Genomic DNA, 56,534 nt, shown 5'->3' with positions numbered 1-56,534 from the left:
GCCATGAGCTCGATGCGGACGCCGCCGCTCGTCGGGCCGGTGCGGCCGTCCTGGCCCTTGGCGAGGATGCCGAGGATGTTCTCCACGTGGTGGCCGTACTCGTGGGCCACCACGTACTCCTGGGCGAGGGCGCCGTCGTCGGCGCCGAACCGGCTGCTGAGCTCGTCGAAGAAGCTGGCGTCGATGTAGACGCGCTCGTCGGACGGGCAGTAGAACGGGCCGGTCTGGTTGGACGCGGTGCCGCAGGCCGACTGCGTCGCGCCGGAGAAGAGGACGGTCTTCGCGGCGTGGTACTGACGACCGACGTCGGCCGGCAGGGCGTCGTTCCAGTAGTCCTGGACGCTGTTGACCGTGCCGATCACACGGCAGACGTCGTCGCGGTTGGCGTCGGCGCCGGTCTTGCACTGCGAGAAGTCGGCGCCGGACTCCTGGCCGCCCGTGGTGACCTGGCCCGGGTCGAAGGGGTTGCTCGAACCGGTGACGCCGCTCAGGTCGACGCCGAAGAACGCCGCGACGAGCACGAGCACGAGGCTGCCGATGCCGCCGCCGATGATCGCGCCGCCGCGACCGCCGCCCCCGCCGGTGACCTGGCTGGTGTCGAGGTCGGCCCCCTCGTTGAAGCTCATGGCGGAAGTCTACGCACGGGCGAGAGGGTCAGCCCTCGCCTAGGCTGCTCGGCGTGACCCCTGACGCGACGGCCTCCGGCCTGGCCATCCCGGCCGACGGGACGGGGGACGCGGTCCGTCGCCGAGGCCTGCGCCGGATGCGGACCCTGGCGCTGTCGCTGCTGGTCCTCGCGGCGATCGTGTACGTCGTCACGCTCGACCAGGACGGCGCGCTCGGCTACGTCAACGCCGGCGCCGAGGCGGCGATGGTGGGTGCCATCGCGGACTGGTTCGCGGTCACCGCGCTCTTCCGCCACCCGTTGGGCCTGCCGATCCCGCACACCGCGATCATCCCGAAGCGCAAGGCGTCGCTCGGCGCGAGCCTGGAGGAGTTCGTCGCGGACAACTTCCTGCGCGAGGAGGTCGTCCGCGAGCGGATCCTCACCGCCGAGGTCGGAGCGCGGGCCGGCGCGTGGCTGCTCGAGGACGGGCACGCCGAGCGGATCGTCTCCATCGGCTCGCGCGCCATGGCGGACGGGCTCGGCCGGGTCAAGGAGTCCGACGTCGCCGCGCTCGTGCAGGAAGCGCTCATCCCGCGACTGCTGGACGAGCAGCTGAGCCCGATGATCGGCCAGCTCCTCGACGAGGTGGTGCAGGAGGAGGCGCACGTCGGGGCGGTCGACCTCGTGATCACCGAGCTGCAGTCCTGGCTGGTCTCCAACGAGCGGGAGGTGACCTCGCTGATCGAGCAGCGGGCGCCGTCCTGGACGCCGGCCTGGCTCGACGAGCGGGTCTCGCACCGTCTGCACCGCGAGGTCGTCGAGTGGGTCGACGAGATCCGGCGCACGCCGCAGCACCGGGCGCGCCAGGCGTTCGACCGGTGGCTCCGCCAGCTGGCGCACGACCTGCAGCACGACCCGGACACCCAGGCCCGCGCGGAGCGGCTCAAGCACCGCCTGCTGGCCCAGCCGCAGGTCGCGTCGACGTCGATCGCGCTCTGGGAGGCGCTGCGCCGAGCGCTCGTCGGCGCGCTGCACGACCCCGACGGCATGCTCCGGCGTCGAGCGGTCGAGGAGCTGCGGACGCTCGGACACCGGCTGCAGGACGACCGCGAGCTCGGCGCCCGGGTCGACGGTCTGCTGGCCGATGTCGCCGGCTACGTCGTCATCCACTACGGGCACGAGCTGGCGACGATCATCTCCGCCACGGTGAACCGCTGGGACGGCAAGGAGACGGCCGAGCGCATCGAGCTGCACGTAGGACGGGACCTCCAGTTCATCCGCATCAACGGAACGGTCGTCGGCGGACTCGCGGGCCTCACGATCCACGCGATCTCGACCCTCGTCTGAGCCCACATCTGGGGGCAAAGATGTGGAAAAGGTGTGCACAATACGGCGCGGTCTGTGGGTGACATGGGCCGGTCTGTGGACGGCAGAAAAATATTGGCTGATCTGCGAAAAAAGTTCGGAAAAGCTCTTGTGCACCTCTGGCCGAGGGGCATAGAACTGTCTCACGCACTCCTTCGGGAGAGCGGGAAGGAAACTCAGAATCGAGTTCCTCGCCAGGACTTCGGTCCAGGCAGCCGGCCGGTGATGCGGCAGGCGGAGCTGGAGGACGAGATTCCGGATGAGAGAGATCATCACACTCGCTCACAGCGAGGCCCCGGGAACTCATACTTCCCGGGGCCTCAACTATTGACGGCACAAAGCCGCAGATGAGTCTGCCAAATCTGCGCGCGGTTGTCACTGAGACGCTCGCCACCCCGTGCTGGGCGGCTCGCTCCGTTTGCTAGAGTTCCTGACTGCACCACGGCTCCGGCTGGAGCCTCGTCCGGGTGGCGGAATTGGTAGACGCGCTAGCTTGAGGTGCTAGTGCCCGGTTACGGGCATGGGGGTTCAAGTCCCCCCTCGGACACCATCGATGGGCCGCGAGAAGTCGCGGCCCATCGTCATGTTCAGGACCCCCTGTGCTCGCTCGCCAGCGGCGCGCGACCGTTCTCGGCGACGAAGGCGAAGCGCCGCAGCGTCTCGATGTTCCGCCAGGTGAGCGACAGACCCTTGAGCGGCGGCGGTACGAGCACGCCCGGGCCGGACGCGACGTCCTCCTCGATCGTGACCTCGGTGCCGTCGGCGTGCGGGGCGAGCCGGAACTCGACGTCGGCCTCGCCCAGCGGCCAGGCGCGGGCACGGAGGCCGAGCACCGTGCCGGGCTCGACGTGGGTGACGACGGTGCTGTCGTTGATCACGAGCGGCCAGAGGCCGACGGAGTGGTGGATGGCCGAGTCGACCTCCGGCCACTCCTCGTCGACGTCGCGCATGCGGGTCGCCCCGACGACGAACAGGGGATAGGTCCAGCCGTCGGCCAGGACCTCCCAGACGCGCTCCGGCGAGGCTCGGACGATGCGGGTGACGGTGCTCATGGCCTGCACGTACCCGTCGGACGGCCCTCGCACGCATGATCTGGGCCACGGACGGGGACGGTCGGCGTAGCATCCGGTCGTGCGATGGGTGACCTGGGACCAAGCGGCCGTGGGCGCCGTCGTCTTTCTCGTCGCGTTCCTCCTGCTGCGGCGGGTGCGGCGTCCGAGCCGGTTGGTGACGTTCGGCGTCGCGCTCACCGGTGAGCTGACGCTCATCTCGACGCTCTACTCCATCTGGCGCATCGCGCACCGTCTGCCGTTCACGCACGAGTCCGGTGCCATGGACCGGGCCCGCTGGCTCCTCGACGTCCAGGAGTGGATGCACCTGCCGTCGGAGATCGGGCTGCAGCACTTCGTGATCCACCATCATCTCGCCTGGATCACGAACGCCTACTACGCCACGATGCACGTCCCGTCGCTGATCGTGTTCATGATCTGGCTGTTCGTGCGCCACCGCGACCACTACCCGCACTGGCGCAACGGCTTGGCCCTCCTCACGCTCGGCTGCCTCATCATCCGGTTCATCCGCGTCGCGCCACCCCGCTTCATCCCCGAGCTGCACTTCGTCGACCTCTCCGTCGCCAACGGGTTCGACGTGTACGGGCCGGTGGGGACGGGGGTGTCCGACCAGTTCGCCGCGATGCCGTCCATCCACGTCGGCTGGGCCGCCGTGGTGGCCCTGGGTGCGGTGGCCGCCTCCCGCAGCCCGTGGCGATGGGTGGTCTTCATGCACCTCCCGATCACGCTGTTCGTCGTCGCCGCGACCGGCCACCACTGGTGGCTCGACGGCTTCGTGGCGATCGCCCTGCTGGTCGCCGGCCTGTGGCTCGACGGGGCGGTGCGACGCCGCGTCGCGCGTCGGCGTCAGGCCGCGGAGCTCACACCGGCAGCAGTCGGGTGATGAACCGGCTCAGCTGGTCGACGTTGCAGCACTCGTGCATCTCGACGACGTCGGCGTAGACGGGCGCGATGGAGTCGCCGAGGCCCCAGCGCAGGTGGTTCTCGGGGTTGAGCCAGAACAGCCGTCGTGAACGCTGCGCGATGTCGTGGAGCGCGCCGAGGTTGGGGTCCTGGTTGTTGTTCCGGGCGTCGCCGAGGATCAGCACCGACGTCCGGGGGCCGACGGCCTCGAGGTACTGCTCGGCGAAGTCGCCCAGCGCCTCGCCGTAGTCGCTGCTGGTGTGCCACTTCGTGATCCGCGCCTCCTGGGAGATGCGCGTGCCGAGGTCACCGGACGTGTCCTTGACGATGTCGGTGACCTCGTCCATCGCGTTGACGAACGCGAAGACGCGGACCTTGCTGAACTGGTCGCTCAGCGCCTGGACCAGCAGCATCGTGAAGCTGGAGAAGCCGGAGACCGACCCGGAGACGTCGCACAGCAGCACCAGCTCCGGACGCGCCGGGTGCGGCTTGGCGTACGCAGGACGCAGCGGGACGCCGCCGGTGCCCATCGAGCGCCGCAGGGTGCGCCGGATGTCGATGCGGCCGCGCTGCGCCCGGCGGCGACGGGCGGCCAGGCGCGTCGCAAGCTTGCGCGACAGCGGGCGGATCGTCGTGCGGAGCTCCTCGAGCTGCTGCCGGTTGGCGCTCAGGAAGTCGATGCGGTCGCTGCCCTGGCGGACGGCGTGGCGCGTGACGACCTCGCGGCCACGTTGCTCGGCCGTCCGGCGACGGGCCTCGGCGGCCACCATCTGCCGGAACCGCTCGACGTTGCGCCGCACCTCGTCGCGCTCCAGCCGGTCCGTGACCTGCGGCGTGCTGCCCTGGCCCTGCGACTGCCCACGACCCTGGCCACCGGCCCCCTGGCCGCGGAGGCCGAGGGCCTGCACCAGCATCGTCTGCGGACGCAGCCGTTCGAGCGTCTGGTAGGCCGACCATCCGCCCGTCGGCGAGTCCGGGTCGCCGACCTGGCCCAGGAGGTCGACGGCGATCTCGGCCACCTGCTCCAGCGCGCGAGCGTCGTCGTCGGCGAGGGCCATCGCGAGCAGGTCGCGCAGGTCGTCGAGGTTCATCTCCTCGTCGCGGTCGAGGACAGCTTGGGTGGCCCCGGTGCCGGCCGGGAAGAACAGGTCGAACGTCATGTCGAAGACCTCGCGCTGGCCACCGCGCCGGACGAGCGCGGAGGCGAGCCCCTCGCGGAGCAGCTCGCGGCGGTCGAGCCCGAGGACGTCGATCACGGACGCGGCGTCGACCGTCTCGCTCGGACCCGCCGGGATGCCCTTGCTGCGCAGCGCACCGACGAACTCGACGAGGCGGGACGCCAGGTCGCCGTCGGTGACGGGTGCGGTCATGAGGGCGAGAGCACCTGGTCGAGGTCGAGGCTGCTGCGCGCCTTGGCGACGTCGTCGGCGTGCTTGAGGATGACGCCGAGGCTGTCGCGGACGACCTCGTCGTCGAGGATGTCGGCGCCGAGGGCGAGCAGCGTGCGGGCCCAGTCGATGGTCTCCGCGATGGACGGCGCCTTGCGGAGCGGCAGGGCGCGCAGGGCGTTGACGACGCGCACCACGGAGGCGGCCAGCGTCTCGTCGAGGTCGGGGACCTTCAGCCGGACGATGCGCTCCTCGAGGTCCGCCTCCGGGAAGTCGACGTGCAGGAACAGGCAGCGGCGACGCAGGGCCTCGGAGAGCTCGCGCGTGGCGTTGGAGGTGAGGACCACGAACGGCTTGCGGGTGGCGACGATCGTGCCGAGCTCCGGCACCGTCACCTGGAAGTCGCCGAGCACCTCGAGCAGCAGGCCCTCGATCTCGACGTCGGCCTTGTCGGTCTCGTCGACGAGCAAGACGGTCGGACCGTCGTTGCGGATGGCGGTCAGCAATGGGCGAGGGAGCAGGAACTCCTCGCTGAAGATGTCGGTGCGCGCCTCGTCCCACGTCTCGTCGCGGCCGGCGGTGATCCGCAGCAGCTGCTTCGCGTGGTTCCACTCGTAGAGGGCGCGCGCCTCGTCGACACCCTCGTAGCACTGCAGGCGCACCAGCGACGCGTCGCACGCCTCGGCGACCGCGCGGGACAGCTCGGTCTTGCCGACGCCGGCCGGGCCCTCGACGAGCAGCGGCTTGCCCAGCTCGCTGGCGAGGTACACGGTCGTGGCCACGGCGTCGGACGCCAGGTAGCCCACCTCTTCGAGGCGCTTCTTGACGTCGTCGACCGACGTGAAGTCCATCGTGGACATCTGCATCCTTCCGCCGTGCTCCCTACCATCGTGCCGTGGACCCGTTCGAGATCGTGCGTGAGGTGCCTCTGAGCCAGGAAGAGGCGTTCGCACGCGTCACCGACTGGGTGCGGCACGGCGACTTCGTCCCGCTCACCACGATCCGGCTCACGGACACCGGATTCGTCGCCCGGACCGGTGTCGGGCCCGCCGCGTTCGACGACCCGATGGACGTCGTCGAGTGGGACCCGCCCCGGTTCTGCCGCCTCGAGAAGCGCGGCCGGGTGGTGCGCGGCTGGGCCGAGATCACGGTCGAGCCGCTCGACCTCGGCTCCCGCATCACCTGGCGCGAGCTGGCCCTCACCAGGGGCGTCGTCGGCCCGCTCCGACGGGTCGAGGCGGCGCTCGGCCGGCGCCTGTTCGGTCGGGTGTTGGAGGGCCTGACCCGCACGTAGGCTGACCGCATGGCCTACGAACCGGGAGCCGAGACGCTCGAGATCTGCCGTGACCTGATCCGGATCGACACCTCGAACTACGGCGACGACTCGGGCCCGGGCGAGCGCAAGGCCGCGGAGTTCGTCGCCGCCTCGCTCGCCGAGGTCGGCATCGACTCCGAGATCGTCGAGTCCGAGCCCGGCCGCGCCAGCGTCGTCGCCCGCTGGGGCAACCAGGACTCACCACGCGACGGCCTGCTGCTGCACGGCCACCTCGACGTCGTCCCGGCCATGGCCGAGGACTGGAGCGTCGACCCGTTCGCCGCCGAGATCGTCGACGACTACCTGTTCGGTCGCGGCACGGTCGACATGAAGGACTTCGACGCGATCCTGCTCTCGGTCGTCCGGGCCCGGCAGCGCGCCGGGGTCATCCCAGACCGTCCGATCACCCTCGTCTTCACCGCCGACGAGGAGGCCGGCGGCGTGCTGGGCGCGCACTGGATGGCCGAGCACCGGCCCGACCTGCTGGAGGGCTGCACCGAGGCGATCGGCGAGGTGGGCGGCTTCTCCACCGAGATCGGCGGCCAGCGGCTCTACCTGATCGAGTCGGGGGAGAAGGGCATCGCCTGGATGCGCCTCACGGCTCGCGGCACCGCCGGGCACGGCTCGATGGCCAACGCCGACAACGCCGTCACGCACCTGGCGCAGGCCCTGGTGGCGCTCGGCGAGCACGAGTGGCCGGCCGCGCCGGGACCGTCGATGGAGCAGCTGCTGGCGAAGGTCACCGAGCTCACCGGCAGCACCGGCTCGCCGGACGAGCTGCTGGAGCACTTCGGCCCGGCCGTCCGGATGATCGGCGCGGGCATCCGCAACACCACCAACGCGACGATGCTGCAGGCCGGCTACAAGCACAACGTCATCCCGGGGGAGGCCGTCGCCTACGTCGACGGTCGCTACCTGCCGGGCCACGCCGACACGTTCCTCCCTGCCGTCCAGGATGTCGTGGGCGAGCGCGTGCAGGTGGAGCCCTACATCACCGACACCGCGCTGGAGTTCGCGTTCGAGGGCGATCTCGTCGACGCGATGACCGTCGCGCTGCACAGCCAGGACCCGGACGCGCACATCGCGCCGTTCCTGATGTCCGGTGGCACGGACGCCAAGGGCTGGAGCAAGCTCGGCATCACGTCGTACGGGTTCACCCCGCTGCGCCTGCCGGCCGACCTCGACTTCACCGCGCTGTTCCACGGCGTCGACGAGCGGGTCCCGTTGGACGCGCTGGAGTTCGGCTCGCGGGTCTTCGACGAGTTCCTGAACCTGATTTAGGCGAGCCTGGGAGCCTCACCGGGTCTCGATACGCCGGGCGCCTCCGGCGCGCACACTCGACCTGGCCGGACGCTCCTCGCTGGCTCTCGTCGGCCCGTCACACCGTCACGCGCATGCGGATGATCTTGCGGCGCAGCCGGACGGTGCGTCGTCCGCTGGAGTCCTTGCGCAGCCGGTCGAGCTCCCACCCGTGGTACTCGGCGGCCTGCGTCAGCATGTGACAGACCGCGTTCCGCGACTGCGTCCGGTCGATGGCCAGGTTCCAGAACTCGTACTCGACCACTTACGCATCCCATCCTTCCGGGTTCGAGACGTCGTCGAGGGCCTCGACGATCTCGGGCGGCAGCTCCACCTCGTCGGCGGCGAGGTTCTCCTTCAGCTGTTCGGTGGTGCGCGCACCGATGATGGCGCAGGCCACCTGCGGGCGGGTCAGCAGCCACGCGAGCGCGGCGTGCGCCATGGTGACGTCGAGCCCGTCGGAGGCCTTGGCCAGCGCCTCGACGACGCCGGTGCGCTCCGCGGTGAGGTACGGGGCGACGAAGCCCTCCCAGCCGCCGGCGTCGGCGGCACGCGAGTCGGACGGGATGCCACCGCGGTACTTGCCGGTGAGGACGCCACGGCCCAGGGGTGACCAGGCGAACAGGCCCATGCCCACGTACTCGGCCACCGGCACGACCTCGCGCTCGACGTCACGCCGCAGCAGGGAGTACTCGACCTGGTTGCTGATCAGCGGGACGTCTTGAGCCGCTAGGCCGGCGTGGGCGAGACCCGTCTGCCAGCCGTAGAAGTTGGAGATGCCGACGTAGCGGGTGCGGCCGGTGCGCACGGCGTGCTCGAGCGCGCCGAGGGCCTCGTCGAGCGGCGCCTTCTCGTCCCAGCGGTGGATCTGCCAGACGTCGAGGTGGTCGGTGCCGAGGTCGCGGAGCGAGGTGTCGAGCTGGTCGAGCAGCGTCTTGCGCGACGCGTCGCGGACGACCTCGCCGTCGCGATGCCCCAGTCCGGCCTTGCCGGTGAGGACGATCCGGTCGCGGACGCCGAGGCGGCCGAGGATCCGGCCGAGCACGGGCTCGCACGCTCCGCTGCCGTAGATGGGCGCCGTGTCGACCATGGTGCCGCCGGCGTCGAGGAACGTGGTGACCTGCTCCTCGGCCTCGATCTCGTCGACCTGCTCGCCGAACGTCATGGTGCCGAGAGCAAGGCGCGACACCCGGAGCCCCGATCGTCCGACGCGCCGCTCCTGCATGGCGCCAGGGTAGTCCGGGAGGCATGGCCTAGGCCGTTAGGCTCGCACGGTGGATTTCCTCCCCTCTGATCTGCTCCGTGCCGTGGTCCTGGGGCTGCTCCAGGGCCTGACCGAGTTCCTGCCCATCTCCTCCAGCGCTCACCTCGCGATCTTCCCGGTGTTCTTCGGCTGGGACGACCCGGGCGCCGCGTTCACGGCGGTGATCCAGATCGGCACGGAGCTCGCGGTGGTCATCTACTTCTGGCGCGACATCGTCACGATCGCCTCCGGCTGGCTCCGTGGCGTGTTCTCATCCGCTGCTCGCGACACGCAGGAGTGGCGGATGGGCTGGTTCGTGATCATCGGCTCGGTGCCGATCGTCCTGCTCGGACTCGCGTTCCAGGACTCGATCAAGCACGAGTTCCGGCGGGTGGCCCTGATCGCCGTCGCGCTGATCGTGTTCGGCATCTTCCTCGGCATCGCCGAGCGAATCGGCCGCAAGACCAAGCCCATCGAGGAGCTCACCACCCGCGACGCCGTGCTGTTCGGCCTCGCCCAGGCCTGCGCGCTGTTCCCGGGCGTCTCCCGGTCCGGCGGCACGATCACGATGGGCCTGCTGCTCGGCTACGAGCGACGCGCCGCGACGCGCTACGCGTTCCTCCTCGCCATCCCGGCCGTGCTCGGCGCGGGCATCTACAACCTCAAGGACATCCCGGACCAGCCGAACGCCTACGGGACCGGCCCGACGATCGTCGCCACGGTGATCTCGTTCGTCGTCGGCCTGGCGGTGATCCACTGGCTGCTGGAGTACGTCAGCAAGCACGCGTACACGCCGTTCGTGCTCTACCGGATCGGCCTCGGCGGCCTCGTGCTCGCGCTGGTGGCCGGCGGCGCGATCACGTCGACCGTCGTGCTCGGCTGAGGCTCAGAGCCAGCCGGACTTCTTGAACCGCGTGTAGGTGTAGAAGCAGAGCGCGGCGATCAGCACGATGCAAAGCGGGTAGCCGAACGTCCAGGAGAGCTCCGGCATGTGCTCGAAGTTCATCCCGTAGATGCCGGCGATGGCGGTCGGGATGCCGAAGAGGGCGGCACCCGCCGCTAGCTTGCGCATGTCGTCGTTCTGCTGGATCGACAGCTGGGCGAGGTGGGCGCTCAGGGCGTTGTCGAGCAGCTTGTCGGTGGCGTCGATGCTCTCCGCCACCCGGGCGAGGTGGTCGGCGATGTCGCGGAAGTACGGCTGCGTCTCCTCCGGCATGGCGCCGACGGCGAAGCGGTGGATCGGCTCGCGCAGCGGCGTGACGGCCCGGCGGAACTCGAGCGTCTCTCGCTTGAGCAGGTAGATGCGCGAGGAGTCGCTCGTGCGCTCGTGCGAGAAGACCGACGCCTCGACCTCCTGCACGTCGTTCTCGAGCTCGAGGGTGACGTCCTCGTACTCGTCGACGATCGAGTCGACGACGCTGTAGAGGGCGGCGATGGCACCGTGCTCGAGCTCCTTGACGTTGGCCTCCGCGCGCCGGCGCACCTCGCGCAGGTCGTGGCCGGGCCCGTGGCGCACCGTCAGCAGGAAGTGCTGGCCGAGGAACAGGTTGATCTCGCCGGTCTCGATCTGGTCGTCGTCGTACGTGATCGTGCGGATCGACATGAACAGGTGGTCGCTGTACCGCTCCACCTTGGGGCGTTGGTGCGCCTCCAGCGCGTCCTCCACCGCCAGCGGGTGCAGCGACAGCGGCTCGGCGATCCTCGCGAGCTCGTCCTGGTCCGGCTCGAACAAGCCGATCCAGATGAAGTCGAGCGGGTCGTCCAGGGAGGCGAGCGCCTCGCCGATGGCGTCGGGCTCGTGCGGTGTGGTCTCGCGGATCCCGTGGCGGTAGATCGCGCAGTCGATGATCACGTCGCCATTGTGACGCCCCGGGCACCGCGACGGCCGACGCCGAGCCGCGTGTCCCACGTCGATACGCTCACCCCATGCGCAGCTGGTCGAGCCCCGAGGTCCCGACGCTCGACGGATCCACCCCCGTGCTGCGGGTCCACGACAGCGCCACCGACGCCCTGGTCGAGTCGGCCCCGAGCGACACGGCCCGTCTCTACGTCTGCGGCATCACGCCGTACGACGCCACGCACCTCGGCCACGCCGCCACGTACCTCGCGTTCGACCTCCTGCAGCGCCAGTGGCTCGACCGCGGCCTCGACGTCGTCTACACGCAGAACGTCACCGACGTCGACGACCCGCTCCTGGAGCGCGCCACGGCCACGGGGGAGGACTGGGTCGAGCTCGCCGAGCGGGAGACGCAGCTGTTCCGCGACGACATGACCGCGCTGCGGATGCTCGCGCCCGCGCACTACATCGGCGCCGTCGAGTCCATCGACCTGGTCGTCGACCTCGTCGAGCGCCTCGGCGACCACGTGTACCGCGTCGACGACGACCTCTACTTCGACGTCCATGCCGCCGACTCGTTCGGCTCGGTCTCCGGGTTCGACGAGGCGACGATGCGGTCGCTGTTCGGCGAGCGCGGCGGCGACCCGGATCGTCCGGGCAAGAAGCATCCGCTGGACTGCCTGGTGTGGCAGGCACCCCGCGAGGGCGAGCCGTCGTGGGACTCGAAGCTCGGTCCCGGCCGCCCGGGCTGGCACATCGAGTGCGCGGCCATCGCGCACCACCACCTCGGCGCGACGTTCGACGTGCAGGGCGGGGGATCGGACCTGGTCTTCCCGCACCACGAGATGTCCGCCGCCGAGGCGCAGGTCGCCACCGGCGAGCCGTTCGCCCGCGCGTACGTCCACGCCGGCATGGTCGGCTTCGACGGCGAGAAGATGTCGAAGTCCAAGGGCAACCTGGTGCTCGTCTCCCGGCTGCGGGAGGCCGGCCACGACCCGATGGCGATCCGTCTCGCCCTGCTGGCCCACCACTACCGCGAGGACTGGGAGTGGTTCGACGCCGACCTCACCGCCGCCGAGCAGCGCCTCGAGCGCTGGCGCGCGGCCGTGGCGCGGAAATCGACGCCGCCGGCCGACGCGCTCGTCGCCGAGGTCCGCGAGGCGCTGGCGAACGACCTCGACGCCCCGGCCGCACTGGCCGCCGTCGATCGCTGGGCCTCAGCAGAAGGCAACGACGAGGGAGCAGCCACCGTGGCCACGGCCCTCGATGCCCTCCTGGGCATCGCCCTGTAGCCCCGGTCCTCCAGATGTGGCCGGTTGCTCACGCTTTTCGGGCGCGACGACGCGATTTTCGGTGCGCAACCGGCCAAATCTCGGGGACCCGGGGGCCTAGCTGATGTCGCGGCGGCGCAGGTAGCGCTCGAACTCGCGGGCGATGGCGTCGCCGGAGGCCTCGGGGAGCTCGCTGGTGTCGCGCTCGTTCTCCAGCTCCTGGACGTACTCGGCGATGTCCGGGTCGGCGTCGGCGACCTCCCTGGCACCGCGCTGCCAGGCCTCGCTGAGCTCCTCCAGGCTGCCCTGCGGGAGCCCGACGCCGATGGCGTCCTCGAGGCTGCCCAGCAGGGCGAGCGTGGCCTTGGGGCACGGCGGCTCGGCCAGGTAGTGCGGCACGGCCGCCCAGAGCGACAGCGACGGGATGCCCTCGATCGCCGCGGTCTCGCTCAGCACCGAGTTGATGCCGATCGGGCCGGAGTACGTGGACGGCTGGAGCGAGAGGCGCTCGGTCAGCAGGGGATCGGACGACGAGCCGCTGACCGGCACCGGGCGGGTGTGCGGGGTGTCGGCGAGCAGCGCCCCCATCGTCACCAGCTCCGTGACGCCGGCGAGACGGGCCAGGCCGATGACCGTGGAGCAGAACGACCGCCAGCGGATGTTCGGTTCAGGAGCCCGGAACAGCAGCACGTCGCGCTGCGCACCCGGCGGACGGGCGAGGTACAGCGTGGGCGTCGGCCAGACGATCGCACGCGTGCCGCCCTCGTCGGGATGCACGTGCGGGCGGTTCACCTGGAAGTCGTAGTACTCCTCAGGGTCGAGCTCGACCAGGACCTCCGCGTCCCACTCGGCGACGAGGTGATCGATGACGGACGACGCCGCGTCGGCGGCGTCGTTCCAGCCCTCGAAGGCCGCGACCATCCAGGGGTCGCGCAGCGGGGGGATCGAGACGTCTTCCACACGACCAGCCTAGGCGCTGGGCGGTGGATTCACTCGGAGTCGGGACGGTAGCCGAGGTTGTTCGACAGCCGCTGCTCGGCCTCCTCGACGCTCCAGCCCTTCCGCTGTGCGTAGTCGGCCACCTGGTCGCGGCCGAGCCGGCCCACCACCATGTACTGCGACTGCGGGTGCGAGAAGTACCAGCCGCTCACCGACGCGCCCGGCCACATGGCCATGGAGTCGGTCAGCTCGATGCCGGTGTTGGCCTGGACGTCGAGCAGGTCCCACAGCAGCGCCTTCTCGGTGTGCTCCGGGCAGGCGGGGTAGCCGGGGGCCGGACGAATGCCGACGTACTTCTCGGCGATCAGGGCGTCGTTGTCGAGCGACTCCTCGGGCTGGTAGCCCCAGAACTCCTTGCGGACCCGCTCGTGCAGGCGCTCGGCGAACGCCTCGGCGAGACGGTCCGCCAGCGACTCGAGCAGGATCGCGCTGTAGTCGTCGAGCGCGGCCTTGAACTCCTTGATCTTGTCCAACGACCCGAGGCCGGCGGTGACGGCGAACGCGCCCACGTGGTCGGGCAGGCCGGTCTCCTTGGGCGCGACGAAGTCGGCGAGGCTGCGGTGCGGGACGCCCTCGCGGTGCTCGGTCTGCTGACGCAGGTGGTGCAGCGTCGTGCGCACCTCGGACCGGGCGTCGTCGGCGTAGACCTCGATGTCGTCGTGGCCGACGGTGTTGGCCGGGAAGATGCCGATGACGCCGTTCGCGGTCAGCCAGCCCCCCTCGACGAGCTGGTCGAGCATCACCTGGGCGTCCTCGTACAGCTTGGTGGCGGCCTCGCCCGTGGAAGGGTTGTTGAGGATGTCGGGGAACTTGCCCTTCATCTCCCACGCGTTGAAGAACGGCTGCCAGTCGATGTACTCGCGCAGCTCGGCGAGCGGGTAGTCCTTGAGCACGAGCGGCTGGCCCACGGTGAGCCCGGCCGGCGCGGGCGGCTGGTAGCCGTCCCAGTCGATGGGTGTGCTGTCGGCGCGGGCGTCCTCGAGGGAGAGCAGCTTGCGCGTGTCCTGGCGCGCGGCGTGCCGCTCGCGCAGCGAGTCGTAGTCGACCTTGAGGTCGGCCAGCAGCGTCTCGCGGCCCTCCTCGGACAGCAGCTGCGAGACCACGGGCACGGAGCGCGACGCGTCCTTCACCCACACGACGGGGCCGTGGTACTTCTCGTCGACCTTCACGGCCGTGTGGGCGCGCGACGTCGTGGCGCCGCCGATGAGCAGCGGCACCTCGAAGCCCTGGCGCTCCATCTCCGACGCGACGTTCACCATCTCGTCGAGCGACGGCGTGATGAGGCCGGACAGGCCGATCGCGTCGGCGTCCTCGGCGATGGCGGTGTCGAGGATCTTCTGCGCGGGCACCATGACGCCGAGGTCGACGACGTCGTAGTTGTTGCACTGCAGCACGACGCCGACGATGTTCTTGCCGATGTCGTGGACGTCGCCCTTGACGGTCGCCATGACGACCTTGCCCTTCTTCGTGGCGGCGTCCTCAGGACGCTTCTCCGCCTCGATGAACGGGATCAGGTACGCGACGGCCTTCTTCATGACGCGCGCGGACTTCACGACCTGCGGGAGGAACATCTTGCCGGCGCCGAAGAGGTCGCCGACGACGTTCATGCCGTCCATCAGCGGGCCCTCGATGACCTCGATGGTGCGGCCGCCGCGCTCGGCGATCTCGGCGCGCAGCTCCTCGGTGTCGGACTCGGCGTAGCTGTCGATGCCCTTGACGAGCGCGTGCGTGATCCGCTCGGCCACGGGCAGCGAGCGCCACTCCTCGTCGACCGTCTCAGCCTTCTGGCCGTCGCCGGCGTAGTCGCCCGCGATCGACAGCAGCTTCTCGGTGGCCTCCATCGGGTCGGCGAGCCGGTTGAGGACGACGTCCTCGATGGCGTCGCGCAGCGGCGGGTCGATCTCGTCGTAGACGACGAGCGCGCCCGCGTTGACGATGCCCATGTCCATGCCGGCGGCCACTGCGTGGTACAGGAACACGGCGTGGATCGCCTCGCGCACCGGGTTGTTGCCGCGGAACGAGAACGAGACGTTGGAGACGCCGCCGGAGATCAGCGCGCCCGGCAGGTTCTGCTTGATCCAGCGCGTGGCCTCGATGAAGTCGACGCCGTAGTTGGCGTGCTCCTCGATGCCCGTGGCGACGGCGAACACGTTCGGGTCGAAGATGATGTCCTCGGGCGGGAAGCCCACCTCGTCGACGAGGATCCGGTAGGCGCGCTCGCAGATCTGCTTGCGGCGCTCGAGGTTGTCGGCCTGGCCCTCCTCGTCGAACGCCATGACGACGGCGGCTGCTCCGTACTTGCGGACCAGCCGGGCCTGCTCGCGGAACTTCTCCTCGCCCTCCTTCATGGAGATCGAGTTGACGATCGGCTTGCCCTGGATGTTCCGCAGGCCGGCCTCGATGACCTCCCACTTGGAGGAGTCGACCATCACGGGCACCCGGCTGATGTCGGGCTCGCTGGCGATGAGCTTGGTGAACCGGTCCATCGCGGCGACGCCGTCGATCATGCCCTCGTCCATGTTGACGTCGATGACCTGTGCGCCGTTCTCGACCTGCTGGCGGGCAACGCTCAGCGCCGTGTCGTAGTCGCCGTCGCGAATCAGGTTCCGGAACCGGGCGGACCCGGTGATGTTGGTGCGCTCGCCGACGTTGACGAAGAGCGAGTCCTCGGTGATGGTGAGCGGCTCGAGGCCGGAGAGGCGCATCGCCGGGGCCGACTCCGACGGCACGCGCGGCGTGAGGCCCTCGACGGTCTTGGCGATGTGAGCGATGTGGTCTGGCGTCGTGCCGCAGCAGCCGCCGACGAGGTTCACGAACCCGCTGTCGGCGAAGTCGCGGAGGATCGCGGCGGTCTCGTCGGGCGCCTCGTCGTACTCGCCGAACGCGTTGGGCAGGCCCGCGTTGGGATAGCAGGAGACGAAGCAGTCGGCGAGCTTGGCGATCTCGGCGATGTAGGGACGCATCTCCTTGGCGCCGAGCGCGCAGTTGAGGCCCACCAGCAACGGCTGCGCGTGGCGGACCGAGTGCCAGAACGCCTCGGCGGTCTGGCCGGACAGCGTGCGTCCGGAGGCGTCGGTGATGGTGCCGGAGATGATGATCGGCCAGCGGCGGCCGTACTCCTCGAACACGGTCTCCACGGCGAAGATCGCGGCCTTCGCGTTGAGGGTGTCGAAGATGGTCTCGATGAAGACGAGATCGGCACCGCCGTCGAGCAGGCCGCGCGTCGCCGTCATGTAGGCGTCGACGAGCTGCTCGTAGGAGACGTTGCGCGCACCGGGGTCGTTCACGTCCGGAGAGATGGACGCCGTGCGCGTGGTGGGCCCGAGGGCACCGGCGACGAACCGCGGGCGGTCCGGCGTCTGCGCGGTGACCGCGTCGGCCTCGCGGCGCGCCAGGCGGGCGGACTCGAGGTTGAGCTCGTACGAGAGCTCCTGCATCTCGTAGTCCGCGAGGGAGATCGCGTTCGCGTTGAACGTGTTGGTCTCGATGATGTCGGCGCCGGCCTCGAGGTACTCGCGGTGGATGCCGGCGATGATGTCGGGCTGCGTGAGCGTCAGCAGGTCGTTGTTGCCCTGGACGTCGCACGCCCAGCTCGCAAACCGCTCGCCGCGGTACCCGGCCTCGTCAGGACGGTCCCGCTGGATCGCCGTGCCCATCGCGCCGTCGAGCACCATGATCCGCTCCCGCAGGATGACCGAGATCTCCTCGGTCGCGTCAGGGCGCAGATTCGTGTCGGGGGCGGTCGTGGTCACGGGCTTCCTCTTCAGGGGAGTGGGCGAATCTCGACGATACGGTGGTCAACCGGCGCTATCGCGCAGGTGTTCCACCGACCGGACCAGTGTCTCATCAGTCGGAACGTTGCGGCGCGCACATGCCGGAACGGGCGCGCCCGTACGCTCGACCCGTGGCAGACATCGCGGCGGTCCTGTGGGACCTCGACGGCACGCTGGTCGACACCGAGCCCATCTGGATGGCGGGGGAGCACGCCCTGGCCGACGAGCACGGCGCCGTCTGGACCGACGAGGACGGCCTGAAGCTGGTGGGCAACTCGCTGATCGACGCCGGCCACTACATCCGGGCCCGACTCGGCGTCGACCTGACCCCGGAGCAGATCGTCGACCAGCTGGTCGACCGAGTGGCGTCGGCGCTCGCCGAGCACGTGCCGTGGCGCCCGGGTGCCGTCGAGCTGATCACCGCCCTCGCCGACGAGGGAGTGCCGCAGGCCCTGGTCACCATGTCCTACGAGTCCATCGCGGCGCCGGTGGCGGCCGCCCTGCCGTTCCAGGCCGTCGTCACGGGTGACCGCGTCACGCACGGCAAGCCCCACCCCGAGCCCTACCTGCGCGCGGCGGAGATGCTCGGCGTCGACGCCGCCGACTGCGTGGCGGTCGAGGACTCGGTCACCGGGGCGACGTCGGCGAACGCCGCCGGCTGCTTCGTGATCGTGGTGCCGCACGTCGTCAACGTCCCGGAGGCGCCGCGGCGAGTCCTGGTCCGGACGCTCGACGGGCTCTCGCCGAGCGACGTGCACGCGCTCGCCGGCGGCGCGTGACCGCTACGTTGGACGCGTGACGACCCCTGGAGCCCCGGCACGCTCGCCGGGCGCGTGGCGACTCGGCCGGATCGCGGGTGCCCAGGTCCTGGCGCGGCCGTCGCTGCTGCTCATGGGCGTGGCCCTCGTGGTCCTGTTCGCCCCGCGCTTCGACGACGAGACCGACACGAACCCCTATGCGGTCGCCGCGGTGTTCGTCGTCGCGCTGTACGTGTCGATCCTGCTGCACGAGGTCGCCCACGTCGTCGCTGCGCGGTCGTTCGGCATGCGGGTGCCCACGATCACCCTCCACCTGCTCGGCGGGGAGACGGCCGTCGAGGGCGAGAGCCGCACTCCGTGGCAGGAGCTGGTCACCGCGATCGTCGGTCCCTTGGCGTCGCTGGCCATCGGGCTGGCCGCCCGGGCGTGGGCCGACGGCATGGACCCCGGCGTCCTGCACGACGTCGTCTGGTCGGTCGCCTGGGTGAACATCCTCGTGGCCGCGTTCAACCTGCTGCCCGGCCTCCCGCTCGACGGCGGCCGGGTGTTCCGCGCCATCGTCTGGAAGGTCACCGGCCACGAGGCCACCGGCATCCGCTTCGCCGGGTGGCTGGGACGGCTCACCGCAGTCGGCGTCGTCGTGGCCGTGCTCCTGGTCATCGACCGCTCGGAGTCCGCCGTCCTCGACGTGGTGCTCGCGCTCGTCGTCGCCTGGTTCCTCTGGGAAGGCGCGAGCCACGCGCTGCGCACCGCGAGCCGCACCGCCCGGATCAACGGCCTGCACGCCCGGCTCCTCCTCGACCCCGCGATGCCGGTGCCTGACGACGCCCCGCACCTGCCGGTCGACCTCCGGGGCACGGCGCTGCTGCGCGCCATGGCCGCCCGTCCGGCCGAGGTCTACGTCCTCGAGGAGCCCGACGGCTCAGTCGCCGGGGTGCTGCTCGCCAGCCGCGTCGACACCGCGTACCGGGACGGCGCATGACCCACTTCACTGAAGGGGAGTGGGTCCGGCTCAGCGACGCCAAGGGCCGCAAGCACAACGTGCGGCTCCAGGCCGGTCTGGAGTTCTCCACCAAGAAGGGCCAGATCCGGCACGACGACATCATCGGGCGGCCGGAGGGCATCGTCGTCGAGTCGTCGCTCGGCGGCCAGTACCAGGTGTTCCGGCCGTTGCTGTCGGAGTACGTGGTGTCGATGCCGCGCGGAGCCGCCGTCGTCTATCCCAAGGACGCCGCGCAGATCGTCACGATGGCGGACATCTTCCCGGGCGCCCGCGTGGTCGAGGCCGGCGCCGGCTCGGGCAGCCTCACCGTCTACCTGTTGCGCGCCGTCGGCCCGACCGGTCACGTCGGGTCGTACGAGCTGCGTGAGGACTTCGCCGAGACCGCCCGCCAGAACGTCGAACAGGTCACCGGGCCCGACCCCGAGACCTGGACGCTCACCGTCGGCGACGTCCGGGAGGTGGTCGCCGAGCCCGAGATCGACCGGCTGATCCTCGACCTCGTCGACCCGTGGACCTGCATCCCGCTGGCCGCCGAGCGGCTCGTGCCGGGCGGCGTCATCTGCGCCTACGTCGCCACCACCACGCAGCTGTCGCTGTTCGTCGAGTCGCTGCGGGCCGAGGGCGGGTTCACCGAGCCGGTCGCGTGGGAGACCATCCAGCGCGAGTGGCACCTGGAGGGGCTGGCCGTCCGCCCGAAGCACTCGATGGTCGGACACACCGCCTTCCTCGCCATGGCCCGCCGGATGGCGCCGGGAGAGCGGAGCCTGGAGAAGACGCGTCGCCCGGCGCCGGGTGCCTACGGGCCCGACTACACCGGTCCGCGTCCTCCTGGCGTCGACGAGCCGGATCCGGACGTCATCTGATCGTCACAAACACCGCCCCGAGATGCCGTTTTCTGTCACGTGTGAACAGGTAGGGTTTCAAGCACGAGCAGGAGGTGGCTGATGAGCAGCATGGATCACGGCGACACGAGCGGTTCGGACCGCGAGCTCGCTTACCTGCGCGACGAGGTCGAGCACCTCCGTCGCCGGCTCGGCTCGGAGGGCCCGCTCGACAGCCGGCTGTCCGACCTCGAGGCCCGGCTCGCCGCCACCACGTCGCAGAACGACCGCCTCACCTCCACGCTGCGCGAGGCCCGCGAGAAGATCGTCACCCTCAAGGAGGAGGTCGACCGCCTCGCCCAGCCGCCCACTGGGTTCGGCACGTTCCTGCAGCGCAACGACGACGACTCCGTCGACGTCTTCACCGGCGGCCGCAAGCTCCGTGTGAACGTGAGCCCCGCGGTCGACAAGGACGACCTGCGCAAGGGCCAGGAGGTCATCCTCAACGAGGCCATGAACGTCGTCGCCGCGCTGGAGTTCGAGACCACCGGCGAGGTCGTGATGCTCAAGGAGATCCTCGCCGACGGCGAGCGTGCCCTCGTGCTGGGCAACGCCGACGAGGAGCGCGTCGTCCGCCTGGCCGACTCGCTGATCGGGCTGAAGCTGCGCGCCGGCGACTCGCTGCTGCTCGACGGCCGTGCCAACTACGTCTACGAGCGGGTGCCCAAGAGCGAGGTCGAGGAGCTCGTCCTCGAAGAGGTCCCCGACATCGACTACGAGAGCATCGGCGGGCTGGGCGGCCAGATCGAGTCGATCCGCGACGCCGTCGAGCTGCCGTACCTGCACCCCGACGTGTTCATCGAGCACGAGCTCAAGCCGCCGAAGGGCGTCCTGCTCTACGGCCCGCCCGGCTGCGGCAAGACGATGATCGCCAAGGCCGTCGCCGCGTCCCTCGCCAAGAAGGTCTCGGAGAAGACCGGCGAGGAGGGTCGCTCCTACTTCCTGAACATCAAGGGCCCGGAGCTGCTGAACAAGTACGTCGGCGAGACCGAGCGGCACATCCGCCTGGTGTTCCAGCGCGCCCGTGAGAAGGCGAGCGAAGGCACGCCGGTCATCGTCTTCTTCGACGAGATGGACTCGCTGTTCCGCACCCGCGGGTCGGGTGTCTCCTCCGATGTCGAGAACACCATCGTCCCGCAGCTGCTCAGCGAGATCGACGGCGTCGAGGGCCTGGAGAACGTCCTCGTCATCGGCGCCTCCAACCGCGAGGACATGATCGACCCGGCGATCCTGCGGCCCGGCCGCCTGGACGTGAAGATCAAGATCGAGCGCCCCGACGCCGAGGCCGCCCGCGACATCTTCAGCAAGTACCTGACCACGTCGCTCCCGCTGCACGCCGACGACCTCGCCGAGTTCGGCGGCGACAAGCAGGCCTGCGTGAACGGGATGATCCAGCGCACCGTCGAGCGGATGTACACCGAGTCCGAGGACAACCAGTTCCTCGAGGTCACGTACGCCAACGGCGACAAGGAGGTCCTGTACTTCAAGGACTTCAACTCCGGCGCCATGATCCAGAACATCGTCGACCGGGCGAAGAAGATGGCGATCAAGGACTACTTGGACCAGAACCAGCACGGTCTCCGCGTCCAGCACCTCCTGCAGGCCTGCCTCGACGAGTTCAAGGAGAACGAGGACCTGCCGAACACCACCAACCCGGACGACTGGGCGCGCATCTCCGGCAAGAAGGGCGAGCGCATCGTGTTCATCCGCACGCTCATCTCCGGCAAGGGCGGCAACGAGCCCGGCCGTTCCATCGACACCGTCGCCAACACGGGGCAGTACCTCTGACGCTGGAGATCCGCGACGTCCCGTACGACAGCGACGACGCGGTGCTGCTGACCGCCGAGGTCCAGCAGGAGTACCAGCGACGGTACGGCGGCGAGGGCGACACCGCGCCGATCGTCGCCACGGAGTTCCTGGCGCCGGGCGGGTACTTCGCCGTGGCCTACGAGGACGGCGTGCCGGTCGCGATGGGTGGCTGGCGCCGCCACGGCGGCACCGAGGCCGAGATCAAACGCATGTACGTGCGCGAGGCCGCCCGCGGTCGCGGCCACGCCCGCGTGGTGCTGGCCCACCTCGAGCAGCACGCGGCAGCGGCGGGCATCACCCGGTTCGTGCTGGAGACCGGCCTGGAGCAGCCCGAGGCCATCGCGCTGTACCGGTCAGCCGGCTACGAGGACGTCCCGGCGTTCGGCTTTTACAAGGACGCGCCGCTGAGCGTGCACCTCGGCAAGACGCTCTGAGCTACTCAACCTTGTGCCCGCGACCCTTGACGCGGACGTCGTCCGGGTCGGCCTTGTCGGTGCCGGGGATCGAGATCACGGCGCCGCCGTCGGTGTCCAGGATCGTGCCGGTCACGTAGGACGCGGCGTCGGACGACAGGAACAGCGCACTGTCGGCGATGTCGGTGTTCGTGCCCCAGCGGCGCAGCGGCATCGCCTCGGTGACGCGGTCCTTCATCTCCTGCGTCGGCGTGGCGACGTTGTCCATGCCCCACGAGCCCTCGATCGGACCGGGGGAGATGCCGTTGATGCGGATGCCCTCCGGCCCCCACTCCAGCGCCAGCACCTTGATCAGCATGTTCACGCCGGCCTTCGCTGCGCACACGTGCGCCTGGAAGTTGAGCGGCCGCACCGCCTCGGGCGCGGTGATCGCGATCATCGACGCGCCGGGCTTGTTGATGACGTCGTACGCGGCACGGAACACGTTGAACGTGCCGAGCAGGTCGATGTCGATGACGGCCTTGAACCCGTTGGCGGACATCCCGTTGGCCGGGGCGTAGAAGTTGCCGGCCTGGCCCGCGACCACCAGGTCGATCGGTCCCAGCTGCTCGGCGGTGGCCCGGGTCGCCACGTCGATCGCGTCGTAGTCGCGGACGTCGGCGCTGAAGCCGAGCACCTCGCCGCCGATCTCCTTCAGCTCCGCGACGGCGGCGTCGACGCGCTCCTGGTTGCGGCTGAGCACCGCGACCTTGGCGCCCTGTTGGGCATAGCGCCGCGCGATCTCCAGGTTCATGCCGCGGGTGCCACCCGCGACGAACGCCACCTTGCCTGCGAGGACGTCGCTGCCGTACGTGTTCGTCATGAGCAAAACTAGAACACGTTTCACTTCTCTTTGTCCAGACGCCTCGCGGCGGATGTGGCCTAGCATCGCTGCCATGGCCTACTTCGTCACGGGCGCGACCGGGTTCATCGGCCGGCGTCTGATCGCCGAGCTCGTCGACCACCGACGCGGCACCATCTGGGTGCTCGTCCGTCCCGGGTCGGAGGCGAAGCTCGACCGGTTCCGGTACCGCTGGAACAACTCCACGCGCATCGTGCCGGTCCCCGGAGAGCTCACCGAGGAGGGCCTCGGCGTCGACCCGGCCTGGGTCGCGGAGCACGCCGGCGAGGTCAAGCACTTCTTCCACCTGGCCGCCTCCTACGACATGACGGCCACCAAGGAGGCCAACGACCGGTTGAACACCGGCGGCACGCGCAACGCCCTGCAGGTGGCCGCCGCCCTCGACGCCGGGTGCTTCCACCAGGTCTCGTCCATCGCGGCGAGCGGCGACCTCCGGGGCCGCTGGACCGAGGAGATGTTCGACGAGGGCCAGGGATTCCAGTCCGACTACCACCGCACGAAGTTCGAGTCCGAGAAGATCGTCCGCGACGAGGCCACCGTCCCGTGGCGCGTCTACCGACCGGCCATCGTCGTCGGCGACTCCGAGACCGGCGAGATCGACAAGATCGACGGCCCCTACTACTTCTTCACGCTGATCAAGCGGATGCGCGACTACGTGCCGGCGTGGCTGCCGCTGTTCGGCGCGGGCATGGGCAGCACGAACATCGTCCCGGTCGACTACGTCGCGCGGGCCATGGACCACCTGGCCCACCAGCCCAACCTCGACGGCCGTGCGTTCCACCTGGTGAACCCGCGACCGCAGAAGAACATCGACGTCCTCAACGCCTTCGCCAAGGCCGCGAAGTCGCCGTCGTTCCAGATCCAGCTCGACAGCCGCGTCACGAACCTGCTGCCCACCCGGTGGCTGCAGGACGCGATCGGTCGCGGCACGGGCGGGGGACCGGGCGAGGTGCTCGCGAACCAGACGCTCGGCCGGCTCGGCATCCCCGCCGAGGTGCTGGCCCACATCTCGCTGCCGACGCGGTACGACGCCGCGATCACGCAAGCGGCCCTGAAGGACTCCGACATCACGATCCCGCGCCTGCGCGACTACGCCGCGACGCTCTGGGACTACTGGGAGCAGAACCTCGACCCTGACATCCGCAACGACAAGGCGTCCGCGAAGGCGCTGCAGGGCAAGACCGTCGTGATCACCGGTGCGTCGTCCGGCATCGGCAAGGCCACGGCGCTGCGTGTCGCGGCGCTCGGCGGCACCGCGATCCTCGTCGCGCGCGGCGCGGAGAAGCTCGAGGAGACCAAGGGCGACATCGAGGCGCAGGGCGGCGTGGCGTTCGCCTACCCGTGCGACCTGTCCGACCTCGACGAGATCGACAAGCTCGCCAAGAAGCTCACCCGCGACTTCGAGGGCATCGACGTCGTGGTCAACAACGCCGGCCGCTCGATCCGCCGGTCCCTGCGGCTGTCGTACGACCGGTTCCACGACTTCGAGCGCACGATGCAGCTCAACTACTTCGGCGCCATCCGCCTGATCATGGGGCTCACCCCGTCGATGGCGCGCCGCAAGACCGGGCACATCGTCAACATCAGCTCCATCGGCGTGCAGACCAACCCGCCGCGTTTCGCCGCGTACGTCGCCTCGAAGGCGGCGCTCGACGCGTGGAGCCGGGTCGTGTCGTCGGAGCTGATCGGCGACGGCATCACGTTCACGTCGATCCACATGCCGCTGGTGCGCACGCCGATGATCGCGCCCACCAAGATCTACGACGCCTTCCCCACCATCAGCCCCTCGCAGGCCGCCGACCTGGTGCTCCGCGCGATCCGCGACAAGCCGCACGAGATCAACACCGTGATGGGCACCGCCGGCGAGATCACCCACGCCGTCGCGCCGCACGCGTCGTTCCGCATCCTCAACCAGGCGTACAAGATCTTCCCCGACTCCGCCGCCGCCCGCGGCGACGGCGCCGGGGAGAAGACCACTCGGCAGCAGCGCGCGCTCGCCCGCGTGCTCAAGGGCGTCCACTGGTGATCGGGACTCGCGCCCTACGCTGAACGCATGAGCGTTCGCCGCGTGCAGGGCAGCGAGGTCGAGTACGGCATCGCGGTCAAGGGACAGCCGCACGCCAACCCGATGGTCGCGTCGACCCACGTGGTCAACTCGTACGCGGCCGCGCACGGGTTGACGCGCCGCGCACGCTGGGACTTCGAGGAGGAGAACCCGCTGCGCGACGCCCGCGGGTTCGACCTCAGCCGCGAGGTCGCCGACCCGTCGCAGCTCACCGACGAGGACCTCGGGCTCGCGAACATCATCCTCACCAACGGAGCGCGCCTGTACGTCGACCACGCGCACCCGGAGTACTCCAGCCCGGAAGTCACCAACCCGCGCGACGTCGTCGTCTGGGAGAAGGCGGGCGAGCACGTGATGCGGCTCGGCGCCGAGCTGGCCGGCCAGCTGCCGGGCGCAGCCCCGGTGGTGCTCTACAAGAACAACGTCGACAACAAGGGCGCCTCCTACGGCGCCCACGAGAACTACCTGATGCGGCGGGACGTCCCGTTCGAGGCCGTCGTCGAGCACCTCACGCCGTTCTTCGTGTCCCGCCAGGTGTTCACCGGCGCGGGCCGGGTCGGCCAGATGCAGGACGGCAGCGTCCACGCGTTCCAGATCAGCCAGCGCGCCGACTACATGGAGGTGGGCGTCGGCCTGGAGACCACGCTCAAGCGGCCGATCATCAACACCCGCGACGAGCCGCACGCCGACCCGAAGAAGTACCGCCGGCTGCACGTCATCATCGGCGACGCCAACTGCTCCGAGACCGCCATCTACCTCAAGCACGGCACCACGTCGCTGGTGCTCGCGATGATCGAGGCCGGCTTCCTGTCGTCCGGGCTCGCACTCGCCCAGCCGGTCACCGCGCTCCACGACATCTCCCACGACCCGTCGCTCAAGGACGTGGTGGAGCTGCAGGACGGCCGCACGATCACGGCGCTGGAGCTGCAGGGGGAGTACCTCCGGCAGGCGCAGGAGTTCGTCGCCCGCGAAGGCTCCGACGAGCAGACCGACGACGTCCTGCGGCGCTGGGCGGACGTCCTCGAGCGGCTGGCCCGCGACCCGCGCGAGTGCGAGCGCGACCTCGACTGGGTGGCCAAGCTCTCGCTGCTCGAGTCGTACCGGGACCGCGACGGCCTCGACTGGGACCACGCCAAGCTGCACCTCGTCGACCTGCAGTACCACGACGTCCGCCCGGAGAAGGGGCTGTACCACCAGCTCGTCCGCGGCGGCCGGATCGACCGGCTCGTCACGGACGCCGAGATCCAGGCGGCGATCACCGAGCCGCCGCACGACACCCGCGCGTACTTCCGCGGCATGTGCCTCACCCGGTTCGCCGCCGACATCGCGGCCGCCTCGTGGGACTCGGTGATCTTCGACCTGGCGGGCCACGACTCCCTGCAACGCATCCCGACGATGGAGCCGCTGCGCGGCACCGCCGAGCACGTCGGAGAGCTGTTCGAGCAGTGCGACACCGCCGCCGAGCTGTTCTCCACGCTGACCCGCCGATGACCGCCGAGATCCGCCCCGGCGTCCTGGACGACCTGCCGGCGCTCCTGGACGTCTACAACCACCAGATCCTGACGTCGCACTCCACGTTCGACCTGGAGGAGATGACGCTGGAGCAGCGGACCGAGTGGTTCGGGCACTACACGCCCGACGGCCCACACCGCCTCCTGGTGGCGGACGTGGACGGCCGCGCGGTCGGGTACGCCACCAGCAGCATGTTCCGCGCGAAGGCGGCGTACGCCCCGTCGGTGGAGACCAGCATCTACCTCGCGACCGACGCCACGGGCCAGGGCATCGGCCGCATCCTGTACAGCGAGCTGCTCCGGCAGCTGGAGGCACATCCGGGCCTGCATCGCGCCTACGCGGGGGTCGCGCTGCCCAACGACGCGTCCGAGGGGCTGCACCGCGCCCTCGGGTTCACCGAGGTGGGCACGTACACCGAGGTCGGATTCAAGATGGACCGCTACGTCGACGTGCGCTGGTACGAGCGTGACCTGGGGGTCTGAGGGCTAGGCTGGAGGCATGGCCGAGCAGCAGCACAAGAGCACCCGCAAGTCCGACGAGACCACCGACCAGGTCGAGGAGACCGAGGTCGACGTCGAGCGCAAGGAGAAGCTCGACGACGACGTCGACTCGATCCTGGACGACATCGACGACGTGCTCGAGGAGAACGCCGAGGAGTTCGTGCGCAGCTTCGTGCAGAAGGGTGGGCAGTGATGCTGCCGGAGCCCTTCACCGCTGCGGGTTCCTCCTCCTTCGCCGACTTCCTCGCCCAACAGGCGCCCGACCTCGTGCCGGGCGCTCGTGCGCGGGCGGCCGGTGACCTCAGCGACATCGCGCCGCACGGCACCACGATCGTCGCCGCCACGTTCCCGGGCGGCGTCGTCATGGCCGGCGACCGGCGCGCCACCATGGGCAACGTCATCGCCCAGCGCGACATCGAGAAGGTGTTCCCGGCAGACGAGTACTCCTGCATCGGCATCGCCGGCAGCGCCGGCCTCGCCGTCGAGGTGGTCCGGCTGTTCCAGGTCGAGCTCGAGCACTACGAGAAGCTCGAGGGCACCGTCCTGTCGGCCGACGGCAAGGCCAACCGGCTCGCCGCCCTGATCCGCAACAACCTCGGGCTCGCCATGCAGGGTCTGGCCGTCGTGCCGCTGTTCGCCGGCTTCGACCAAGCCACCCGCGAGGGCAGGATCTTCTCGTACGACGTCACCGGCGGCCGCTACGAGGAGCACGCGTTCCACGCGGTCGGCTCGGGCTCGATCTTCGCCCGCGGCGCGCTGAAGAAGCTCTACCGCGACGACCTGAACGAGACCGAGACCATCACGGCCACAATCCAGGCGCTCTACGACGCCGCCGACGACGACTCCGCCACCGGCGGTCCGGACCTCACGCGCCGGATCTTCCCGGTCGTCGCGGTCGTCACCGCCGACGGCTACCGCCGTGCCTCGGACGCCGAGGTCGGCGCCATCGCCGACGACGTCATCGGGGCTCGCCTCGTACGTCCCGACGGCCCCGCCGCCCCCCTGACCTGACGGACGAGAGGACCACACGATGACCGCACCGTTCTACGTCTCGCCCGAGCAGCTCATGAAAGACCGGGCGGACTTCGCCCGGAAGGGCATCTCACGCGGCCGCAGCGTCGCCGTCGTCCAGTACGCCGACGGCGTCCTGTTCGTCGCGGAGAACCCGTCCCAGGCCCTGCACAAGATCAGCGAGATCTACGACCGCATCGGGTTCGCCGCGGTCGGCCGCTACAACGAGTTCGAGAACCTGCGCATCGCCGGCGTCCGGCTCGCTGACCTGCGTGGATACTCCTACGACCGTCGCGACGTCACCGGCCGCGGGCTCGCCAACGCGTACGCCCAGACGCTCGGCACGATCTTCAGCTCCGGCGGCGAGAAGCCGTACGAGGTGGAGCTGTTCGTCGCCGAGGTGGGCGACGACGCCGCCGGCGACCAGATCTACCGGCTCACCTACGACGGATCCGTGGCGGACATCCAGGGCTACGGCGTGATGGGCGGGCAGAGCGAGCAGGTCGAGACGCACCTCGGCGAGCACTACAGCGACGGCTTCGACCTCGCGGCCGCCATCCGGCTCGCCGCCGAGTCGCTCGGCCAGGACTCCAGCCCGACCCGGACGATCCCGGCCGCGGACCTCGAGGTCGCCGTGCTGGACCGCACCCGGCCCCAGCCGCGGAAGTTCAAGCGGCTGACGGACGAGACGGTCGCCCAAGCGCTCGGCTGACATCCCGCAGCGCGCCCATCTCGCGACTAGGCTGATCCCATGGATCGGCGGATCTTCGGGATCGAGAACGAGTACGGCGTGACCTGCTCGTTCCGGGGTCAGCGCCGCCTGTCGCCGGACGAGGTCGCCCGGTACCTGTTCCGGCGGGTCGTCAGCTGGGGCCGCAGCAGCAACGTCTTCCTGCGCAACGGCGCCCGGCTGTACCTCGACGTCGGCAGCCACCCGGAGTACGCGACGCCGGAGTGCGACGACCTCGTCGACCTCGTCACGCACGACCGCGCTGGGGAGCGGATCCTCGAGGGGCTGATGATCGACGCCCAGCACCGGCTGGCCGACGACGGCGTCGAGGGCGACATCTACCTCTTCAAGAACAACACCGACTCCGCCGGCAACTCCTACGGCTGCCACGAGAACTACCTCGTCGGCCGCGGTGGCGAGTTCAGCCGGCTCGCCGACGTCCTGATCCCGTTCCTCGTCTCGCGCCAGATCATCTGCGGCGCCGGCAAGGTGCAGCAGACGCCGCGCGGCACCATCTACTCGGTCAGCCAGCGCGCCGAGCACATCTGGGAGGGCGTCTCCAGCGCCACCACCCGGTCACGGCCGATCATCAACACGCGCGACGAGCCGCACGCCGACGCGGAGCGGTTCCGCCGCCTGCACGTCATCGTCGGCGACTCCAACATGAGCGAGACCACCACGCTGCTGAAGGTGGCCACCACCGACCTCGTGCTGCGGATGATCGAGGGCGGTGTGTCGATGCGCGACATGACGCTCGACAACCCGATCCGCGCCATCCGCGAGATCGCCCACGACATGACCGGGCGCCGCAAGGTCCAGCTCGCGAACGGCCGTGAGCTCTCGGCGCTGGAGATCCAGGCCGAGTACTTCGGCAAGGCCGCGGAGTTCGTCGACCGGCACGGGCTGCACACGCCCACCGTCGACCGGGCGATGGACCTGTGGGAGCGCACGCTGAAGGCCGTCGAGTCCGAGGACCTGTCCCTCGTCGAGCGCGAGGTCGACTGGGTCATCAAGTTCCGCCTGCTCGACCGCTACCGCACGGCGCACGGCCTGAGCTGGGCCGACCCGCGCATCGCCCAGCTCGACCTCGCGTACCACGACATCCGGCGCGACCGGGGCATCTTCTACCTGCTGGAGAACAAGGGTGCGGTGGCGCGCGTGACGCGCGACCTCGACGTGTTCGCCGCCAAGTCGGTGCCGCCGCAGACCACCCGCGCGCGGCTGCGGGGCGACTTCATCAAGCGGGCCCAGGAGCGTCGCCGCGACTTCACCGTCGACTGGGTGCATCTCAAGCTCAACGACCAGGCGCAGCGCACCGTGCTGTGCAAGGACCCGTTCCGCTCGCACGACGAGCGGGTGCAGCGGCTCATCGACGGCATGTGACAACCCGGCCCAACTCAGGGTTCTCTTGGCTGTCGCGGCTATGGTTGGCCCGGTCCGTCCCCCACCAGAAGGTCTTCCTGTGCGCCGAATCCTCGCGGTCTCCGTGGTCGCCTGCCTCCTCCTCGCCGGTTGCGGCGGGTCCGACTCCGGCAGCCAGGCCCTCGACGACGTCAAGGTCGGCGGGGGCGACAACCCCAAGCTGACGGTCGCCAAGAACTTCACGGCCGACAAGACGGGCACCAAGGTCGTCAAGGAGGGCGACGGCGAGGAGACCAAGTCCGGCGACGTCCTCAAGGTCAACTACGTGGCCGTGAACGGCCGCACCGGCAAGCAGTTCGACAACTCCTTCACCAGCAAGTCGCCGCTCACCGTCGCGCTGACCGAGGGCTCGGTGCTCCCGGGCTTCATCAAGGGTCTCGAGGGCCAGAAGGTCGGCAGCCGCGTCCTGGTGGCCATCCCGCCCGAGGACGGGTTCGGCCAGGAGCAGCAGACGCTCGGCATCAAGAAGGACGACACGATGGTGTTCCTGTTCGACATCGTGTCCAAGGTGCCGCAGAAGGCCACCGGCACGGCGAAGAAGCTGCCCAAGGACGTCCCGAGCCTCGTCATGAAGGACGGCCACCCGTCCGGCTTCGAGGCCACCAAGTCCACGCCCAAGAAGGTCACCAAGGCCAGCGCGCACGTGGTCATCCAGGGCACCGGCAAGGCCGTCGGGAAGGACCAGAGCGTCACGGCGCACTACGTCGGCCAGGTCTACCCGGACGGCGACGTCTTCGACGAGTCGTGGTCGAAGGGTGCGCCCGCCACCTTCCAGCTGAGCCAGCTGGTGAAGTGCTGGCAGGACCTGCTCCCGGGCCAGAAGATCGGCTCCCGCGTCGTGCTCGTGTGCCCCTCCGACACCGCCTACGGCGACTCCCCGCCGCAGGGCGGCAAGATCAAGGCGGGCGACACGCTCCTGTTCGTGATCGACTTGCTCGACGCCTCCTGACATCCTCCTGTCCATGGCTGACCGCAAGACCGAGAGGTTGATGAACCTCATCTTCGCGTTGCTGGTCAGCCGGCAGTACCTCTCCAAGGAGCAGATCCGGCAGACCATCAGCGACTACCGCGAGTCGGCCAGCCAGGCCGCCTTTGAGCGGATGTTCGAGCGCGACAAGGAGGAGCTGCGCGAGCTCGGCATCGTCGTGGAGATGGGCAGCAACGACAAGTACTTCGACGACGAGGTCGGCTACCGCATCCCGCGCGACGAGGCGGAGCTGCCCGACCTGGCCCTCACCCGCGAGGAGGCCGCCGTCCTGGGCCTGGCCGCGCAGGTGTGGGAGCACGCCGGTCTCGCCGGCGCCTCCACGTCGGCGCTGGTCAAGCTGAAGGCGGCCGGCATCGACGTCGACCCGGACGTGCTGCGCATGGCCGAGCCGAAGCTGTCGGCCGACGAGCCGTGCTTCGACGTCATGTGGGACGCGGCCACGCGGCGCATCCCGGTGGCGTTCACCTATCAGCGCCCGGGCCACGAGTCGTCCCGGCGTCACGTCCAGCCGTGGGGGATCATCTCCTGGCACGACCGCTGGTACCTCGGCGGCTACGACCTGGACCGCGAGGCGCCGCGCATCTTCCGGCTGTCGCGCGTCGTCAGCGACGTCGAGACCACCGGGGCGGCGGGCTCGTACGAGGTGCCCGACGACCTCGACATGACGAAGGTCGCCGCGGCGCTGTTCCCGGCGGAGCCCGACCGCGTCGCCGTGCTGCGCGTGAAGTCCGGCCGCGGACAGGCGTTGCGCCGCATGGCGTCCGCCGTCCACCCGGCCGGCGACGACCACGACGAGCTCGAGGTGCCGTTCGCGTCCGCGTGGGACCTGGCGTCGGAGGTCGTGGCCTACGGGCCCGACGTCGTGGTCGTGGCGCCGGACGACGTCCGCGAGCAGGTCGTCGCCCGGCTCCGTGAAGCCGTCGGGAGCTCCTCATGAGCCGCTCCGGCAGCCAGGTGCAGCGGATGCTCGCCCTGGTGCCGTACCTGCAGGGCCACGACGGCATCCCGGTCCGCGATGTCGCCGAGGAGTTCGGCGTCACGCCCAAGCAGATTCGCGACGACCTCCGCCTCCTGATGTACACCGGCGTGGGGGAGTATGCGGGCGAGCTGATCGACTTCGACCTCGGCGCGCTCGAGGAGGACGGCGTCGTCTACATCCGCGACGCCGAGTTCATGCCGCGCCCGCTCCGGCTCAACAGCAGCGAGGGCGTGGCGCTGATCGTCGCCCTGCGTGCCCTGCGGGCCTCGGCGAGCGGCGCCCAGCTCCCCATCATCGACAGCGCCCTCGCGAAGCTCGAGACGGCCGTGGGGGAGCAGGTGGACGCACCGGTCGACGTGCACCTCGAGGACGTCGACGCGGCGCTCCAGACCACGCTCGTGCACGCGCTGCAGAGCGGTCAGCGGGTCCGGATCGTCTACGGCACGGCCTCGCGCGACGACCGCACCGAGCGAGACGTCGACCCGCGCCGCCTGTTCACCGAGAACGGCCGGCTGTACCTCGAGGCCTGGTGCCTGAAGGCCGAGGACCTGCGGTTCTTCCGGCTCGACCGCATCGAGTCCGCCGAGCTGACGGGGGAGTCGGCCGACGACCACGACGCCGAGCCCCGCGACCTCGCCTCCGCCTTCTTCACCGTCGGCGACGACACCCCGTACGCCGTGCTCGACCTCGAGCCGCGGGCGCACTGGCTCACCGAGTACTACCCGGTCCAGGACGTCGAGCGTCGTGGCGACCTGCTGCGCGTCCGCATGTTCGGCGGCGACTGGTCGTGGCTGCGTCGCCTCGTGCTGCGCAACGCCGGGTCCGTGCACGTCGTCGAGCCGGCGTCGCTGGCCGACGAGGTGAGGGACCACGCTCGTTTGGCGCTCGGCGCGTACGATGAGCAGTAGAACCCCGACAGAGGAGTGCACATGGCCGGTCTCGGCACCACAGAGCTCTTGATCGTGCTCGGCATCGTCGTCCTCATCTTCGGTGGCCGCAAGCTCCCCGAGTTCGGTCGCGCGCTGCGTCAGTTCAAGGACGAGGTGACCAAGGGAGACGACGAGGACAAGCCGGCCCACCTCGAGGCGGGCGAGGCGGACAAGAAGCCCGAACAGGGCTGAGCTTGGCGCTGCTGCGCGGCAAGGCGCGCCCACCGGGCGGCACCATGCCGCTCATGGACCACCTCCGCGAGCTGCGGGGACGACTCGTCAAAGGCGTGCTGGCCATCGCGGTCGGCACGATCGTCGCCTGGTTCTTCTACGACCAGATCCTCGAGTTCCTCACGCACCCGTACAACGACATCAAGCCGTTGCTCGAGGAGCGAGGCATCGAGTCGAACATCGTCATCACGGGCATCGGCGGCGCGTTCCAGTTCCAGCTGAAGATCTCCTTCGTCGCCGGCTTGATCGCGTCCAGCCCGATCTGGCTCTGGCAGGCGTGGGCCTTCATCCTCCCGGCGCTGCACCGCAACGAGAAGAAGTGGGCCCTGCTGCTCACCGCCACCGGTGCGCCCTTGTTCATCGCCGGCGCCGCGCTGGCGTACGTCGTGCTGCCCAAGGCGATCAACGTGCTGATCGGATTCGTGCCCGACGGCGTCGACAGCCTGGTCACCGGCGCGGAGTACTTCGACTTCATCATCCGGATGATGCTCGTGTTCGGCGTCGCGGCGGAGATCCCGCTCGTCGTGGTGCTGCTGAACCGGCTCGGTGTGGTCAGCGGCAAGCAGCTCGCCACCGCGCGGCCGTGGACCATCGTGGGCATCTTCGTCTTCGCCGCGGTGGCGACGCCGAGCACGGACCCGCTCTCGATGCTGTTCCTCGCCGTCCCGATGACCGTCCTGTACGGCCTCGCCGAGGTCCTGGCCCACCTCGCCGACAGGCAGCGCCGACGTGCCCAGAAGGAGCCGTCCGGCTCGTTAGGCTGAGCCCATGCACGTCGCCCTCGTCGTCAACCCGGTTTCCGGCAAGCGGCAGGGGGACCGCATCGCCACCGAGGCCGAACGCGTCCTGCTGGACCGCGGCCACCAGACCGCCCGCATCCAGGGCGACGACGCCGCGCACGCCCGCGAGCAGCTCGACAAGGCCCTGGAGACGGGCGTCGACACCGTCGTGGTCGTGGGCGGCGACGGAGCACTGCACGACATCCTCCCGGTGGTCGCCGGCCGTGACCTGACCGTCGGGCTGCTGCCGGCCGGGACGGGCAACGACACCGCGCGGTCGCTCGGGATCCCCGTCAAGGATCCCGCTGCGGCGCTGGAGCTCGTGCTGGCGGGCCACACCCGCACGATCGACCTCGCCCAGACCGACGACGGCTCGTCCGTGGTCACCGTCGTGGCGTCGGGGTTCGACTCCAAGGTCAACGAGCGGGCCAACGCGATGACGTGGCCGCGCGGCAACATGCGCTACAACATCGCCATCGTGGCCGAGCTGCGGGCGTTCCAGCCGCTGCCGTTCACCATCACGCTGGACGGCGAGACCATCGAGCGGGAGGCGATGCTCGCGGCCGTGGGCAACGGGCCGTCGTTCGGCGGCGGCCTCCGGCTGTGCGAGGGCGCGGTGATGGACGACGGGCTGCTCGACGTCGTGATCATCAACCCGGTGAGCAAGGCGAAGCTGCTCCGGGTGTTCCCTCGCCTGTACAAGGGCACGCACACGACCATCCCGGAGTTCGAGCGACACCGGGTGCGCGAGGTGACGCTCTCGTCGCCCGGGATCGTCGCCTACGGCGACGGTGAGCGCCTCGGACCGCTGCCGATGACCACCGTGGTCCGGCCCGGAGCCCTCCGAGTGCTCAGTCCCGCCTGAGCGCCCAGGAGCAGACGGCCAGCGTGGCCACCTCGAGCACGGCGAAGGACGCCTGCGTCCCCGTGACGTCGCCGTCGGCGAGGAAGCCGATGATCCGGCCCAGTGCCAGCGACCCGCCGACGAGCGCGCCCAGGAGCAGCGCCATGGTCAGCCACTCGGTCTTCCGGACGCACAGGGCGAAGAACAGGCCGATGCCGAGCGCCACGCCGCCGGAGACCGCTCTGATCTCCGTCAGCGAGCTGGCCTTGCTCGGCTCCGCGCCGGTCGCCAGGTCGGTCATCGCGCCCGGTGCGGCGATGAACGCCACGCCGATGAACAGGAACACGAGGGCGAGGATCCCCACGATCGTCTTCTGCACCATGTCGGCCATGCTCGCACGTCCGGCCGATCCACCGGGTGACCCGTAACCTGGACGTATGTCCTCCCCGGCCGAGCGATACGCCCGATCGCGCGCGGACCGGGACCACCCGTACCTCGCCGAGTTCCGCGGCCACCACACGTTCACGCTCGACGACTTCCAGGTGCGGGCCTGCCGCGCCGTCGAGGACGGGCAGGGGGTCCTGGTCGCCGCGCCGACGGGATCCGGCAAGACGATCGTGGGCGAGTTCGCCGTGCACCTGGCGCTGGCCACCGGCCGCAAGTGCTTCTACACGACGCCGATCAAGGCCCTGTCCAACCAGAAGTACACCGACCTCGTCGCCCGCCACGGCGCCGAGAACGTCGGCCTGCTGACCGGCGACAACACCATCAACGGCGAGGCACCGGTGGTCGTCATGACCACCGAGGTGCTGCGCAACATGCTCTACGCCGGCTCGAGCACGCTCGTCGGGCTGGGGTTCGTCGTCATGGACGAGGTGCACTACCTCGCCGACCGCTTCCGCGGCGCCGTCTGGGAGGAGGTCATCATCGGGCTGCCCGAGTCCGTGGCCGTCATCTCCCTGTCCGCCACGGTCTCCAACGCCGAGGAGTTCGGCGAGTGGCTCACCGAGGTCCGCGGCCACACCACCACGATCGTCGAGGAGCGACGTCCGGTGCCGCTGCACCAGCACGTGCTCGTCGGCCGCCGGCTGTTCCCGCTGTTCGAGGACGAGGACGGCACCGTGAACCGCCAGCTGGAGCGCATGGCGCGCGAGGACTGGCAGCTGTCCCGGATGAGCAAGGGCCGCCCACCGCGCGGTGGACGTCGTCCACGCAGCCACCACCGCACGCCAGGCCGGGTCGAGCTGGTGGAGAAGCTCGACGCCGAGGCGCTGCTGCCGGCCATCGTGTTCGTGTTCAGCCGGGCCGGCTGCGACGCCGCCGTGCGCCAGGTCGCCGACGCCCGGTTCACCCTGACCACGCCGGAGGAGCAGGAGGAGATCGGCTCCGCCGTCGACGCCGCTTGCGCGCACCTGCCCGACGCCGACCTGCACGTCCTGGGCTTCCACGACTTCCGGGCAGCGCTGGTGCGCGGCATCGCGTCGCACCACGCCGGCATGCTGCCGACCTTCAAGGAGGTCGTCGAGGACCTGTTCAGCGCCGGGCTGGTGAAGGTCGTCTTCGCGACCGAGACCCTGGCACTCGGCATCAACATGCCCGCACGGTCCGTCGTGATCGAGCGGCTGTCGAAGTGGAACGGCGAGGCGCACGTCGACATCACGCCGGGGGAGTACACCCAGCTGACCGGGCGGGCCGGCCGCCGCGGCATCGACGTCGAGGGCCACGGCGTGGTCCTGTGGCAGCCTGGCCTGGACCCGCGCCAGGTGGCGGGTCTCGCGTCCACGCGTACGTATCCGTTGAACTCGTCGTTCCAGCCGTCGTACAACATGGCGGTCAACCTGGTCGCCCAGGTGGGGCGCGAGCGGGCGCGCGAGCTGCTGGAGCAGTCGTTCGCCCAGTTCCAGGCCGACCGCGCCGTCGTCGGACTGGCCCGGCAGATCCACAAGGCCGACGAGGCGCTGGCGGGCTACCAGGAGTCGGCGACGTGCCACCTCGGCGACTTCATGGAGTACGCGGCGATGCGGCGTGAGCTGAGCGACCTCGAGTCGTCCGGCTCGAAGACCCGTCGCGCGGCCGAGCGCGCCCAGGTCGTCGAGTCGCTGAGCGGGCTCAAGGTGGGCGACGTCATCAACGTGCCCGCGGGCCGCTGGGCCGGCCTCGCCGTGGTGCTCGACCCGGGTCACCGCCAGTCGGCGGACGACCCGCGACCCATGGTGCTGACGGCCAACCGGCACGCCCGTCGGCTGGCCCTGGTGGACTTCCCGGTGCCGGTCGAGGCCATCACGCGCATGCGCATCCCGAAGTCGTTCAGCGCTCGTAACCCGCAGGCCCGTCGCGATCTCGCGTCGGCCCTGCGCGACCGCGCCGAGGGCGTCGCCTGGCGGCGGGACAAGCCGTACCGGGAGAACCTGCTGCGGGAGGATCCCCGGATCGCGGAGCTGCGCACCAAGCTGCGCGAGCACCCGTGCCATGCGTGTCCGGACCGCGAGTCCCACGCCCGTTGGGCGGAGCGGTACCTGAAGCTGGAGCGCGACACCGCGAACCAGCGTCGTCGCATCGAGCAGCGCACCAACACGGTGGCCCGCCAGTTCGACCGGGTCTGCGAGGTGCTGCGCGCGCTCGACTACCTCGACGGCGACACCGTCACCCCGGACGGCCTGCGGCTGCAGCGCGTCTACAGCGAGCTCGACCTGCTGATCAGCGAGTGCCTGCGCGCCGGCGTGTGGGCCGGCCTGGACGCCGCCGAGCTCGCGGCCGTCGTGAGCGGTCTGACGTTCGAGTCCCGCACCGGCGACGAGACGCCGGCGCCGCTGCTGCCGACCCGGCGGATCGTCGACGTCACCGAGACGATGGCGTCGATCTGCAGCGACCTCAAGCGACTCGAGCGCGAGCACCGCTTGAGCTACCTGCGGTTCCCGGACTTCGGCTTCGCCCATGCCGTGTGGACGTGGGCGCAGGGCGCGTCGCTCGACGACGTGCTCCGCGAGACCGAGATGGCCGCCGGCGACTTCGTGCGCGCCATGAAGCAGCTCATCGACGTGCTGGCCCAGGTGGCCTCCGCCGCCGGCCCGGGCGACCTCCGCTCGACGGCGCACGAGGCGCTGGACGACCTCCGGCGCGGCGTGGTGACGTACACCTCCGTCGCCAGCTGACCCCGACATCTGCTCCGAAGACCACCACCGCAACCCGGCAGGGTGGTGGTCACGGGAGCAGATCTCGCGGCAGGGAGGCCGCGTCGAGCGAACGCAGCTCCGCGGGGGCGGGGAACGGCAGCTCGTAGGAGTCAGGATTCGCGCCGATGACCGCGGCGGTGCCGAAGTCGTCCGCGAGCACGACGACGCCCTCGAGGCTCACCTCGCTGATGCGGACCCGCCGTTCCGTACCGTCCTCGAGCTGGAGGCTGTACCGGTCGGCCAGGTAGCCGATGCCCAGCTCCTCGAGCGCGCGCTCGGCCTCGGCGTAGTCGACCGGCGCCGAGGTGTGCCGACGGCCGAGCAGGTCGACGACGTGGAAGCCGTCCCCGTCCGGCTCGAGCCAACCCACGAGCTCGCCGTCGGGGCGTCGGTGCTCGATCCAGTCCGACCGGGTCACCCCAGGGCCTCGATGACGCGGCCGGACACGCTGCCGAGGCCCCACTGCTCGCCGAAGGCGGTCAGGGCGTCCTTCTGGTCCTGGGAGAGCGGCTCGCGGACGAGGACGTCGGTGGGACAGGCGTCGCTGCTGACGGTGACGACCTTCCGGGCGACGTGAATGTACTCCTCGGAGTCCAGCAGGGACTGCCGGGCGCGGGGCTTGATCGAGCTGAACGGCTGGCGTGCGGCCTCGAGGATGCCGTCGAGGTCGCCGAACTCCTTGAGCAGCGTGGCGGCGGTCTTCTCGCCGATGCCGGGGACGCCGGGGATGCCGTCGGAGGTGTCGCCGCGCATCACGGCGAAGTCGACGTACTGACGCGACTCGATGCCGTACTTGGTGCGGATCCACGCCTCGTCGACGACGTCGTGGTTCCCGACGCCGCGCGCGACGTAGAGGATCCGGACCGGCCGGGCGTCGTCGACGAGCTGGAAGAGGTCACGGTCACCGGTGACGGCGTCGACCGGCCCGTCCCAGGAGCGCGCGAGCGTGCCGATGATGTCGTCCGCCTCAGCACCCTGGGCGCCGACGACGGGGATGCCGATCAGGCCGAACGCCTCCGCGATGAGCGGCACCTGAGGCGTGAGGAGGTCGGGCACCTCCTCGGCGAGGTCGGCCGGATCGGCCAGCCGGTGCGTCTTGTAGGACGGCAGCAGGTCGACCCGCCAGGCCGGCCGCCAGTCGTCGTCCCAGCACGCCACGACGGCGTCGGGGGAGTACTGGGCGGTCAGGGTCGCGACGAAGTCGAGGATCCCGCGGACCGCGTTCACCACCGTGCCGTCCGGCGCCTTCAGCGAGTCCGGGACGCCGTAGAACGCCCGGAAGTACAGGCTGGCCGAGTCGAGCAGCATGAGTCGTCGGGACATGGTCCTCCGCACGTGGATCGGCGCCGACACCCTGACGGGTGCCGACGCCGATCCTACGCAGGTCAGCGCGCCGCGTGGGCGAGCTGTCCGGCCTTGCCGTGGCCCTTGGCGTGTCCCTTGCCGGGGTGCTTCGGAGCGAAGCTGCCGTCGGGGAACAGGCCCGTCTTCGACATCGTGAGGATGGCGGTCGCGTGCGCGGCGGCGTCGCCGAGCTCGAACAGCGCATCGTCGTTGATGTTGGTGATGTCGTCGCACGCCGAGTGGTAGCACTCGTCGTACGCCTCACCGGCGGTACCGCCGTAGATCTCCGCCTCCTCGGCGGTCTTCTCACCCTCGGCGCCGCTGAACAGGCCGCCCGCCGGGATGCCGGCCTCGATGAACGGTCCGTAGTCGGAACGTCCGTCGAACGCGGTCGGCGCGGACGCGAGTCCCTGGCCGTCGAAGTAGTCCGTGAAGATCTTCTCGATCGCACCGGACCCGGGCGGACCTGCGACGTCCTCGGACGAGCCGTCGCCGTCGTACACGAACCGGACGTAGTTCGGCGAGCCGACCATGTCGAAGTTCAGGTTCGCGTAGATGCCGTCGCGCTCGGCCTGGCTGAGCGACGCGACGTAGTGCTCGGCGCCCAGCAGGCCCGACTCCTCGGCGCCCCAGAAGGCGAAGCGGACCGGCCGTTGCAGCTTCTTGGTGAGCTTCAGCGCCGACATCTGCTCCGCGATCTCCAGGATCGTCGCCGAGCCCGAGCCGTTGTCGTTGATGCCCGGTCCGGCAGCGACGCTGTCGAGGTGCGCCCCGACGACGACGGTGTCGTTCGGGTTCTTGACCTTCTTGGCGTCCTTCGACGACAGGTCGGCGATCACGTTCTCCGTCGTGCGCGACGGGTCGTTCTCCGTCTTCGTGGTGACGTGCGCGGTGACCGTTCCGGACTCGGCCTGCTCGATCAGCTCCACGGCGTCGGCGTAGGACAGACCGACGACCGGCACCCCGGCCTCGCCGCCGAGTGTGCCGACGGTCAGGTCGGTTCGGCCCGGGTTGCCCTCGTTGAAGATGATGACCGCGTCGTAGCCGGCTGCCTCGGCGTTCGCCACCTTGACCGCGAAGTCGCACGACCCGCGCTGGATCAGCGCGATCGCCGGATCGGCCGGTGCCGCCTCGAAGTCCTCCGGCTCGCAGCCCGAGGTGCTGCTGGGCTCCTCGGTGGCCGGGATCACGACGTCGTTCGTGGGCACGACGGCGCCGGTGACGTCGTCGGCCCCGGAGTAGTCGAACGTGGCGGTCTCCAGGTCGCGCTCGACGGGCGTGAGCTGCGTCAGCGTGGCGGGCTCGAGCTCCTGGAAGAACGGGAACTGGAACTCCTGACGGGTGACGGTGTAGCCGGCCTTCTCGAGCTGATCGGCCACGTAGTCGGCCGAGGCCGTGTGACCCGGCAGACCCGAGGCTCGGTTGCCGCCGTTGGCGGTCGCGATGTCCTGCAGCGCCCGCAGGTGCGACAGGATGCCGCGAACCGTGACGGCGTCGGTCAGAGCAGACGTGTCGACGGTGTCTCCGTGACCGCCCTTCGGGCCTTTGGCCTGTGCGGGCGCGGCGGCGACGAGTGCTCCGGTGAGCACGATGGCCGCGGTCGCGGCCAGCGTTCTACGCATCGGTGTGCGCATGTGGACCCCCCGATCCAGATGGTGTGTGGTTCCGGTCACAGTACGTCACTCTGCTGTCTGCCGCCCACGGCCCGGCACCCCCGCCGGCGCCGTGGGTAGGCTCGACGGGTGACGAACCGATGGAGCCGCGCGCAGCAGCTGGCGGCAGACCGAGGCATCGACGCCCTGCTCATCACTCCGGGCGCTGACCTGCGCTATCTCACCGGCTACCACGCCCTGCCACTGGAGCGCCTGACCTGCCTGGTCCTCCCGGCCGAGGGCGACCCGACGCTGGTCGTCCCCACGCTGGAGAAGCCGGCCGCCGTGGCCTCCGGCGTCGACCTGGCCATCGCCTCCTGGGACGAGACGGACGACCCGTTCGCCCTGGTCGCGTCGCTCGTGCCGCAGGCCGGCACGCTCGGCGTCGACGACCACATGTGGGCGTCACGGGTCTTCGCCCTGCAGGCGACCTTCCCGGACGCGAAGACCGTGCTCGCCGGGCCCATCGTCCAGGAGCTGCGGCTGCGCAAGACCCCCGACGAGGTGGACGCCCTGCGCGAGGCCGGCGCGGCCATCGACCGCGTGCACGAGCGCATGGGGGAGTGGCTGCGCCCCGGGCGCACGGAGCGCGAGGTCGGCGCGGACATCGCGCGGGCCATCCTCGACGAGGGACACGCCACGGTCGACTTCGTGATCGTCGGGTCCGGTCCCAACGGCGCCTCGCCGCACCACGACGTCTCCGACCGCGTCATCGAGGTCGGCGACCCGGTCGTCGTCGACATCGGCGGCACCACGCCGGCCGGCTACTGCTCGGACTCCACCCGGAACTACCTGGCGGGTGGCACGCCACCGGACGGCTACGCCGACGCCTACGCGGCCCTCGAGGCGGCCCAGGCGGCTCAGCGCGAGCACGCCCGGCCCGGCGTCACGGCCGAGTCCGTCGACGCCGTGGGCCGTGACCTGCTCACCGAGGCCGGCTACGGCGACCGCTTCATCCACCGGACCGGACACGGCATCGGCCAGGAGACGCACGAGGAGCCGTACATCGTCGCCGGCAACACCACCGTGCTCGAGCCGGGCATGGCGTTCTCGATCGAGCCCGGCGTGTACCTCGACGGCCGCTTCGGGGCGCGGATCGAGGACATCGCCGTGTGCACCGACAACGGCCTCGAGGTGCTCAACAACACGCCCCGCAACCTGGTGGTTCTCTCCTAGTGGATCTTCCCCAGGAAAGCGCTCTGCATCCTGATGAGCCGAGTTCCGCACCGTCCGCCGCGCTTTCCCGGGGGCCCCGAATGAGTTGGCGCGTCGCCGGGGTGCTGGCCGCCCTGTGCGGCGTGGTCTGCTCGCTGGCGTTCGACCCCGCGGCCGTCCCGTACGCGATGGTCGTCGGCGTCGCGGGTCTGATCTGGGTCGCCCGGCAGCTGGGCGACGCCCGCCGACGGGTGGTGCTGGCCGTGGGCGCCGTCTACGGCCTGGCGTTCATGGGCCCGCTGATCTGGTGGATGAACGCGGTGAGCGAGGGCGCGTACGTGGCGCTGGTGCTTGCGGAGACGGTCTTCTTCGCCGTCATCATGCTGGCGCTCCGCGCGGCCTGCCGGCTGCCGCGCTGGCCGCTCTGGGGCGCGGCCGTGTGGGTGCTCGGCGAGACCGCACGCAGCAGCTTCCCGTTCAGCGGGTTCCCGTGGGGCCGGCTCGTGCACACGTCGCTGGACACGCCGTTCGAGGCGTACACGCGGCTGATCGGCATGCCGGCGACGTCCGCGGTCTTGTTCGTCGTGGCGGCGATGCTCGTGGTCGCGGCGACGAGCGGCTCCTGGCGAGCCCGGCTCGTCCCGGTGGGCGTCGTGCTGGCGCTCGCGACGATCGGCGCGCTGCTCCCGACGGGCGTCGCAGGCCAGGCGGGCGACCGCCGCATCGCCCTGGTGCAGGGCGACGTCCCCGGCGCGTTCCTCACCTGGCCGCGCGGCGCGATCTTCGAGCTGCACGCCGACGAGACCCGTCGCCTGATCGACCGGATCCGCAGTGGCGACGAGCCCCAGCCGGACGCCGTGCTGTGGCCGGAGAACGCCACCGACATCGATCCGTACCACGACACCGCCGCGCGATCGACCATCGAGACCCTCTCGCGCGGCCTGGACGCGCCGATCCTGGTGGGCGGCATCTTCGATGGTGCAACCACGGACACTGCCCGCAACGCCGGCGTGGTGTGGGACGCCGACGGACCGGGTCAGATCTACGTGAAGCGCAAGCCCGTGCCCTACGGCGAGTACGTGCCGTTCCGGCACGAGCTCGGCGGCCTGGTGCCGCGGTTCGACCGCGACATCCCGCGAGACTTCCTCCCGGGCAAGAAGCCGGGGGCGCTGCGCATCGGGAACCTCGTCGTGGGCGACACCATCTGCTGGGACATCGCCTACGACGGCGTCGTGCGCGGCACGGTGAAGGCGGGTGGCCAGGTCCTGGTGGTGCAGACCAGCAACGCGAGCTTCACCGGCACGTCGCAGCCGGAGCAGCAGTGGCGCATCTCCCGGCTGCGGGCGATCGAGACCGGTCGCTGGGTCGTGGTGCCGTCCACGAACGGGATCAGCGGCATCGCGGACGCCCACGGCAACGTCGTGAAGCGTGCGCCCTTGCACGAGCCGGCCACCCTGTCCGCGGACGTGCCGCTCGCGTCCGGACTGACGCCGGCCCTGCGCATCGGCGAGCCGCTGGAGTACCTGCTCCTCGCCCTCGGCCTGCTCGGCTGGTGGCTCGGACGGAACCCCAGGGACGACGGATGACCCGGACGCTCGTGGTGATGCCGACCTACAACGAGGTCGAGAACATCGCGGACATCGTCGGACGGGTCCGCCTGGCGCGACCGGAGGCCGACGTCCTCGTCGTCGACGACGGATCGCCGGACGGGACCGGCGCCGTCGTGCAGGAGCTCGCGGAGCAGGACGACCAGGTCAACGCGCTGCACCGGTCCGGGAAGCAAGGACTCGGCGCGGCGTACCGGGCCGGCTTCACGTGGGGACTCGAGCGGGACTACGACGTCCTCGTCGAGATGGACGCGGACGGGTCGCACCAGCCTGAGCAGCTCGGCCGGCTGTTGGACGCGTCGGCCGGGGGCGCGGACCTGGTCATCGGATCGCGCTGGGTGGCCGGGGGAGAGGTGCGGAACTGGCCGCTGCGCCGCAGGCTCATCTCGCGGGGCGGCACGTTCTACGCGCGGTTCATGCTCGGCCTGCCCGTGGTGGACGCCACGGCCGGCTTTCGGGCGTTCCGGCGCAGCGCGCTGGAGCGTATCGACCTCGGCGCCGTCGCGTCGCAGGGGTATTGCTTCCAGATCGACATGACGCGGCGCGTGCACGGGCTCGGGATGACGATCGCCGAGGTGCCCGTGACGTTCGTCGAGCGTCAGCGGGGGGCGTCGAAGATGAGCGGCGCCATCGTGCGCGAGGCGCTCTGGAGGGTCACGCTGTGGGGCCTGGCACGACTGGTGCCAGGCCACCGTCAGCGTGTGTCAGGCTGACTTCTTGCCGCGGCGGTGCAGGTGCGGCGGGCCGATCTCTCCCGCACGGAGCAGCTCGAGGCGCTCGGTGAGGATCTCCTCGAGCTCGGACTCCGAGCGACGCTCGAGCAGCATGTCCCAGTGCGTGCGGACCGGCTTCTCGGCCTTCTTCTCCGGCGGCTCGAAGTCGACGCGGCGGCCGAGCTGGCCCGTCTTCGGGTCCTCCCACTCCGCGGGGATCTCGGCCTCGTCGGCCATGGTCACGGTGAACGTGTGTCCGTCGTCGCAGACGTACTCGATCTCCTGGCGGGGGGCCATCTCGACGCCGCGCTCGTCCTCGAAGCTTTGCGATCCGAGTCGTGCGCCGCGCAGTGCGCGCTCTGCCATCATTCCCCCTTCGGTGGATGTCTCGTTGTTCACTTCAACGTACGACACCTGCTTGAGATTCCCCTGAGCGTCGCGCTCGTGGGAACCGGGTCACTCTCAGCGTGGCAGGAGTGCGCGATCGCGCACCTCGGGCGGCACGCGCAGCAGGGCGAGCAGGCCCACGACCAGCACGAGCAGGATGCCGATGATCCCCCAGCGGTCGTCCCCACCGAGGAACGCCATCAGGCCGAACAGGGCGGGGGAGAGGAACGAGACGGCCCGGCCCGTCATGGCGTAGAGGCCGAAGTGCTGGCCTTCCTTGCCGACGGGCGTGAGGCGGATCAGGTACGTCCTGGACGCCGACTGGGCGGGACCGACGAACAACGTCAGCACCAGGCCGAAGATCCAGAAGGCCAGCGACCCGCTGACGAACAGCAGCACGAGCCCGGCGGCGAGCATGCACACCAACGACGTGACGATGACCCGCCGCGGACCGATGCGGTCGTCGAGGCGGCCTGCGACGAACGCGCCGGCGGCCGCGGTGACGTTGGCGACCACGCCGAAGATCAGGACGTCGTCCTTGCTGATGTCGTAGACCGAGACGGCGATGACGGCGCCGAACGTGAAGACTCCGGCGAGCCCGTCGCGGTACAGCGCGCTGGCGGCCAGGAAGAGCGCGGTGGTGCGCTCCTCGCGCCACATCGTGCGGAGCTCGGCGAACAGGACCCGGTAGGACTCGACGAACCCGGCCGGCGGCACCGGGCTCGCCTCCGCGGGCAGCTCGGGGACGGTGATCAGCACGGGGATCGCGAACACCAGGAACCACACCGCGGCCACCAGCGCGATGAACCGGATGTCCAGCCCGTCGCGCGTCGGGAGGCCGAGGAGCCCGCCCTCGCCCACGACGAAGCCGACGTAGCAGATCAGCAGCAGCACGATGCCGCCGAGATAGCCGAACGCCCAGCCGACGCCGGAGACCCGGCCGACCGTCTGCGGCGTCGAGACCTGGCGGAGCATCGCGAAGTACGGCACCTGGGCGAGCTCGAACAGGACGGTGCCGACGGCCACGAGCAGGAGGCCGAGCCACAGGTAGTGGTAGTCGTCCTTGACGAGGAAGAGCAGGGCGGTGACGACCACGACGCTCAGCGTCAGCAGGCCGAGTGACCGCTTGCGGTGACCGGTCGCGTCGGAGCGCTGGCCGGTGACCGGGGCGAGCACGGCCAGCACCAGGCCGGCGGCGCCGATCGACCAGCCCAGCCACGAGCTCGCCGAGATCGGTCCGGGCAGGTCCTCGCCGACCGCATCGGTGAGGTAGACCGAGAAGATGAACGTGACGATGACGGCGTTGAAGGCGGCGGAACCCCAGTCCCACAGGCTCCACGCGAGGACCTGACGGCGGTCCGTGCGTCGCGCGACGGCGACGGACTCCGTCATGCCTGCTCCTTCCACTGTCCGCGCTCCTCGAGCACGCTGCGCAGCACGTCGGGACGGTCCGTGACGATCCCGTCGACGCCGATGTCGAGCAAGGATCGCATCTCGTCGGGGTCATCGACGGTCCAGACGTGCACCGGCAGCTCGAGCAGGTGGGCCCGGCGGACGAAGCCAGGCGTGACGACGGTGATCCGGCCGCGGCGTCGCGGCACCTGCACGCAGCGGCCACCACGGCGGACGCCGAACGACTGCACCCGTCGCGTCGGGCCGACCCGCAGCCGGGCCACCTCGGCGGGGGAGAAGGACGTGGTGATCCCGGGTTCCAGGGCCCGGATGCGCTGGAGTCTCACGTCCGAGAACGACGCCAGGCACACCCGGTCGAGCGCGTCGTGCTCGCGGAGGACGTCGAGCGTGGCCTCGACAGCGTCGTCCGCCTTCACGTCGATGTTGAACCGGGCGTCGGGGAACGCCTCGAGCAGTGCGTCGAGCCGGGGGATCGGCTCACGTCCACCGAGACGCACGGAGTCGATCAGCTGCGAGCTGGCCTGGCCGATCGGCGTCGGTACGCCCGCGAGGCGGGACAGGTCGACGTCGTGAAACGCGTAGACGACCCCGTCGGACGACCGGTGCACGTCGGTCTCCATGTACGTGTAGCCGAGCGCGACGGCGTTGGCGAACGCGGTGATCGTGTTCTCGATGCCCTCGTTCCCCGGGAGCAGCGCGCCGCCTCGGTGCGCCAGAGGCAGGGGAGCGGGGCCGTCGAGGTATGTCATGTCACGGTCCTTGAGCTTGTCGAAAGGACGCTTCGACAAGCTCAACGTCCAATCAGATGTCCCGGAAGGTCTCGATCTGCGCCCCAAGGGCGTTCAGCCGCTCGGCGAGGTCCTCGTAGCCGCGGTTGATGACGTAGACGCTGCGCAGCACCGACGTGCCCTTGGCGGCGAGCATCGCGAGCAGGATCACGACGGCAGGCCGGAGCGCGGGCGGGCACACCAGCTCGGTGCCGCTCCAGTGCGTGGGACCCTCGATCAGCACGCGGTGCGGGTCGAGCAGCTTGACCTGGGCGCCGAGCTTGTTGAGCTCGGTGAGGTAGATGGCCCGGTTCTCGTAGACCCAGTCGTGCAGCATCGTCGAGCCCTCGGCCGTGGCCGCGATGACGGCGAAGAACGGCAGGTTGTCGATGTTGAGGCCCGGGAACGGCATCGGGTGGATCTTGTCGATCGGGGCCCGGAGCTTCGACGGGTGCGTGGTGATGTCGACGAGGCGGGTGTGGCCGTTCTCGGCCATGTACTCCTCGCCGCGGTCGTAGTGGAAGCCCATCTCCTCGAGCAGCGCGAGCTCGATCTCCATGAACTCGATCGGGACCCGGCGGACGGTGATGCTCGAGCCGGTGACGATCGCGGCGGCGATCAGGCTCATCGCCTCGATGGGGTCCTCGCTGGGCGCGTACTCGACGTCGGTGTTGATGACCGGGCGGCCGGTGACGCGCAGCGTGGTGGTGCCGATGCCCTCGATGTCGACGCCGAGCTTCTGCAGGAAGAAGCACAGGTCCTGGACCATGTAGTTGGGGCTGGCGTTGCGGATGACGGTGACGCCGTCGTAGCGGGCGGCCGCGAGCAGGGCGTTCTCGGTGACGGTGTCGCCGCGCTCGGTGAGGACGATGGGCCGCTCCGGCCCGACGCCTGTGGCGGTCTGCGCGTGGTAGCTGCCCTCGGTGGCGACGACCTTGAGCCCGAACGGCCGCAGCGCGGTCATGTGCGGCTCCACCGTGCGGGTGCCGAGGTCGCAGCCACCGGCGTAGGGCAGCTCGAAGGTGTCGGTCCGGTGCATCAGCGGGCCGAGGAACATGATGATGCTGCGGGTGCGCCGGGCCGCGTCGGCGTCCATGGCGGCGAGGTCGAGGTCGCGGGGGACGACGAGCTCGAGGTCGTTCTCCTCGTTGAGCCAGCGGACCTTCACGCCGATGGACTCGAGCACCTCGAGCAGGCGGTTGACCTCCTCGATGCGCGCGACCTTGCGCAGCACCGTGGTGCCCTCGTTGAGCAGCGACGCGCAGAGCAGCGCGACGCCGGCGTTCTTGCTGGACTTCACGTCGATCGCGCCGGACAGGGTGGTGCCGCCGCGCACGCGGAGGTGGCTGGGGCCCGACGTGCCGACGCTGACGAGCTCGGAGTCGAGGGCGCTGCCGATGCGCGCGAGCATGTCGAGCGTCAGGTTCTGCTGGCCCTGCTCGATGCGGTTCACGGCGCTCTGGCTGGTGCGCAGCTCGGTGGCGAGCTGCGCCTGCGTGAGCCCGCTGTGCTGGCGTGCGTCGCGGATCAGGGCGCCGATGCGCGCCAGGTAGTCGTCGCGTTCTGACATGGTCCCCCCACTGTATATCTCAGATATGAGATACGGCTAGTCGTGGCCGGGTGTCGTCCTGGGCCGCAGCAGGAGGGCCACGAGGACGCCGGCGACGGTGAGCGCACCGGCCACCACGCCGACGATACCCACGTGGGCCTCGGACCCCAGCACCTCGATCAGCTCGGCGCCGATGACCTGCCCGGCGATCATGCTCAGACCCAGCACGAGGACGCCGTGGACGCGCACGAGAGCGGCAGCGAGCCAGATCACGACGACGCCCATCGTGCCGCCGGCGTAGAGCCACCAGGTGTGGGGGAGACCGTCGAGGTGACCGGGCGCCAGGAAGCTCAGCGCCAGCGCGACGACCAGCACGACCGTGCCGACGGCGAAGTTGTTCAGCGTCGTCGGCCAGGGGCCGCCCACCGCGGAGACGCGACCGTTGAGGGCCTGCTGGAACGAGGAGCCCACGCCGGCCAGGAGCGGCAGCAGCGCGAACGCGGCGACCTTCAGGTCGAAGGAGTCGACGAGCCGCTCGCTCGTGGCGAGGATCACGGCCAGCACGGCGAACGACGCCGCCACGGCGCGCGGCGTGCTGAACGCCTGGTGACCCGAGGGGCCGAGACCGCGGTGGTCGACGAGGAGCGCGCTCGAGGACTGGCCGGCCGTCACGGCGACGCTGAACAGCGCCACGCCGATGGTGCCGACGGTGATGCCCTGCGTCGCCACCAGGAAGGCGCCCAGGGCGCCTCCGACGAGCTCGACCGGACGCAGCCGGCCCTCGCGTCGCGCGAGGTGGATGGCCCGGTGGCCGGCGCGACCGTGGGGGAGTGCGGCGGTGATCGCCGCCACCACGACCAGTCCGGTACCGAAGCTGATCACCGCGGCCGCGAAGCCGGCACGTGCGCCGGAGCCGATCTCGTGCGCGAGCCGGCCGTTGATCTGAGACTGCCCGGCGATCAGCCCGCCGGCGACGAGCATGGCCGGCGCCGCGACGATGCGGAGCGCCGCTGACGGCTCGCTCACGCCACGTCGGTCGTGTCGGAGGGTCCCAGGCGGCGCACGTCGTCGACGCCGCCGAAGTTCTCGACGTGGGACCAGTAGATGCCGAGCCCGGCGGGGGAGACGGTGGCGTCGTGGACACCGAACAGCACCCGGGGCGCGACGCGGGTGACGAACTCGACGGTCTCGGCGACCTTCGCCCACGGTGCGCTGATCGGGACGGCCAGCACGTCGACGTCGTCCGGTGCGTACTCGTACGTGTCGCCGGGATGGAACAGCGTCGGCTCACCGTCGGCCCTCACGAGGACGCCGGTGTTGGCGATGCGGGGGATGGCGGGAACGATCTCGGCGTGCCGCTGCCCGACGCCCTGGATCGTCAGCGCTTCCACCGCCGTGGCGTCGCCGTCCCGATGGGCGGTCCACTGCCCGGCCTTCACGACGGTGGCCGTCTCCGGGTCGCAGAGGAGAGTCGCGCCGGGGTTGCGCTGCAGCAGGCCGCCGAGGCGCTCGTGGTCGACGTGGTCCGGGTGCTGGTGCGTGATCACGACGGCGTCCAGCCCGTCGAGCGCGAACGTCTCGTCCGGACAGAAGACGCCGGGATCGATCAGCAGACGAGCGCCGGCGGCTTCGACGAGGACGGCCGCGTGGCCGTGGCGGGTGATCTTCACCCGGCCATGATGTCAGCGCGCGCGAACGGTGATCCGCGAGCCGTGCCGGGGCACGCTGGTGATGTTGCGGACCTTGGGCACGTCCGGCTCGTCCGCGACGACGTCGAATCGCTGGAGCATCTCGCGCAGCACGGCGACGCCCTCCATGAGCGAGAAGCCCGCCCCGATGCACCGCCGCACGCCGCCGCCGAACGGGATCCAGGTGTTGGCCTGGACCTTCTCGTCGAGGAAGCGTGCCGGGCGGAAGACGTCCGGGTCGGCGAAGTTCTCCTGGTGGCTCAGGATGATCGACGGCGCGACGCTGGCACCCGCCGGGATCTCCGTCCCGCCGATGGTCGCGGGCTGCATCAGCAGCCGGACCACCATCGGGATCACCGGGTGCAGGCGCATCGACTCCTTGAGGACGGCCTCCAGGTACGCGTCGTCGCCCTCGTCGGCCGCCTTCCGGGCCCGGGCGAGGTGCTCACGCGAGCGGCCCAGCTCGTGCAGCGTCCAGGCGAGCGCGGTCGCGGTGGTCTCGTGGCCGGCGAGCAGCAGCGTGACGAGCTGGTCGCGCAGCTCGGCGTCGTTGAGCGGCACCTCGTCCTCGTCGTCGCCGACCAGGATGAGCTGCGACAGGACGTCGGTGCGCGAGGCCAGGTCCGGCTCGGCGCGACGCTCGGCGATGAGCCGGTAGAGCGCGCGGTCGAGCTCGTCGCGGTTGTCCACGAACCGCTTCCACATGCCGTACTTCATCAGCCAGGGGTAGCCGATGCCGATGAGGACGGCCGGACTGACGTTGATGACGCCGCGGAGCAGCGGCCGCAGCTCGCGCAGCCGCGTCTCGTCGGTGAGGCCGAAGACGACCTTCATGATCACCTCGAGGGTGACCGCGTTCATCCGGTCGAGCGAGCGGAACGTCGTGCCGTCGCGCCAGCTCTCTACCTCGCTGCGTGCGATATCGACAACCATGTCCTCGTAGCCCTTCAGGGCGCGGGGCGAGAACGCGGGCATCAGCAGCTTGCGGGCCCGCTTGTGCTCGGCGGAGTCGACGAGCAGCAGGGAGTGCTCGCCCATGATCGCGCCGAGGACGGCGTTGCCCTTGCCCGCGTAGAACACCTCGGGGTCGCCGGCGAAGATCTCCTTGATGTGCTCCGGCCGCGAGAACATGACGATCTGGCGGCCGTCGGGGATGAGCTTGACCGTGAACACGTCGCCGTACTTCCGGTGCAGCCACGGGATGAACGAGTGCCGGTACCGCATGAACGCCAGGCTCTGGACCAGGGCGGGCCAACGCGGGCCGGGCGGCAGCGGGCCCTTCGGGACGGGCGGCCAGTCGGCGATGTAGCTCGGCACGTGGTCCGGGGTCGTCGCGGTCATGGCCTCAGTGTGCCTCCATCCAGATACCGACGGCATCCGACTTGGGTATGAGGCGTGGCACAGGACAGCAGGAATGGAGAAGCCCGCTGTCGTGGCGGTCTGGTTGGATCGTCGCCATGACGACGACTACACCCGGCGGGGGTGCCGGGCCACGGGCGGCAGATGTCGCGGCCGACCGCCATGACGTGATCCGGGTGCAGGGCGCCCGGGAGAACAACTTGAAGGACGTCTCGGTGGAGCTGCCGAAGCGGCGGCTCACCGTCTTCACCGGCGTCTCGGGCTCGGGCAAGAGCTCGCTGGTGTTCGGGACCATCGCCGCTGAGTCGCAGCGCCTGATCAACGAGACGTACAGCGCGTTCCTGCAGGGCTTCATGCCGTCGCTGGCGCGGCCCGAGGTCGACCGCCTGGAGGGCCTGACCACGGCGATCATCGTCGACCAGGAGCGGATGGGCGCCAATCCGCGGTCCACGGTCGGCACGGCCACCGACGCCAACGCGATGCTCCGCATCCTGTTCAGCCGGCTCGGCTCGCCGAGCGCCGGCCCGCCCACGGCGTACTCGTTCAACGTGCCCACCCGGCGTGCCAGCGGCGTGATGTCCACCGACAAGGGCACGCACGTCGAGAAGAACGTCGTGCGCGAGGCGGTCTACCTCGGCGGCATGTGCCCGCGCTGCGAGGGCATGGGTCAGGTCAGCGACATCGACCTCACCGCGCTCTACGACGAGTCCAAGTCGCTGCGCGAAGGGGCCCTCATGGTGCCCGGCTACTCGATGGACGGCTGGTACGGCCGGCTGTTCGAGGGCGTCGGCCTGCCGATGGACACGCCCATCGCGAAGTTCACCAAGAAGCAGCTCGAGACGATGCTGTACTCCGAGCCCACCAAGATCAAGGTCGAGGGCGTCAACCTGACGTTCGACGGGATCATCCCGAAGATCCAGAAGTCGATGCTGTCCAAGGACCCCGAGGCCATGCAGCCGCACGTGCGCCGGTTCGTGGAGCGCGCGGTGACGTTCCAGACCTGCCCGGAGTGCGACGGCACGCGCCTGACGGCCGAGGTCCTGGCCTCGAAGATCAAGGGCAAGAACATCGCCGACCTCTGCTCGATGCAGATCACCGACCTGGCCGAGTGGGTCCGCGAGCTCGAGGAGCCCAGCGTCGCGCCGCTGCTGGCCGGCCTGCAGCACCTGCTCGACTCGTTCGACGAGATCGGCCTCGGCTACCTCTCGCTCGACCGGCCGGCCGGCACGTTGTCCGGGGGAGAGGCCCAGCGCACCAAGATGATCCGGCACCTCGGGTCCTCGCTCACCGACGTCACGTACGTCTTCGACGAGCCCACCATCGGCCTGCACCCGCACGACATCGAGCGGATGAACCAGCTGCTGGTGCAGCTGCGCGACAAGGGCAACACCGTGCTCGTCGTGGAGCACAAGCCGGAGTCCATCGCGATCGCTGACCACGTCGTCGACCTCGGCCCGGGGGCCGGCACGGACGGCGGCACGGTGTGCTTCGAGGGCACCGTGGACGGACTGCGCAAGAGCAAGACCGTCACCGGGCGCCACCTCGACGACCGGGCGACCCTGAAGGAGACGGTCCGTGAGGCCACGGGTGCGCTCGAGGTGCGCGGCGCCTCCACCCACAACCTCCGCGACGTCGACGTCGACATCCCGCTCGGCGTGCTGTGCGTCGTCACCGGCGTGGCCGGGTCCGGCAAGAGCTCGCTGATCCACGGCTCCGTGGCCGGTCAAGACGGTGTCGTCGTGGTCGACCAGAGCGCCATCAAGGGCTCGCGTCGCAGCAACCCGGCCACCTACACCGGTCTGCTCGAACCCATCCGCAAGGCGTTTGCCAAGGCCAACGGCGTAAAGCCGGGGTTGTTCTCCTCCAACTCCGACGGCGCGTGCCCGGCCTGCAACGGCGCGGGCGTCATCTACACCGAGCTGGGCGTCATGGCCACCGTCGAGTCCACCTGCGAGGAGTGCGAGGGCCGGCGCTTCCAGGCCTCGGTGCTGGAGTACACGTTCGGCGGCAAGAACATCGCCGAGGTGCTCGCGATGTCGGTCGCCGAGGCGGAGGGGTTCTTCAGCGACGGCGACGCGGCCACGCCCGCCGCGCACAAGATCCTGGACCGGCTTGCCGATGTCGGGCTCGGGTACCTGAAGCTCGGCCAACCGCTCACCACGTTGTCCGGCGGCGAGCGGCAGCGGCTCAAGCTGGCCGCCCAGATGGCCGAGAAGGGCGACGTGTACGTCCTCGACGAGCCCACCACCGGTCTGCACCTGGCCGACGTCGAGCAGCTGCTGGCGCTCCTGGACCGGCTCGTCGACTCCGGGAAGTCTGTCCTCGTGATCGAGCACCACCAGGCGGTCATGGCGCACGCCGACTGGATCATCGACCTCGGCCCCGGCGCCGGCCACGACGGCGGCACCGTGGTGTTCGAGGGCACGCCCGCCGACCTGGTCGCCAAGGCGTCGACACTCACGGGGGAGCACCTGGCGGCCTACGTCGGCTGACCGGAGGTCTAGGCCCGAGTGCTACCTTCGGCGTCCGCGTCTCGACCCATGGCGGATTCGCTGGGATTCCAGTGGTTCTAGCGTTCTGTCATGCGCTCACGAGTCGGTGTCTTGACGCTGCTGGTGCTCGCGCCGATCGCGGCCGAGCTGCTGGCGGCGTACCTGGGTGACATCGGGGGAGTGGGCGGCCTGCTCTTCCTGGTGGTCTTCTTCGCGCCGTTGTACGGGGGAGCGGCCCTCCTGATCCGCGAGGTCGCGGTGCGCACGGGTCGCGGATGGCGAGGGATCCTCTTGCTCGCAGCCGCCTTCGGTGTGCTGATGCCGACGTTCGTCGACGGGTCGCTGTTCACGTCGGCTCGTGACGACGTCGACGACTGGGGCGCCATCGTGGATGCGGCGTCCTTCGGCGGGCTGGGCTGGTACGCCGTGGTCACCTGGGTCGGTGGGCACGTGCTGATGAGCGTCGGTGCCCCGATCGCCGTGGCTCAGGCTCTGGCGCGTCGGCCGGGTCCGTGGCTGGGACGTATGGGCATCGTCGTGACGGGCCTGGGCCTTGTGCTCGTTGCCCTGCTCGTGCACCAGGACCAGTGGGACGCCCACGAGGTGGACTCCAGCCCAGAGCGGTACACGGTGGCAGGAGGAATTGTGGTCGCCCTCGTCCTTGCGGCGCTCAGCCCACTCGGGCGACCCGCCACCAGCAGGCCTGGCCGGACACCGGCGGTGTGGGTCTGCGCGGTGGCGGGCTTCGTGGGCCTGGCCGCCTTCGACTTCGTTCCGCTGTCATGGGCCGGTGTCGTGATCGATCTGACGGTTCTGGCCATCGCCTTCACCATCCTCAGCCGCTGGGGCACCACCGCGGACTGGACGCCACGCCACGTCGCCGCCGTCGCGTGGGGCGCCCTGCTGGCCCGCACGCTGACCGGGTTCCTCGCGCCGCTGCCTCAGGAGACGACGTGGGCGGAGAAGATCAGCCAGAACGTGACCTATCTGGTGCTCATCGCCCTGTTGGGCGTCACGGTGGAGCTCAGAACGCGCGCTGCGCCGTCGCCTTCGGGCCGCTGACGAGCGTGCGCGCCGGGACGTCCTCCGACACGACGGCACCGGCGGCGATCACGGCGTCCCGTCCGATCCTCACGCCGGGCAGGATGGTTGCGCCGGCACCGATCCAGACGTTCTCCGCGACGTCGATGGGCCCTCCGGTGAGCCATTCGCGGCGCTCGTCGGTGTCCACCGGGTGCCCGACGGTGATGAACGTGACCTTCGGGGCGATCAGGACACGTGGCGCCAGGCGGATCCCGGCGTAGTCCAGGAACGTGCACCCCTGGTTGATGAACACCCGTTCGGACAGCTCGAGGTTCAGGCCGTGGTCGGTGAAGAACGGCGGGTAGATCGTGACGCCGTCGGGCACCGGACGTCCCAGGATCTGCTCCAGGAGCTCAGATCTGGCTGACGTGTCGTCGAACGGCACGGCATTGAGCCTCGACGTCAACGCACTGACCTCCAGCACCCGCCGCGACATGGCGATGAACTCCGGACTCTTGATGCGGATGAGGTGCTCGCTGGCCATCCGTCGATCCTTGCGCAGAAGCGCAGGTCAGAAGGGGTGCCACGCTTGAGCAATGTTGTCCGATAATGTACATTATGTCAACTTGCGTAGATACGAACGGCAGCGGGCAGTCCCCTACGGCACCGGGACCGGCTCGACGACGTTGCCGGGCTTGATCGTCGCGCAGTTGTTCGGGACAGCCCGGCCGGCGAGACGAGCGCCCAGCCACGCGACCGCCTGCGACGTCCAGATCGGGACCGAACCGACGTGACTTAGCGGGTACTCGTGGTACAGCACGTCCACGCCACGCTCGCAGTACGTCCGGGCCAGGGTGCGGACGTCGCCGGCGATCGCGATCCCGTCCCCGGGCCCGATCCCCGGCTTGGAGCCCGAGGCGCCCTCGACCTCTCCCCTTCTCCCCTGCCCGATGAACAGCGGCGTGCTGGGCGTGCCGTCCTTCCCCATGATCAGCTGGTTCGCGATCTCCACGAGCTCCGGGATGCTCTCCGGCTCGCGGTACTGCGGCTTCACCAGCTCGGCGAACGTCAGTCCCGGGTACTGGCCGAGCGCCTTGGCGATCGTTGCGCGTCGCAACTTGGACGTGAGCTCCAGTCCTCGTTCACTCAGGTACGGGGTCAGGTCGACGTCGTACGCCCGGCCGAGGCCGACGAGCGCCAGCGGCAGCACGCCGGCCCAGAGCAGGGTGCCGTCGACGTAGTGGAGGTTGCGGATCGGGTCGACGAGGACGCCACCCATGGCCGCCCCGACCAGTCGGCGGTCCACGTCCGGCGCATACGTCGGCGCCATCTCGGCGGCCCACTCGGTGGCGATCGCCCCGCCGGAGTAGCCGATCATCCCGACTCT

At 70.2% G+C, this 56,534-nt stretch carries 53 protein-coding genes and 1 tRNA gene (2 of these 54 only partly in view); 31 read left to right on the top strand and 23 right to left on the bottom strand.

All coding sequences use genetic code 11. The features are described from left to right. Nucleotides 1–626, bottom strand: partial view of a KPN_02809 family neutral zinc metallopeptidase gene (gene ypfJ / locus FHP06_RS02525; protein ID WP_147683438.1) — the 5' portion only. Its footprint begins 277 nt before the window's first position; the window shows 626 of its 903 coding nt (coding positions 1–626); its start codon is at nt 624–626; the stop codon falls past the left edge of the window. 53 nt (nt 627–679) lie between these two features. On the opposite strand from ypfJ, the gene FHP06_RS02520 reads away from it, so the two are divergent. Beyond that, nucleotides 680–1,954: a DUF445 domain-containing protein gene (locus tag FHP06_RS02520; RefSeq protein WP_230973381.1), complete on the top strand. Its 1,275-nt coding sequence runs from the start codon at nt 680–682 to the stop codon at nt 1,952–1,954. A 479-nt stretch (nt 1,955–2,433) separates the two neighbouring features. Next, nucleotides 2,434–2,522 (top strand) — tRNA-Leu (locus FHP06_RS02515). A 37-nt stretch (nt 2,523–2,559) separates the two neighbouring features. Here FHP06_RS02515 and FHP06_RS02510 read toward each other — a convergent pair. Further along, complete coding sequence (locus tag FHP06_RS02510; RefSeq protein WP_147683436.1) at nt 2,560–3,024, bottom strand: SRPBCC family protein; 465 nt, start codon at nt 3,022–3,024, stop codon at nt 2,560–2,562. A gap of 79 nt (nt 3,025–3,103) precedes the next feature. On the opposite strand from FHP06_RS02510, the gene FHP06_RS02505 reads away from it, so the two are divergent. Further along, the gene (locus FHP06_RS02505; RefSeq protein ID WP_147683435.1) at nt 3,104–3,925 is read left to right on the top strand and encodes a phosphatase PAP2 family protein; all 822 of its coding nucleotides are present in this window, start codon (nt 3,104–3,106) and stop codon (nt 3,923–3,925) included. Here FHP06_RS02505 and FHP06_RS02500 read toward each other — a convergent pair. Together FHP06_RS02500 and FHP06_RS02495 are read right to left on the bottom strand one after the other, a co-directional pair. Next, nucleotides 3,903–5,315 (bottom strand): VWA domain-containing protein, encoded by a 1,413-nt coding sequence (locus FHP06_RS02500; protein WP_147683433.1) that lies wholly within the window; start codon nt 5,313–5,315, stop codon nt 3,903–3,905. The two genes, FHP06_RS02505 and FHP06_RS02500, sit on opposite strands and share 23 nt — an antisense overlap. Continuing rightward, nucleotides 5,312–6,193, bottom strand: a complete 882-nt coding sequence (locus FHP06_RS02495; RefSeq protein ID WP_222706324.1) for an AAA family ATPase — start codon at nt 6,191–6,193, stop codon at nt 5,312–5,314. The genes FHP06_RS02500 and FHP06_RS02495 overlap by 4 nt, the downstream gene beginning before the upstream one ends. 35 nt (nt 6,194–6,228) lie before the next feature. On the opposite strand from FHP06_RS02495, the gene FHP06_RS02490 reads away from it, so the two are divergent. Together FHP06_RS02490 and FHP06_RS02485 are read left to right on the top strand one after the other, a co-directional pair. Beyond that, a complete protein-coding gene (locus FHP06_RS02490; protein WP_147683431.1) occupies nt 6,229–6,627 on the top strand; it encodes an SRPBCC family protein in 399 nt (132 codons plus the stop codon). Nucleotides 6,628–6,636: 9 nt separating this feature from the next. Then, nucleotides 6,637–7,929: a M20/M25/M40 family metallo-hydrolase gene (locus tag FHP06_RS02485; protein WP_147683429.1), complete on the top strand. Its 1,293-nt coding sequence runs from the start codon at nt 6,637–6,639 to the stop codon at nt 7,927–7,929. A 97-nt stretch (nt 7,930–8,026) separates the two neighbouring features. Here the strand turns inward: FHP06_RS02485 and FHP06_RS02480 are convergent, their stop codons facing one another. Continuing rightward, complete coding sequence (locus tag FHP06_RS02480; RefSeq protein ID WP_147683427.1) at nt 8,027–8,212, bottom strand: DUF5703 family protein; 186 nt, start codon at nt 8,210–8,212, stop codon at nt 8,027–8,029. After that, a complete protein-coding gene (locus FHP06_RS02475) occupies nt 8,213–9,172 on the bottom strand; it encodes an aldo/keto reductase (RefSeq protein ID WP_147683426.1) in 960 nt (319 codons plus the stop codon). Nucleotides 9,173–9,221: 49 nt separating this feature from the next. Between FHP06_RS02475 and FHP06_RS02470 the strand changes: the two genes are divergently transcribed. Next, complete coding sequence (locus FHP06_RS02470) at nt 9,222–10,073, top strand: undecaprenyl-diphosphate phosphatase (protein ID WP_187271746.1); 852 nt, start codon at nt 9,222–9,224, stop codon at nt 10,071–10,073. A 3-nt stretch (nt 10,074–10,076) separates the two neighbouring features. Here FHP06_RS02470 and corA read toward each other — a convergent pair whose 3' ends face one another. Beyond that, nucleotides 10,077–11,042 carry a magnesium/cobalt transporter CorA gene (gene corA / locus FHP06_RS02465; protein ID WP_147683424.1) on the bottom strand — a complete coding sequence of 322 codons (966 nt, stop codon included), beginning with the start codon at nt 11,040–11,042 and terminating at the stop codon, nt 10,077–10,079. 74 nt (nt 11,043–11,116) lie between these two features. Here corA and mshC point away from each other — a divergent pair, with 74 nt between their 5' ends. Continuing rightward, a complete protein-coding gene (mshC, locus tag FHP06_RS02460; RefSeq protein ID WP_147683422.1) occupies nt 11,117–12,319 on the top strand; it encodes a cysteine--1-D-myo-inosityl 2-amino-2-deoxy-alpha-D-glucopyranoside ligase in 1,203 nt (400 codons plus the stop codon). Between the two features lie 96 nt (nt 12,320–12,415). Here the strand turns inward: mshC and FHP06_RS02455 are convergent, their stop codons facing one another. Together FHP06_RS02455 and metH are read right to left on the bottom strand one after the other, a co-directional pair. Further along, complete coding sequence (locus FHP06_RS02455; protein WP_230973380.1) at nt 12,416–13,258, bottom strand: PAC2 family protein; 843 nt, start codon at nt 13,256–13,258, stop codon at nt 12,416–12,418. Nucleotides 13,259–13,287: 29 nt separating this feature from the next. Further along, on the bottom strand, nt 13,288–17,049 hold the full coding sequence (gene metH / locus FHP06_RS02450; protein WP_147683420.1) for a methionine synthase: 3,762 nt from the start codon (nt 17,047–17,049) through the stop codon (nt 13,288–13,290). Nucleotides 17,050–17,201: 152 nt separating this feature from the next. Between metH and FHP06_RS02445 the strand changes: the two genes are divergently transcribed. The 5 genes from FHP06_RS02445 (at nt 17,202) to FHP06_RS02425 (ending at nt 21,955) form a co-directional block, all read left to right on the top strand. Beyond that, nucleotides 17,202–17,849, top strand: coding sequence for an HAD family hydrolase (locus tag FHP06_RS02445; RefSeq protein ID WP_230973379.1), 648 nt, complete (start codon nt 17,202–17,204; stop codon nt 17,847–17,849). 16 nt (nt 17,850–17,865) lie between these two features. Next, nucleotides 17,866–18,810, top strand: a complete 945-nt coding sequence (locus tag FHP06_RS02440) for a M50 family metallopeptidase (protein ID WP_147683417.1) — start codon at nt 17,866–17,868, stop codon at nt 18,808–18,810. Further along, nucleotides 18,807–19,694 (top strand): tRNA (adenine-N1)-methyltransferase, encoded by an 888-nt coding sequence (locus FHP06_RS02435; protein WP_147683415.1) that lies wholly within the window; start codon nt 18,807–18,809, stop codon nt 19,692–19,694. The genes FHP06_RS02440 and FHP06_RS02435 overlap by 4 nt, the downstream gene beginning before the upstream one ends. An 81-nt stretch (nt 19,695–19,775) precedes the next feature. Then, a complete protein-coding gene (gene arc, locus FHP06_RS02430) occupies nt 19,776–21,500 on the top strand; it encodes a proteasome ATPase (RefSeq protein ID WP_147683413.1) in 1,725 nt (574 codons plus the stop codon). A 41-nt stretch (nt 21,501–21,541) separates the two neighbouring features. After that, nucleotides 21,542–21,955, top strand: coding sequence for a GNAT family N-acetyltransferase (locus FHP06_RS02425; RefSeq protein ID WP_222706323.1), 414 nt, complete (start codon nt 21,542–21,544; stop codon nt 21,953–21,955). 1 nt (nt 21,956) lies between these two features. Here FHP06_RS02425 and FHP06_RS02420 read toward each other — a convergent pair whose 3' ends face one another. Further along, complete coding sequence (locus FHP06_RS02420) at nt 21,957–22,796, bottom strand: SDR family oxidoreductase (protein WP_147683409.1); 840 nt, start codon at nt 22,794–22,796, stop codon at nt 21,957–21,959. A gap of 73 nt (nt 22,797–22,869) precedes the next feature. On the opposite strand from FHP06_RS02420, the gene FHP06_RS02415 reads away from it, so the two are divergent. The 13 genes from FHP06_RS02415 (at nt 22,870) to FHP06_RS02355 (ending at nt 34,846) form a co-directional block, all read left to right on the top strand. Then, the gene (locus tag FHP06_RS02415; RefSeq protein ID WP_147683407.1) at nt 22,870–24,861 is read left to right on the top strand and encodes an SDR family oxidoreductase; all 1,992 of its coding nucleotides are present in this window, start codon (nt 22,870–22,872) and stop codon (nt 24,859–24,861) included. Nucleotides 24,862–24,888: 27 nt separating this feature from the next. Then, the gene (gene dop / locus FHP06_RS02410) at nt 24,889–26,391 is read left to right on the top strand and encodes a depupylase/deamidase Dop (RefSeq protein ID WP_147683405.1); all 1,503 of its coding nucleotides are present in this window, start codon (nt 24,889–24,891) and stop codon (nt 26,389–26,391) included. Further along, nucleotides 26,388–26,894, top strand: coding sequence for a GNAT family N-acetyltransferase (locus tag FHP06_RS02405; protein ID WP_147683403.1), 507 nt, complete (start codon nt 26,388–26,390; stop codon nt 26,892–26,894). The genes dop and FHP06_RS02405 overlap by 4 nt, the downstream gene beginning before the upstream one ends. Nucleotides 26,895–26,910: 16 nt before the next feature. Then, nucleotides 26,911–27,105, top strand: a complete 195-nt coding sequence (locus tag FHP06_RS02400; RefSeq protein ID WP_147683401.1) for a ubiquitin-like protein Pup — start codon at nt 26,911–26,913, stop codon at nt 27,103–27,105. Next, the gene (gene prcB / locus FHP06_RS02395) at nt 27,105–27,923 is read left to right on the top strand and encodes a proteasome subunit beta (RefSeq protein ID WP_147683399.1); all 819 of its coding nucleotides are present in this window, start codon (nt 27,105–27,107) and stop codon (nt 27,921–27,923) included. Before FHP06_RS02400 ends, prcB begins: the two co-directional genes overlap by 1 nt. Before the next feature lie 19 nt (nt 27,924–27,942). Next, nucleotides 27,943–28,635, top strand: coding sequence for a proteasome subunit alpha (gene prcA, locus FHP06_RS02390; protein WP_147683397.1), 693 nt, complete (start codon nt 27,943–27,945; stop codon nt 28,633–28,635). 39 nt (nt 28,636–28,674) lie between these two features. Next, nucleotides 28,675–30,036, top strand: a complete 1,362-nt coding sequence (pafA, locus tag FHP06_RS02385) for a Pup--protein ligase (protein WP_147683395.1) — start codon at nt 28,675–28,677, stop codon at nt 30,034–30,036. A 79-nt stretch (nt 30,037–30,115) separates the two neighbouring features. Beyond that, nucleotides 30,116–31,024 carry an FKBP-type peptidyl-prolyl cis-trans isomerase gene (locus tag FHP06_RS02380; RefSeq protein ID WP_187271745.1) on the top strand — a complete coding sequence of 303 codons (909 nt, stop codon included), beginning with the start codon at nt 30,116–30,118 and terminating at the stop codon, nt 31,022–31,024. Nucleotides 31,025–31,037: 13 nt separating this feature from the next. Next, the gene (locus tag FHP06_RS02375; protein ID WP_147683392.1) at nt 31,038–32,000 is read left to right on the top strand and encodes a helix-turn-helix transcriptional regulator; all 963 of its coding nucleotides are present in this window, start codon (nt 31,038–31,040) and stop codon (nt 31,998–32,000) included. Next, nucleotides 31,997–32,950, top strand: a complete 954-nt coding sequence (locus FHP06_RS02370) for a helix-turn-helix transcriptional regulator (protein ID WP_147683390.1) — start codon at nt 31,997–31,999, stop codon at nt 32,948–32,950. The genes FHP06_RS02375 and FHP06_RS02370 overlap by 4 nt, the downstream gene beginning before the upstream one ends. Nucleotides 32,951–32,971: 21 nt before the next feature. Beyond that, complete coding sequence (locus tag FHP06_RS02365) at nt 32,972–33,163, top strand: twin-arginine translocase TatA/TatE family subunit (RefSeq protein WP_147683388.1); 192 nt, start codon at nt 32,972–32,974, stop codon at nt 33,161–33,163. A 2-nt stretch (nt 33,164–33,165) separates the two neighbouring features. Next, nucleotides 33,166–33,966: a twin-arginine translocase subunit TatC gene (gene tatC, locus FHP06_RS02360; protein WP_230973378.1), complete on the top strand. Its 801-nt coding sequence runs from the start codon at nt 33,166–33,168 to the stop codon at nt 33,964–33,966. Nucleotides 33,967–33,970: 4 nt separating this feature from the next. Further along, a complete protein-coding gene (locus tag FHP06_RS02355) occupies nt 33,971–34,846 on the top strand; it encodes a diacylglycerol kinase (RefSeq protein WP_147683386.1) in 876 nt (291 codons plus the stop codon). Here the strand turns inward: FHP06_RS02355 and FHP06_RS02350 are convergent. Beyond that, nucleotides 34,833–35,216 (bottom strand): DUF4345 domain-containing protein, encoded by a 384-nt coding sequence (locus tag FHP06_RS02350; RefSeq protein WP_147683384.1) that lies wholly within the window; start codon nt 35,214–35,216, stop codon nt 34,833–34,835. The two genes, FHP06_RS02355 and FHP06_RS02350, sit on opposite strands and share 14 nt — an antisense overlap. Before the next feature lie 46 nt (nt 35,217–35,262). Between FHP06_RS02350 and FHP06_RS02345 the strand changes: the two genes are divergently transcribed. Further along, the gene (locus tag FHP06_RS02345) at nt 35,263–37,977 is read left to right on the top strand and encodes a DEAD/DEAH box helicase (RefSeq protein ID WP_147683382.1); all 2,715 of its coding nucleotides are present in this window, start codon (nt 35,263–35,265) and stop codon (nt 37,975–37,977) included. A gap of 49 nt (nt 37,978–38,026) precedes the next feature. Here the strand turns inward: FHP06_RS02345 and FHP06_RS02340 are convergent, their stop codons facing one another. The 3 genes from FHP06_RS02340 to FHP06_RS02330 all read right to left on the bottom strand — a co-directional run bounded on the left by FHP06_RS02340 (nt 38,027) and on the right by FHP06_RS02330 (nt 40,964). Then, on the bottom strand, nt 38,027–38,416 hold the full coding sequence (locus FHP06_RS02340) for a hypothetical protein (RefSeq protein ID WP_147683381.1): 390 nt from the start codon (nt 38,414–38,416) through the stop codon (nt 38,027–38,029). Further along, on the bottom strand, nt 38,413–39,321 hold the full coding sequence (locus tag FHP06_RS02335) for a 5'-3' exonuclease (RefSeq protein WP_187271744.1): 909 nt from the start codon (nt 39,319–39,321) through the stop codon (nt 38,413–38,415). Before FHP06_RS02335 ends, FHP06_RS02340 begins: the two co-directional genes overlap by 4 nt. A 62-nt stretch (nt 39,322–39,383) precedes the next feature. Further along, nucleotides 39,384–40,964, bottom strand: a complete 1,581-nt coding sequence (locus FHP06_RS02330) for a M20/M25/M40 family metallo-hydrolase (RefSeq protein WP_222706322.1) — start codon at nt 40,962–40,964, stop codon at nt 39,384–39,386. Between the two features lie 120 nt (nt 40,965–41,084). On the opposite strand from FHP06_RS02330, the gene FHP06_RS02325 reads away from it, so the two are divergent. The 3 genes from FHP06_RS02325 to FHP06_RS02315 all read left to right on the top strand — a co-directional run bounded on the left by FHP06_RS02325 (nt 41,085) and on the right by FHP06_RS02315 (nt 44,469). After that, on the top strand, nt 41,085–42,170 hold the full coding sequence (locus tag FHP06_RS02325; RefSeq protein ID WP_147683377.1) for a M24 family metallopeptidase: 1,086 nt from the start codon (nt 41,085–41,087) through the stop codon (nt 42,168–42,170). Nucleotides 42,171–42,250: 80 nt separating this feature from the next. Continuing rightward, nucleotides 42,251–43,735, top strand: coding sequence for an apolipoprotein N-acyltransferase (gene lnt, locus FHP06_RS02320; RefSeq protein ID WP_147683375.1), 1,485 nt, complete (start codon nt 42,251–42,253; stop codon nt 43,733–43,735). Next, nucleotides 43,732–44,469: a polyprenol monophosphomannose synthase gene (locus tag FHP06_RS02315; protein ID WP_147683373.1), complete on the top strand. Its 738-nt coding sequence runs from the start codon at nt 43,732–43,734 to the stop codon at nt 44,467–44,469. The genes lnt and FHP06_RS02315 overlap by 4 nt, the downstream gene beginning before the upstream one ends. On the opposite strand, the gene FHP06_RS02310 is transcribed toward FHP06_RS02315, so the two are convergent. From FHP06_RS02310 to FHP06_RS02280, 7 genes are all read right to left on the bottom strand, one after another. Next, nucleotides 44,461–44,835 (bottom strand): RNA polymerase-binding protein RbpA, encoded by a 375-nt coding sequence (locus FHP06_RS02310; protein WP_147683371.1) that lies wholly within the window; start codon nt 44,833–44,835, stop codon nt 44,461–44,463. The two genes, FHP06_RS02315 and FHP06_RS02310, sit on opposite strands and share 9 nt — an antisense overlap. A 96-nt stretch (nt 44,836–44,931) precedes the next feature. Further along, a complete protein-coding gene (locus FHP06_RS02305; RefSeq protein ID WP_330999590.1) occupies nt 44,932–46,263 on the bottom strand; it encodes an MFS transporter in 1,332 nt (443 codons plus the stop codon). After that, a complete protein-coding gene (locus tag FHP06_RS02300) occupies nt 46,245–47,018 on the bottom strand; it encodes a glycerophosphodiester phosphodiesterase (protein ID WP_147683367.1) in 774 nt (257 codons plus the stop codon). The genes FHP06_RS02305 and FHP06_RS02300 overlap by 19 nt, the downstream gene beginning before the upstream one ends. A 52-nt stretch (nt 47,019–47,070) precedes the next feature. Continuing rightward, nucleotides 47,071–48,606, bottom strand: coding sequence for a UDP-N-acetylglucosamine 1-carboxyvinyltransferase (locus tag FHP06_RS02295; protein WP_147683365.1), 1,536 nt, complete (start codon nt 48,604–48,606; stop codon nt 47,071–47,073). Between the two features lie 36 nt (nt 48,607–48,642). Then, nucleotides 48,643–49,611, bottom strand: coding sequence for a DMT family transporter (locus FHP06_RS02290; RefSeq protein WP_222706321.1), 969 nt, complete (start codon nt 49,609–49,611; stop codon nt 48,643–48,645). After that, entirely contained in the window at nt 49,608–50,255 is a 648-nt protein-coding gene (locus FHP06_RS02285; protein WP_147683363.1) for an MBL fold metallo-hydrolase, read from the bottom strand. The genes FHP06_RS02290 and FHP06_RS02285 overlap by 4 nt, the downstream gene beginning before the upstream one ends. 12 nt (nt 50,256–50,267) lie before the next feature. Further along, nucleotides 50,268–51,614 (bottom strand): cytochrome P450, encoded by a 1,347-nt coding sequence (locus tag FHP06_RS02280; RefSeq protein WP_147683361.1) that lies wholly within the window; start codon nt 51,612–51,614, stop codon nt 50,268–50,270. 116 nt (nt 51,615–51,730) lie between these two features. On the opposite strand from FHP06_RS02280, the gene FHP06_RS02275 reads away from it, so the two are divergent. Beyond that, nucleotides 51,731–54,124, top strand: a complete 2,394-nt coding sequence (locus FHP06_RS02275) for an ATP-binding cassette domain-containing protein (RefSeq protein ID WP_147683359.1) — start codon at nt 51,731–51,733, stop codon at nt 54,122–54,124. Nucleotides 54,125–54,214: 90 nt separating this feature from the next. Next, a complete protein-coding gene (locus FHP06_RS02270) occupies nt 54,215–55,186 on the top strand; it encodes a hypothetical protein (RefSeq protein ID WP_147683357.1) in 972 nt (323 codons plus the stop codon). On the opposite strand, the gene FHP06_RS16285 is transcribed toward FHP06_RS02270, so the two are convergent. Beyond that, the gene (locus tag FHP06_RS16285) at nt 55,149–55,691 is read right to left on the bottom strand and encodes a sugar O-acetyltransferase (RefSeq protein ID WP_147683355.1); all 543 of its coding nucleotides are present in this window, start codon (nt 55,689–55,691) and stop codon (nt 55,149–55,151) included. The two genes, FHP06_RS02270 and FHP06_RS16285, sit on opposite strands and share 38 nt — an antisense overlap. Nucleotides 55,692–55,805: 114 nt before the next feature. Further along, nucleotides 55,806–56,534, bottom strand: partial view of a lipase family protein gene (locus tag FHP06_RS02260; RefSeq protein ID WP_147683353.1) — the 3' portion only. Its footprint extends 594 nt past the window's final position; 729 of the gene's 1,323 nt are visible here — the last part of the coding sequence; its start codon lies beyond the right edge, outside the window; its stop codon occupies nt 55,806–55,808.

It is taken from the genome of Aeromicrobium terrae (assembly GCF_008039565.1).
In the GTDB taxonomy this organism is placed as follows: Bacteria; Actinomycetota; Actinomycetes; order Propionibacteriales; family Nocardioidaceae; genus Aeromicrobium; species Aeromicrobium terrae.
Note: the sequence above shows the minus strand (reverse complement) of the source record. Positions and strands in the feature narration are given on the sequence as shown.

Coding starts and splice junctions, on each gene's coding strand:
- FHP06_RS02400 (WP_147683401.1), top strand. CDS start 26,911: ATGGCCGAGCAGCAGCACAAGAGCACCCGCAAGTCCGACGAGACCACC.
- FHP06_RS02315 (WP_147683373.1), top strand. CDS start 43,732: ATGACCCGGACGCTCGTGGTGATGCCGACCTACAACGAGGTCGAGAAC.
- FHP06_RS02350 (WP_147683384.1), bottom strand. CDS start 35,216: ATGGCCGACATGGTGCAGAAGACGATCGTGGGGATCCTCGCCCTCGTG.
- arc (WP_147683413.1), top strand. CDS start 19,776: ATGAGCAGCATGGATCACGGCGACACGAGCGGTTCGGACCGCGAGCTC.
- FHP06_RS02420 (WP_147683409.1), bottom strand. CDS start 22,796: ATGACGAACACGTACGGCAGCGACGTCCTCGCAGGCAAGGTGGCGTTC.
- lnt (WP_147683375.1), top strand. CDS start 42,251: ATGAGTTGGCGCGTCGCCGGGGTGCTGGCCGCCCTGTGCGGCGTGGTC.
- FHP06_RS02415 (WP_147683407.1), top strand. CDS start 22,870: ATGGCCTACTTCGTCACGGGCGCGACCGGGTTCATCGGCCGGCGTCTG.
- prcB (WP_147683399.1), top strand. CDS start 27,105: ATGCTGCCGGAGCCCTTCACCGCTGCGGGTTCCTCCTCCTTCGCCGAC.
- mshC (WP_147683422.1), top strand. CDS start 11,117: ATGCGCAGCTGGTCGAGCCCCGAGGTCCCGACGCTCGACGGATCCACC.
- FHP06_RS02405 (WP_147683403.1), top strand. CDS start 26,388: ATGACCGCCGAGATCCGCCCCGGCGTCCTGGACGACCTGCCGGCGCTC.
- pafA (WP_147683395.1), top strand. CDS start 28,675: ATGGATCGGCGGATCTTCGGGATCGAGAACGAGTACGGCGTGACCTGC.
- FHP06_RS02475 (WP_147683426.1), bottom strand. CDS start 9,172: ATGCAGGAGCGGCGCGTCGGACGATCGGGGCTCCGGGTGTCGCGCCTT.
- FHP06_RS02485 (WP_147683429.1), top strand. CDS start 6,637: ATGGCCTACGAACCGGGAGCCGAGACGCTCGAGATCTGCCGTGACCTG.
- prcA (WP_147683397.1), top strand. CDS start 27,943: ATGACCGCACCGTTCTACGTCTCGCCCGAGCAGCTCATGAAAGACCGG.
- FHP06_RS02330 (WP_222706322.1), bottom strand. CDS start 40,964: ATGCGTAGAACGCTGGCCGCGACCGCGGCCATCGTGCTCACCGGAGCA.
- FHP06_RS02270 (WP_147683357.1), top strand. CDS start 54,215: ATGCGCTCACGAGTCGGTGTCTTGACGCTGCTGGTGCTCGCGCCGATC.
- FHP06_RS02365 (WP_147683388.1), top strand. CDS start 32,972: ATGGCCGGTCTCGGCACCACAGAGCTCTTGATCGTGCTCGGCATCGTC.
- FHP06_RS02500 (WP_147683433.1), bottom strand. CDS start 5,315: ATGACCGCACCCGTCACCGACGGCGACCTGGCGTCCCGCCTCGTCGAG.
- FHP06_RS02370 (WP_147683390.1), top strand. CDS start 31,997: ATGAGCCGCTCCGGCAGCCAGGTGCAGCGGATGCTCGCCCTGGTGCCG.
- FHP06_RS02355 (WP_147683386.1), top strand. CDS start 33,971: ATGCACGTCGCCCTCGTCGTCAACCCGGTTTCCGGCAAGCGGCAGGGG.
- FHP06_RS02495 (WP_222706324.1), bottom strand. CDS start 6,193: ATGTCCACGATGGACTTCACGTCGGTCGACGACGTCAAGAAGCGCCTC.
- FHP06_RS02295 (WP_147683365.1), bottom strand. CDS start 48,606: ATGTCAGAACGCGACGACTACCTGGCGCGCATCGGCGCCCTGATCCGC.
- FHP06_RS16285 (WP_147683355.1), bottom strand. CDS start 55,691: ATGGCCAGCGAGCACCTCATCCGCATCAAGAGTCCGGAGTTCATCGCC.
- FHP06_RS02275 (WP_147683359.1), top strand. CDS start 51,731: ATGACGACGACTACACCCGGCGGGGGTGCCGGGCCACGGGCGGCAGAT.
- FHP06_RS02310 (WP_147683371.1), bottom strand. CDS start 44,835: ATGGCAGAGCGCGCACTGCGCGGCGCACGACTCGGATCGCAAAGCTTC.
- FHP06_RS02375 (WP_147683392.1), top strand. CDS start 31,038: ATGGCTGACCGCAAGACCGAGAGGTTGATGAACCTCATCTTCGCGTTG.
- FHP06_RS02435 (WP_147683415.1), top strand. CDS start 18,807: ATGACCCACTTCACTGAAGGGGAGTGGGTCCGGCTCAGCGACGCCAAG.
- FHP06_RS02300 (WP_147683367.1), bottom strand. CDS start 47,018: ATGACATACCTCGACGGCCCCGCTCCCCTGCCTCTGGCGCACCGAGGC.
- dop (WP_147683405.1), top strand. CDS start 24,889: ATGAGCGTTCGCCGCGTGCAGGGCAGCGAGGTCGAGTACGGCATCGCG.
- FHP06_RS02335 (WP_187271744.1), bottom strand. CDS start 39,321: ATGTCCCGACGACTCATGCTGCTCGACTCGGCCAGCCTGTACTTCCGG.
- FHP06_RS02345 (WP_147683382.1), top strand. CDS start 35,263: ATGTCCTCCCCGGCCGAGCGATACGCCCGATCGCGCGCGGACCGGGAC.
- FHP06_RS02280 (WP_147683361.1), bottom strand. CDS start 51,614: ATGACCGCGACGACCCCGGACCACGTGCCGAGCTACATCGCCGACTGG.
- FHP06_RS02510 (WP_147683436.1), bottom strand. CDS start 3,024: ATGAGCACCGTCACCCGCATCGTCCGAGCCTCGCCGGAGCGCGTCTGG.